This is a genomic window from Streptomyces sp. 2A115, from assembly GCF_052245575.1.
Lineage (GTDB): Bacteria > Actinomycetota > Actinomycetes > Streptomycetales > Streptomycetaceae > Streptomyces.
Window position 1 is genome coordinate 1 of record NZ_JBQQCG010000037.1, and the last position, 57,671, is coordinate 57,671.

The window sequence follows — 57,671 nt, forward strand, 5'->3', positions numbered from 1 at the left end:
GCCTTGTCCTGCGTCCTGCGTCCTGTCCGAGGCTGCTGTGTCTGTGAGTCCTGTCCAGGAGCGGAATGCGAGACCCCGGACCTGCACTTGTTTGGCGGCGTCGGTGGTGGCTACGCGGGCGACATGCGATACCCATCGATCCGGGAGGTGCCCATGACCCCGCAGATACGTGACGTGATGTCACCTGGCGCGGCCGCGGTCGAGCCGATGACCACGGTGGCCGCGGCTGCCCGGTTGATGCGTGAGCAGGACATCGGCGACGTCCTGGTGACGTACGACTGCGACCTGTTCGGCGTCCTCACCGACCGCGACATCGCGATCCGGGCCGTCGCCGAGGGCCGCGACCCGCGCAGCACGCCCGTCGGGTCGGTGTGCACCCGCCCGCCCTTGGTGACCCTGGCCCCCGACGACACCACCGACCGAGCGGCCGTCCTGATGCGCCAGTACGCCGTCCGCAGGTTGCCCGTCGTCGAACGCGGCGGCTGTCCCGTCGGCATCGTCAGCCTCGGTGACCTCGCCGTCAGCGAGGATCCGCGCTCCGCTCTGGCGGACATCAGCGAGGCCGCCCCGAACACCTGAGTGGCAGCCGAGAGAGGCCGGTGGCTGTCGATCGGCGGCTGTCGACTGGGCTGGGCGGCGAGGCCGGGGCCGCCCGAGCTGCCCGCGAACAGGACGGAGGCCAGATCGTCGTCGAGTGACGGTCGGACCTGCCTGCCTGTGGCCGTGTGAGCCGCTCACAGGGTCGTCCGGTTCACAGGGTCAGGGCGAAGACCAGGAAGAAGGCCGCGCAGAGCAGGACCACGATCAGGATGATGGCCAGCGGGCCCTTGGCCCACCCCTTGGAAGGGTTGTATGTCTCCCGTGGGCCTGCCCAGGGCGTGCTGCCCTCCGCGGGCGGCGTCTCACCCGGCGGTACTCCTCCTCCCGGTTCAAGGCCAGGGGTGTTGCGAGGGTCGGGATCGGGATTCGTCTCATTCATGGCGCACGCTCTCTTCGTAGGCCGGTCGTACTCGGGCCGATCGCACTCAGGCCGGTCGTACTCACGGCCGCTCCACCGCGAACTCGACAGCGGCCTTCGCCGCCATCGCACTGTTTCGGTAAAGGCGTGGTGTGTATGGGAGGCGAGTTGCCGGGCGGCCCTGTCCCAAACGAGGCCGCAGCCGTGCGTAGCCGTACGCGAACGAGGCCGTCGCCGCACGCGCGGTTCAGCCCGGCGCGGCTTCCCGTCCTGGCCGCGCCGGGATACCAACGGTCAGCCCGCGTCGGGCAAGGAACGCGCGAGGACGGCACCGAAGTCGGCGGAGGCCGGCAGCGTGCCGAAGGTGTTCCCCCAGTCGCCGCCGAGCCGGCTCGCGCAGAACGCGTCGGCGACCGCGGGCGGGGCGTGCCGGACCAGGAGCGAGGCCTGAAGCGTCAGCGCCATCAGCTCCACCAGGCGACGGGCCCCGGTCTGGCTGCCGTCCGGGCCGGACAGCTGGTCCTTGAGGCGGACCACGGCCGCGTCCAGGTGGGCGTCGGCCCCGTGCGCCAGGGCGAGCTCCGAGAGCAGTGCTTCGGCGGTGTCGGGTGCCCGGCCGAGGGCGCGCAGCACGTCGAGGGCGTTGACGTTGCCCGAGCCCTCCCAGATGGACAGCAGGGGAGCCTCCCGGTAGTGGCGGGGCATGCCGGACTCCTCCACATAGCCGTTGCCGCCGAGACACTCCAGAGCCTCGGCGGTGAAGGCGGGGCCGCGCTTGGTCACCCAGTACTTGCCGACGGCGGTGGCGATCCGGCGGAACGCGGCCTCGTGCCCGTCGCCCCGGACGGCGCGGTCGGCTGCTCCCGCGAGCCGTAGCGTGAGCGTCGTGGCGGCCTCGGACTCCAGCGCGAGATCGGCCAGCACGTTGCGCATGAGGGGCTGGTCGATCAGCGGTGCCCCGAACGCACCGCGGTGCTTGGTGTGGTGGCCCGCCTCGACGAGGGACTTGCGCATGAGCGTCGCGGTCAGCATCACGCAGTCCAGCCGCGTGAAGTTGACCATTTCGATGATTGTCTTGACGCCGCGTCCTTCGGGGCCGACCAGCCAGGCCACGGTGTTGTCGAACTCCGGCTCCGAGGAAGCGTTCGACCGGTTGCCCAGTTTGTCCTTCAGGCGCTGGATGCGGAAGGTGTTGCGTGTGCCGTCGGGCAGGATCCGCGGCACGAGGAAGCAGGACAGGCCGCCGGGCGCCTGGGCCAGGACCAGGAACACGTCGCACATCGGAGCCGACGTGAACCACTTGTGGCCGCGCAGCGTGTACACGCCGGGCTCCATGGTCGGCGTGGCGGTGGTGGAGTTGGTCCGGACGTCCGAGCCCCCCTGCTTCTCGGTCATGCCCATCCCCGCGAGCAGTCCTCGCTTCTCCGTCGGTACGCGCAGGCCCGGCTCGTAGACCCGGCTGACCAGCAGGGGCTCGTAGACCGCGGCGAGGTCGGGCTGTCGGCGCAGGGCGGGGACGGCGGCGTAGGTCATCGAGGTGGGGCAGCCGTGTCCGGCGTCGGTATGGCTCCACACCAGTCCGCCGGCGGTGCGGGCGACATGGGCGCCCGGTCGGCCGTCCGCCCAGGGTGCGGCGGCCAGGCCCTCGGAGACCGCGGCTCCCAGCAGGTGGTGCCAGCTGGGATGGAACTCGACCTCGTCGATCCGGTTGCCGAAGCGGTCGTGCGTGCGCAGCTCCGGCTCGTACCGGTTGGCCTGCTCGCCCCACAGCTGGGCCTTTTCGCTCCCGGCCCGGCGACCGAGCCGCCGGATGTCGTCCTCGGCCCAGCCGGCGCCCTCACGGCGCAGCCCCTCCAGCAGGGCCGCGTCCTGCGAGGAGTCGTACGGAGCGAGGGGCGGGGCCTGGTTGGCGACATCGTGCGTGGCAGCCGTAGCAACCGGGGCAGTCGTGGCGATCTGCTCGGACGCGAGATTCGATACCATGCCGCCAGTGTTGCATTTTTTCTGCGACTGAATCAATGACGTAATGCGCGGCTCTGGTGGGCGATTCTCGGTCGCGGGGGAGCGACGTAAGCGACGTAGCGAGCGACGTATACGTGTCTGCCGCGCCCGCACCTGAACCTCGCGCACCCTGACCGGGCACAATGCCGTCCATGCGGATGAACGCCTCTCTGTCGCCGACCGACCTCGAGCTGCGGCCGCTGTCCGCGCGATCGGTCGTCCTGAGTCTGCTGCTGGGCGTACACCCGCCCGAGCTTCCGGTGCGGGATCTGGTCCGCGGCGTGGAGCCCTTCGGCATCGCCGGTTCCACGTTGCGAGCCGCGCTCAGCCGGATGGTGGCGGCGGGCGACCTGCACCGCGAGGACACGGTCTACCGGCTCAGCGACAGACTGCTGGAGCGCCAGCGGCGTCAGGACGACGCCGTCCACCCCAAAACGCGTGCCTGGCAAGGCGATTGGGAGATGGTCGTCGTCACCGCGACCGGCCGCGCGCCGGCCGAACGAGCCGAGCTGCGCGCCGAGTTGTCCGGCCTGCGCCTCGCGGAACTGCGCGAAGGCGTATGGCTCCGGCCCGCCAACCTGGAGCGCTCCTGGCCCGACCACCTGGCGGAACTCGCCCAACGCTTCACCGCACGGCCCGAACAGCCCTCACGCGCCGTGGCCGCGAATCTGTGGCCGCTCGACACCTGGGCCGACACGGCCAACGCCCTGCTGGCCCACGTCGCGCGGGTGGAACGGCCGGCCGACCGCTTCGCCACCTTCGCGACCATCGTCCGGCACCTGGTCGCCGACCCCGTCCTGCCCGATGAACTCCTCCCCGCGGACTGGCCCGCACCGGCTCTGCGCGGCACGTACACCGACTACCAGCGGGAGGTGATCGAGACGCTGTGATGGCGCGGAGCTCCACCTCCGGTCCACTCCCGCTCGACCTACGGTTGAGCCACCCCTGCCAGGGAGGCCAGATGATCAGTTCCGCCACCAGCCTGGGCGCACACGCGCCGCACCGCGACGGTTCCGCGGCTTCCGCCAGGCCCTCGTCTGTACCTGACGCCGTACTCGCCTCTGTCGCCGAGTTGGTCGAACGCGCCCGTGTCCTCGCCGACGGGGACGGGCGGCGGATCCTCGGCATCACCGGTGCGCCGGGCGCGGGCAAGTCGACCCTGGCCCGGCAACTGGTCGAGGCGCTGGGGCCGGACACGGCCGTGCTCGTCCCGATGGACGGCTTCCACCTGTCCAACACCATGCTGCGCGCCCTCGGACGCCGCGACCGCAAGGGCGCCTGGGACACCTTCGACGCCGACGGTTACGTCCATCTGCTGCTGCGGCTCCGCTCCTGTGACGAACCAGTCGTGTACGCACCCGACTTCGACCGTGAAATCGAGGAGTCCATCGGCTCGGCCCTGTCGGTGCCCCGCGAGATCCCGCTGGTCGTGACCGAGGGCAACTACCTGCTGTCCGAGGAAGGCTCCTGGGGCCGGGTCGCCGAACTCCTCGACGAGAGCTGGTACTTGGAGATCGACGACGCCCTTCGCCGACAACGCCTCGTGGCCCGCCACGAGGCGCACGGCAAGCGGCATGACGAAGCCGTCGCCTGGACCCACGGAAGCGACCAGGCCAACGCCGAACTGGTGGCCCGCGGCCGGACCCGTGCCGACCTCGTCGTCAAGGTCGAGCCGACAGCCGGATTCGGAGCAGAGGGGCTGCACCCGAAGTAGGCGGCCTGGACCGCGGGCACGGACATGGGTGCGGAGGGGATGGTGCGACTTCGTCGGGCCGACGCACGCCAGGAGCCGACCCCTTTCTGACGAAACGCCAAGTCACGCCAATCAGCCAATCAATGGGCTGCGTCTCGCCGCAGCGAACGCCCGCAGGTCACCGAGGTCCGAGGGAGGCTGCAACTCTGCGCCTGGTCGGTGTGGTTGCCGAACAATGTAGGCCCTGCGGGACTCTCTCGGGACGTGCGATCAGCGGGCTGCCGCACCTCGGGTGGCGAAGCCGATGACCGCGGCCGACGCGGCGAGCACCGCGATGCTGGTGAGGGCGGCGGGCAGGGAGAGCCAGTCCGCCATGAACCCGATGGCGGGTGGTCCCAGGAGCATGCCGCCGTAGCCGAGCGTGGACGCGATCGCGACTCCGTCGGGGCCGGCCAGCGTGCCGGCGCGTTCGATGGCGACGGGGAAGAGGTTGGCGAGGCCGAGCCCGGTGATCACGAAGCCGAGGAGCGCCGCCCACAGGGAGGGGGCGAGCGCGCCGAGCAGCATGCCGAGCGCGGCGGTCGTGCCGCCGGCTACCAAGGTGCGTGTCTGGCCCAGACGTTCGAGCAGCTGCGTGCCGGTCAGCCGGCCGATGGTCATGGCGAGGGCGAAGCAGGAATAGCCGACGGCCGCGACGCCCGGTGTGGCGTCCAGGTCCTGCTCCAGGTGCAGGGCACTCCAGTCGGCCATGGCTCCCTCGCCGTAGGCCGTGCACAGGGCGATGAGGCCGAAGGTGATCACGAGAGGGCGGGTGCGGGTGCCCGGGCGGCGCGGCGCGGACTCCGCCCGCGGCGCGTTCTCCGGTGATGTCGGGGGCTGGATGCGCAGCAGGGTGCGGCCCGCGAGGGCGGTGACGAGCAGGCCGATAGCGGTGAGGCCGAGCAGGTGTTGCGTGGGGGACAGCGCCCCGGCGACCAGTGCACCGAGTCCGGCGCCGATCATGCCTCCGAGGCTGAAAGCGGCGTGGAAGCTGGGCATGACGGGGCGTTGCAGCGCCCTCACCAAGTCGATCGCGGCGCTGTTGAACGCGACGTTTATCCCCCCGTACGCGCTGCCGAAGATCAGCAGTACGGCGCCCAGCGCAAGCGTGGAGTGGGTGAGTGGTGGTAGGGCGACGCTGAGGGAGAGGAGGACGGCGCTGGCGACGGTGACTTGGTGGTTGCCGTAGCGGCGGCAGAGGCGGCCGGTGAGCATCATCGTGATGACCGCTCCGGCGGAGACGCCGAGGAGGGCGAGTCCGAGGGCGCTGGGGGAGGCGCCGGTCTGTTCCTTGATGGCGGGGATGCGGACGACCCAGCCGGCGAAGATGAAGCCGTCGAGGGCGAAGAAGACGGTCAGGGTGATGCGGAGCCGGGTGAGGGTGTTGCCCGGCACGACGTTGTGCGTTCGGGCTTTGTTTATTAGCGGCACAAACTCAGGCTAGGTGGGGGCGGGCGGGTGGAGCAAGAGAGTTGACGGGGGGAGAAGGTGACCACGACGTAGGCAGCGAGCGTCTGCAGCGCGAGGATGCCGATCACTCCGGGAGTGTTCACCCTGGTGTTCGCGACCGCGTGGTCGCGGTACCTCTCACGCGGCCCGCCGGAGTGGCTGATGGCCAAGCCGACCGGCATGGCGCGCCACGTCCGATGAACGCGTCGCGGCGCCGCCCCCGACCGGCCGAGCGCGGTGCCCGTCCGGGAGCTTCCCGGACGGGCACCGGCCCTTCGCTCAGGATGTCGTGCCGGTCACCGTGCTTCCCGACTTGGTCACGTAGTACGTCGTGGTGGCGCCGCTCCAGAAGTGGAAGGTGAGCTTGACGCGAGTGTCACCCTTCACCGCGTTGAGGAAGGCGGGAGTCAGGCGGATGGCCTTCCTGGTCTTGTCCGGTGCGAAAGAGGTGTTGAACTGCTGGAAGGGCGTCCAGCTGGTTGGGCCGGCGTTGCCGCCGTCCGCGTAGGTGGCCTCCATCGTCGCCAGCACATCGCCCCTGAGCCGCGTGGGGATCCGGAACGAGTTCGTCGTCCCGGTCGTGTTCGACTGCACCGGGGTTTCCTGGCTGATCACCTGGATCCGCCAGGGGACACCGCGGGAGAACTCGGCCTGCAGGGTCGCGTTGACCCCGTGGGAACGGTCCCCGACGAGCCGGGTGAGCGCGGCCGCCCTCAGGGTCAGCCGGTTGCCGGCAAGGGTGTAGTCCTTGCCGTTGACCAGCTTGGTCGTGCCGTGCTTGAGAGCCTTGAAGGTGGCTCCGTTCAGGTTCAGGGTGAGCGTACGGTCCTTGATGCGGCCGGACTTCGGCACGAAGACGTTGTCCGTGGAAGCGGTTGCCGAGCGTGTGGTCCAGCTCGACTTGATCTGGCGGTACATCCCGGCGTCCTTCCACCGCAGCTTGTCGCGGTCGAAGAAGGCGCCGTTGTCCCACAGGACGGTGGTGACCTTGTTGGTGCGAGCGGTGTGGCCGAACGCCTCGAAGTACTTCTGCATCTCCCCGCGTTCCACGGCGCCGGGGCCGTGGTCGTAGCCGAGCAGACCGTACTCGCCGATGACGACGGGGATGTTCTTGGCGACGAAGGTGTCATGTATCCGCTTGAAGGTCTGGCTCAGGTCTTTCTGAACCGTGGCGTCGAAGCGGGTCGTGCCGGCGACGTTCACGCTGAACGGGAAGTAGCCGTAGTAGTGCACGGTGGCGATGAGCCTTGGGTCGCGTAGCGACTTGATCGTGCTGGCGAGGTTGTTCATCAGCCGCTGGTCCGGTGTGCAGACCTGGGTGGGCAGCATGAGCAGCCGCTTGCCGTTGTTGCCGCCCGACTTGCGCACGATGCCGTGGAACGACTTGTTCAGCTCGTTGAGCAGTTCGGCCTTACGGGCGTCGTCGGCGCTCTCGAACTGGGGCTCGTTGACGCTCTCGAAGACCAGCTTGGCGGACTCGTTCCTGAACGTGGCTGCGATCTGGGTCCAGGTGGCGTTGAAGCGGTCGAGCACCTTGTCGTGGTCGGTGGACATCGAGTCGGCCCACTGCCAGGAGTCGTGGTGGATGTCGATGATCACGTAGAAGCCGCTGTCGAGCGCCTGGTCGACCACTTGCCCGACCCGCTTCAAGTACGCCGGATCGATGGTGTAGTTCGGCGCCGCTCCCTGGTGGTCGGTCCAGGTCACAGGGACGCGGATGCTGTTGAAGCCCTGGGAACGGACCTTGTCCAGCAGGGCCTTCGTGGTGCGGGGCTGGCCCCACGAGGTCTCGTCCGGGATGGCGTCCAGACTGTTGCCCAGGTTCCAGCCCGGCTGCATCGCGGCCACGGCGGCCATCGCGTCGCCGGGAACCGGAGCCGCGGCCGCCTCGGGCCGCGCGTCGTCACCGAACGTCCCGAAGACCGCGCCGTAGGCGAGAACGCCCGCGGCTGTCAGCGCCAGCGGCGTACCCACTGCCAGCCGAAGGTTGCGTCGGCGGTGCTGTGGGGCCTGCTGCTTCTTCATTGCTCATCCGTTCTGGAAGATCGAGCCGGTATCTCCCCTCAGTCGCCGTCGACGGGCGGGAGGTTGCCGACCTTCACAGGAAATACACAGGTCCGCCCGCCGTCGGCCGACCCGGTACAGAGGTGTCACGGCAGTCGGCGCAGCTGCGGTTCCTTCCAAGGGTCCGCCAACGGCGGCTCCCCGCAGTAATGGAATATGACCGAGATCGGCCGAATGCGCCGGGGGGCGGGCTCTTGGTCCGTCCCCCGGTGCATTCCGAGCGAAGGCGTCGGCCCGGGCGACACCCGCCGGCCGGCGGTCAGACCGAATGAGGGTAGATGTCCGTCAGCGGACGCTGAACGTCGCGCGCGGGCGGCCTCGACGCGGAACTCGTACGGGCCGTGCGAACCTGCGCCCCGTGTCGTTCGAGCACAAGGCGGGCCGTACGGGCCATGGCCTCGTCGACCATCTGACCTTGGAACGTCACGGCGCCCGTCCCTTCTCTCTGTGCCGCCTCGACCGCCGCGATCAGCTCTGCGCAGCGGGCGAGTTCGGCGGAGCTGGGAGAGAACACCTCATTGATCACGGGGACATGGGAGGGATGGATCGCCATCATGCCTTCGTAGCCGAGGGAGCGGTTCTGTTCGGCGAAGGCGCGTAGCCCCGGCAGGTCGCCGATGCGCGTCCACAGTCCGCTGACCGGGCATGGCACTCCGGCTGCCCTGGCGTCCAGCAGAACGCGGGAGCGCAGTGCCACCGTTTCGGTTCCCTCTGGGCTCCAGCGGTAGCCGACGGCGCGTTCCACGTCGCCGCCGGGGGCGGTGAGAGCGCCCAAGTAGGCGATGCGCGAGGCGGCTTGGGCGATGTCGTAGGCCTCGCGCAGGGCACGCGCCGTCTCCAGCAGGGGCACCAGGGCGATGCGTCCCGGCGGCAGGCCCTGTTCCTGTTCGCACCAGGCCAGCAGCCGGTCGGCAAGCTTGACATCCTGGGCGCAGCGGACCTTGGGAAGGACGACACCGGCGAGTCCGGGCCGTACGACCGCCCGCAGTTCCTCGGCCCCGGCCCAGTCGTCCAGCGGGTTGACACGGACGAACAGCGCCATCCGTCCCGCCTGCTCGGCCGACCTGGCGGCGGCCTGTGCGACGGCGTCGGCCACCTGCGCACGGGCGGCGAGCCTGCCCGAGGCGGGCACCGCGTCCTCCAGGTCGAGGATGGCCGCGTCGGCGCCCGCCGCCCGGGCCTTGGGCAGCCAGTCGGTTCTGGTGCCGGGGACGAAGAGCAGCGAGCGCAGCGGGGGCCGGTCGACCGCTCCCGCGTCCCCCTCGGGGGGCCTCTCCGAAGGCGCCTCAGATGACATCGCTCTTCTCCAGGTCGGCCAGCTCGTCCGGGCTGAGTCCGAGCCACTGCCCGTAGACGAGGTGGTTGTCCTGTCCGAGGGAGGGCCCCGTCCGCCAGACCCGCCCGGGGCGCTGCCGGAAGTGCGGGATCACCGCCTGCATACGTACCGGACCGAGATCGGGGTCATCGACGGTGACGATGTCTTCGCGTTCGGCGTACACGGGGTCGGCGGCGATGTCCGCGGCGTCGAACACCCGTGAGGCCACGACTTCGGCACGGGTGAACTCCTCCAGGCACTCGCCGGTGTCGCGCTCCGCCACCCAGTCCCGCAGCTTCTCGTCCAACTGTTCGCGCCGGTCGTACTGTTGCCGAGCCGTGGCGAACTCCTCCTCGGGGAGTCCCAGCAGGCGGGCGATGTTGCGGACCGAGCGCAGCGTCGCGGAGGTCACCGTGATCCACTCGCCGTCGCGGGAGCGGTAGGTGTTGATCACGGCCCCCGGGGCGACCGCCAACTGGTTGCCGGAGCGTTCGGGCACTCGTCCCAACTGGTCGTGCACGATGACCTGCCACTCGACCAGACGGAACAGGGACTCGAAGAGAGCGAGGTCGATCCACTCGCCGTCGAACCCGGGGTCGTGGTCGCGGCGGTGGAGGGCGGCGAGGACGGCGTAGGCGCCCATCAAGCCGGTCACGGCGTCGCCGTGCGAGAAGCCGGTGTGGACGGGCGGGCCGTCGGGAAAGCCGGTCAGGTGGACGACGCCGCTGCGCGCCTCACCCACCTTGCCGAAGCCGGGGGCGTCCGCCTGCGACGAGGTGGCGCCGAAGCCGGAGATCTGCAGCAGTACGGCCCGGGGGTTGATCCGGTGCACGGAGTCCCAGTCGAGTCCCCAGCTGCGCAGGCGTCCCGCGCGCAGGGTGACGATGACGACGTCCGCCCAGGCGACGAGCCGGTGGGCGACGAGTCGGCCTGCCTCGTGGTGCAGATCGAGGGTGACCGAGCGTTTGTTGCGGCCGGCGACCTTGAACCACAGGGGAACGCCGTCACGTTGGGGCCCCATGGCGCGGGCCGCGTCTCCGGCGCCGGGGGGTTCTACGTGTACGACGTCGGCCCCTTGGTCGGCGAGCATCGAGCCCGCCAGCGGACCGGCGACCACATGGGCGAACTCGACCACTTTCAGGCCGTGCAACTGCCCGCTTCCGGTGGTGTTCCGCTCGTCGTCCGACACCGATGTGCTCCTTTGCCCCTGCTGTTCCGCGTGGGTCCCCGACAGCGTCGTCCGCCTTGGTGCGGCGCGGCCGTCGCCGTTGTCTTCAGACTGCCGGAGTGGAGAAATGCCTGTCGAGCAACAGAAGGCCATCAATCAATGCGAAAAACGCATGGATGGGGGAGGGTTGGTGCGCGGGCTCAAGCCCACGAAACCCCGGGCGGAAGTGGACGCCCCTGGAGGCGGAACTCTTCGAGTGTCTCCAGGAACCGTTCCGTCACGGTCGGAAGCGTTCGCCGAGCGCGCACCGCGATGTCCAGGCGCCGGTCCACCACGGGGTCCACCAGAGGACGGCAGACGACGGCTCCGGCACCCATGAGCGGGAGCACGAGGGCGGGCATCGCCGACACCCCGAGGCCGGCGGTCACCAGTCCCCCCACGGTCGCGATACTGCCCGCCTCGGCCGCCGGTGCCGCGTGCGCGTCGATCTGGGCGAACGCGGCGTCGGTGAGCCGGCGCACGCTCGAGTCGCGCCCGATGGCCAGGAACGGCTGACGAGCCAGGTCGTCCCAGGCGATCTCGTGGCGGTCGGTGAGAGGGTGGCCTTCCGGCAGCACCGCGACGAAGCGGTCCCTGACCAGGGGGCGGTGCTCCAACTGCTCCGGCGGGTTACCGACGGTGGTGATCGCGAAGTCGGCGTCGCCGGACAGGACCCGGTCCAGTACCGACCGCTCCAGGCCGTCGAGGAGTCGTACCGCCACCTGTGGCCGCCGCTCGCGGAAATCGGAGATCACCTGGGGCAGGAGCACCGCCGCGACGGAGGGAAGGGTGGCCACGGCGACCGTTCCCGACTCGCCGAGCAGGTAACGCCTGAGCTCCTTCATGCCCGCCCGGTGAGCGGTGACGATCTGCTCGGCGACACGCAGGGCCTCGACGCCCGCCGCGGTCAACTGCACGTTTCGGGTGTCCCGTTCGAGGAGTTGCACGCCGAGTTGTCGCTCCAGATCCGCGACCGCGCGGCTGAGCGAGGACTGGGACACGTGCATCTCCGCGGCGGCCGCGGTGAAGCTCGCGGCCCGGGCGACGGCCGCGTATGCCGCCAGTTGTCGCAGGGTGGTGGCCTCCATGGCCGACGAGCATAGGGCGCTCCGCTCGAATTGATGCGCTTAACGCATGAACAGATCTCGGTTTGATGCTGGACACCGATCCGCCGGTGCTCCGAAACTCTCGCGTAACACCTCGGCCTGCCTCCCCCGCCCAGTCCGCCCCACCGCCGCCGCGGGCCGTCTTCGAGAAAGCGAGCGCCGTCATGCTGGCAGCCCTGGGCTTCGCCACGATCGCCGTCCTCCTGCTGCTCACCATGACCAAACGCGCCTCGGTACTGGTCGCTCTGATCCTGCTTCCGGTGCTGGCGGCGCTCATCGGCGGCTTCGCGGGCGATCTGGGCGAGTTGATTCTCGGTGGGCTGTCCAAGGTGGCCCCCACCGGCATCATGATCGCGTTCGCGGTCCTGTACTTCAGCCTGATGGTGGACGCCGGGCTCTTCGACCCTCTGATCCGCGGCCTGTTGCGCGTGGCGCGTGGCGACCCGTTGCGGATCACCGTCGCAACAGCCGTCCTCACACTGTGCGTGGCCCTGGACGGCGACGGTGCCTCCACCTTCCTCATCACCGTCTCCGCGCTGCTGCCGGTCTACAAGAGACTCGGGATGAACCCCCTTGTACTGTCCGGCGTCGTCTGCCTGGGCGCAGGCGTGATGAACATGGTCCCCTGGGGTGGCCCGACCGTACGCGCCATGGCGGCACTGAAGCTGGACAGTTCCGAGGTCTTCAACCCGGTGCTGCCCGCGATGGGCTTCGGTGTCGTCTGGGTGCTGGTGGCCTCGTACCTGCTCGGCCGCCGGGAGCGCAATCGTCTTGCCGCGCTGGCCCCGCGGGGTCCGGCCACGGACGTGCGCGAGGACGAGGACGAGCGGGACGACCGTGAACCCGCCGCTTCGACGACGGTCACGGTGACCACGGAACCCGAGTCGAGTCCGCACGCCACTCCCGCGACGGCTGACGGGGAGCGTCAGGCCCTCCGGGCTCCCGGGGACGGGCCCGGCACCGTCCGGATCCCGCCGCTGCCGCGGACCTGGCTGAACATCTTCAATCTCCTGCTCACCATCGCCCTCGTGGTCTGCCTCATCCAGGAAGTGATGCCGCTTCCGGTGTTGTTCGTCCTCGGGTTCGCGATCGCGCTGCTGGTCAACCACCCCACCTGGGAACAGCAACAGGCGCTGCTCGACAAGCACGCCAAGAGCGTGGTCCTCGTCACCACGATGATCTTCGCGGCCGGCGTCCTCACCGGGATCCTCACCGGAACCAGGATGATCGACGAGATGGCCGAGACGCTCGTCTCCGTCGTCCCCGACTCCCTCGGATCGCACCTGCCCGTGGCCGTGGCCGTCACCGGCATGCCGCTGAGCATGGTCTTCACCCCGGACGCCTACTACTTCGGCGTACTGCCGGTACTCGCCGAGACCGCGCAGGGCTTCGGCACGGACCCGGCCGAGGTCGCCAGGGCCGCCATTCTCGGCCAGATGACCACGGGGTTCCCGCTCAGTCCGCTCACCGCGTCCACCTTCATCCTGGTCGGCATGAGCGGTGTGTCGCTCGGCGAACACCAGCGCTTCATCTTCCGCTGGGCCTTCGCCACCACCCTGGTCATGACCGCCGGCGCCCTTCTGACCGGTGCGTTCCCCCTGTGACCGGTGTCCCGGCCCTGAGCGCAGTCCCCGCCGGCCGCGGGCTCCCGGCAGCCACCGCACATGTCGCTCAGACCTCCAACGTGCCGCCCGTTTCCGGGAGTCCGGAGCAGGGCGAACGGATCCACACGCACCAGGCACCCGGTCCGGGTGCCCCGTCGACCGAGACGAGGACGCATGAGACGGATCACCAGACGTACGGCGCTCGCAGTCACAGCAGGTGCGGTCGCGGCGCCCGCCGTGAGCACGGCGACCGCCGAAGCCGCCGACACCACGACAGCCGCATCCCAAGAACGACAAGTGACCTCCGGGCGCAATCCGGTCCTGCGAACGGACCTGCTCACCCGGGTGACGCCGAGGAACAACTGGCTGGTGACAGCCGTCGCCCTCCAGTACTCGTACCGCGTTGACCTGCGCGGCGGGGTGATCCCGCCCTCGACGTTCCAGGTGAAGGCCACGGTGGGCGGGCAGACAGCGGCTCGCACGGTGACCCGGGTCTACTCCAGCACCACCGCCGAAGTGGACGACCGATCTCGCCCAGGACGGCCGGGGGACCGCCTGATCATCGAACTCGACCCGAACGACTCCAACGCGCGGGCCGCGGGCACCGACCCCCTTCCGCTCGACCGCGCCTATTCCGTCAGACAAGTGGCGGACGTGCACACCCCGGAAGGCGAACCAGTGCTCAAGGCCGGTCCGTTCGCGAGCCGGAACGACGACGTCATCACTCCCGTGGTCGACGACTTCACCGCCGGTTCCTTCACCGACTCCGCGGGTTTCGAACTGGACTTCCGGCTCCACCAGCCCGAGGGATTCGTACGGAACCCGCAGACGCGCAAGCGGTACCCACTCGTCGTCACCCTGCACGGCGGTGGCGAAGTCGCCGACAACAACATGACCCAGCTCACCTCCAACCGGATCGCGGTCACGTTCGCCAAACCGGAACGACAGCGCCGCGACCCAGCGTTCGTCCTCTCTCCCCAGATCCCCCTTCCCCGTCCCATGGACGGACCCGACGGCACGGACTGGACCGACGCCAAGGTCCAGGCCGCTCTGATCGAACTCATCGACACCTTCGTGAGCGAGTACTCCCGATACGTGGACACAGCCCGGCTCTATCTCGTCGGTCTGTCCTCGGGCGGACGCGGTATCTACAGCCTGCTGGCGAAGCGACCCGACGGGTTCGCGGCCGCCCTGCCCACGGCCGGCTGGGGCGACCCGGCCACCATGGACAGGATCACGGACATCCCGATCTGGGCCGACCACTCCGTCGACGACCCGGTCGTCCCTTACCGGGAGGGCCGGTTCGGCAAACCCGGCACATGGACCCTGATGAACGCGCTGGAGACCGCCGGTGCTCGGGTCACCCGTGGGGAGTGGGCCAACGATCTACCGAAAGCAGAGTTCGAGGCCCGGTCCCGGGCACTCCTACGGCAGGCCCGGGCCACGCGCAGCCACGTACTGTTCACGAGCTACACGCCCGGAACGACACCGGTGAACCCACACCTCGCATGGGCCCAGACCTACGAGAACGACGTGGTCATCGACTGGCTCTTCGAGCAGTCCCGGTAGCAGCCGCACGCGGCGCCCCTTCGCGCACTCCGCTGTCCGGTTACCGCGCTCTCACCACTATCCGGAGGTAAACCAATGGATCCATCCCGTCGTTCGACCAACGCGACCGTGCAGTTACGGACCCGACCCCGCGCCATGACGGCACTGATCGCCCTGGTGACCACCCTCGGCTTGGCGCTGACTCTGCTGACAGCCGCCGCCCCGCCGGCGGCCGCAGCCGTCCCGGACCCGACGACTGCCTCCCTGGAGGCCACCAACGGGCCGCTGACCACCGCCACTTACACCGTTCCCAGGCCAACCGGGTACGGCTCCGGCACGGTCACGTACCCCAGGAACAGTGGCTCGTATCCGGGCGTCGTACTGATGCCTGGCTATCAGGGCACCCAGCAGAACCTGCAGTGGCTGGCACCCCGCCTCGCCTCCTGGGGCTTCGTCGTCATCAACGTCGGCACCAACACACTCACCGACGATCCCGCATCGCGCGGCCGCCAGATCAGCGCCGCCGGCACCCAGTTGCTCGCGCTCGGCAACGGCACCGGCAACCCGATATCCGGGAAGCTCAACGGCACGCTCGGCGCGGTCGGTCACTCGATGGGTGGCGGTGGCGTCATGGCGGCCCTCCGGGACGACTCGCGCTTCCGGGCGGGCGTGCCCACGGCCCCGTACTACCCGAACGTGAACTTCTCCGCGGTCACCGATCCCACGTTCTTCCTGACCTGTCAAAGCGACCCCGTCGCCCACGGCAACAGCTACGCGGTGCCCTGGTACAACTCCATGTCCCGGGCCGAGAAGCTCTACATCGAGGTTCCGGGCGACCATCTGTGCCCGATGACGGGCTCCGGCAACAAGGCCAAGCAGGGCAAGTGGATCGTGTCGTTCCTCAGTCTCTGGCTGCGTGCCGACACCCGCTTCCGCCCGTTCCTGTGCGGTCCCGTACGTGATGCCGACAAGAACAACACCTCCCTGGTCACGCGCTGGATGGACACCTGCCCGCTCTGACCTGCCCGTTCTGACCGCCTCGCTCGGAGCGCTCCGCGGCCCGCCGACGCAGCGCTCCGAGCCTGCTGCCGGAACCGTCGTCAGTGCCGGGCGAACTGAACCCCGGTCGGTTGCGCGACGTTCGGCCGCAGCGCGATCCCGGTGATGGTCAGTTGTTCTCCGTAGATGTCCGTGACTCTGATCGAGCCGCCGCACCCGCTGCCGCTCTCGGAGAGGAAGTAGTTGTATTCGGTGCGGGGCAACTGCCGCCAGCCGCCACCGGTCCGGACCTCCAGGCGCGCGACCGGGTTGCGGTGGCCGATCGCCTGGATGCCGCACCAATAACGGCTGGACCCGTCCTTGTATCTGATGGAGATCGTGTCGGACGTGCTGGGACTCAGCAGCTTCCAGGTGATCGGTATCCGGCCGACCTTGAGGTCGGCGAGCTTGGCGAAGGCCTGTTGGCTGAGGTCGAGTTGCCCGGGTGCGCAGGGCAGGGGGCATACGTTGGTGATCCGTACCGTGATCGACTTGCCGTTGGCCGCGCGGACGAGCACGTACGCGCCGCACGCCCTGGACGTTTCGTAGTCCGTGGCGTTCATGGCCGCGATCATGAGGTCGGGACTCGGGCCGAACAGGCAGGCGCCGTTTCCGTCGGCGGCCTCGTAGGCGGTGGCGACCCCGGTGTAGGGGGTGTTGGGCCGAATCCGTCCCGCCAACGATGGAGTGGTGGGCGCCGTTCGCGGGGGCCGCGGAGTGGCTTTGGCCGAAGGGCGTGCCGCACGGGTCTTCTCAGCGGCCTTCGGTGTCCGTTTCGGTTTCGGTGTGCTGGTCGCGGGAGGGGTTGCCGATGCGCTCGAGGTGCCCGTCGTGGGGGTGGTTCTCGCCTTGGCGCTGGCGACGGCCGTGGCATGTCCTGCCTCCGCCTCGCGGTCGGGGAGCCCCATGACCAGGTAGGCGAGAACGCCCGCGGCGGTCACCGCCAAGGTGGTGCCCAGCACAAGCCTGCGTCTTTGCCTGCGCTGACGTGCGGCCTGTCTCGCTGTCTTCATACCTGTCCGTTCGGAAGATCGAGCCGATGGTGCACTGCTCAGTGGCCGCAGAGAGCGAAAAGGTTGCCTTCGATTTATCACTGGGGCGTACGCGGGGTTCCGCGGTGGGCGGATCCGGACGGCTTGCCGCATGCCGAGGGTATTGGCGCACCCTGTTTCTCACATTTGACGTCTGCCCGCATCGCGAACACTGTTCGACAAGACGCACGCTCATGTTGGTCGGACAGGAAACCGGTGCCCGGATCCGACCACCCCTTCCACGTCGCGTGGTAGTCGGGCTGTCGAGCTGACCCGATGCCGACAGGGATGCCGGCGCCCTCACGGCGACCCCTCACCTGCCGGCCGCCCACCAGCGGGGCAGGTGCCGGCTTCCCACTCATCAGGGAGTGCCGTTCCCTCGCCGTACCGGGCGTCGTGTGGACCGGCGAGGGGTCAGGACCGGCTGCACGAGCCGATGCCGGTCCACACCGCTGCGGGCGTTGATGAGAGCGATGAGCAGGTCGACCGCTTCGTCGCTCACCCGGTCCGGGCGGAGGCTGAGCGTGGTGACGGGCGGGGGCGTCGTCGCGTAATCCGGGTCCTCGCTGATGCACGCCACCAGCAGATCCTGCGGCACCCGAAGCCCGTGGTGCCGGGCGGCGGCGAGGATGTTGTGACCGGAGTCGGAGTAGATGCCGATGACGGCGTCCGGTCGTGGATCGCGGTCGAGCAGCCGGCTGACAGCGTCCCGTTCAGCCGTGAAGTAGTCGGGCAGCGAGGCGTACTCCTCGACGAGGGCGGGCATGTCGTGCTTGGCGCACCAGGAGGCGTAAGCGCGTCCGATCAGGTGCGGGTACTCGTCGTCGTGCAGCGGCTGGGAGAGTGCGATCCGTTGGGCGCCGGCCTCCGTGAGGTGGTCGAGCAGGAGGCGCAGGCCCGCTTCGTGGTCGGTGTCCACCCACGCGTCGCGCCAGTGCGGCTGGGGCGGCCGGCCGTCGGTGACCATCGGGATGCCCCGCTCCCGCAGGATGGAACGCACCGGGTCATCGGCGCGCGGCCCGACGTGGATGACGCCGTCCACCGGCGTGTTGAGCCACATCCACGGTGACAGGGAACTCGGCATCACCATGAGCATGTAGCCGCGCTCGTGCGCCGCCGCCATCGCGCCCAGCGTCAGCTGTGCGTAATAGGGGATCTCCATGTACGAGACGGGAAGGTCGCCGTACGTCGCCATGGTCAGGCCGAGCACTCCGGTGCTACCGCGGGCCAGGGCCCGGGCCGTGCTGGCCGGGGCGTGACCGAGCTCGCGCGCCGCGGTGAGCACGCGCTGCCTGGTCGCCTCGGACAGCCGTCCGGTGCCGTTGAGCGCGTTCGACACCGTGGCCGTGGACACCCCAGCCCGTGCCGCCACGGCACCGAGCGTGGGACGCCGCCAGACACGCGAACTCGTCATGTGTGTACCCCGTGCGCCTCAACAGCCCCATGACGGCTTGTGGTTAACGCCTTAATCACTCAGCGTACCCGGCGACGGCACGAGGCACGTGTGGTCCGCTCGACCAGCGTGCCGATCGCGGAACAAGAACAGTTGAGGCCAGCAGGGTCAACTTCTCGCCATGTTCCGTATTCTTGCCCGGCCCAGGGGCCGTATCGGATCGGGACGCTCGGGTCCCCGCGACCTCGCGGGTGCCGGGCGCCAGTACGTCACATGGACAAGAGGGGAAGCAGTGGAGGCAACGAGTACACAGGTGCGGCAGCGCGCCATACCTCCGGTCGTCGCGGCGCGGTGGGCGCTGTGGACGTTTGTCATCGTCAACTTGGCGATCGTCGAGGTCTTGTTCCTCACCTCCGGGACCGGCAAGAACGGGGTGCTCACGGTCGCCAAGTTCTTCGGCATGCACGCCGCCGTGCTGATGCTGTTCCAGCTGCTGCTGGTGGCCCGGCTGCCGTGGCTCGACCGCCGTATCGGCATGGACCGGTTGACGGTGTGGCACCGGTGGGTCGGCTTCACCCTGCTGTGGACCCTCCTCACCCACGCCGTGCTGGTGGTGCTGGGCTACGCGAGGCTCGATGACGCGTCGATGACGAAGACGTTCTTCGCGCTGGCCGGAGTGCCGGCCTCCCTGCTCGGTATGGGGGCCGCGGCGATCGTCGTCGTGGTCGCCGCGGTCTCCGCCCGACAGGTGAGGCGGCGGCTGCGGTACGAGACCTGGCACGGCGTGCACCTGCTGCTGTACCTGGCGTTGGGGCTGGCGTTCGTCCACCAGTTGCAGGAGACCACGACCTTCAGCTCCTCCACGCCCGCGATGCTCTACTGGTGGGTCCTGTGGCTGTTCGCGTTCGGTGCCCTGGTCACGGGGCGGATCGTGATGCCTCTGTGGCGCAACGCCTATCACCGATTCGAGGTCACGGCGGTGGTGCCGGAGTCGGACGACGTGGTGTCGGTGCACGTCACCGGCCGCCACCTCGACAGGCTGCCGGTCAGGGCGGGCCAGTTCTGCATCTGGCGGTTCCCCGGGCACAACCACTGGTGGCTGGCCAATCCGTTCTCGCTGTCGGCGGCACCCGACGGCCGCACATTGCGCCTGACCGCCAAGGCGGTCGGCAGCGCCAGCGCCGGCCTGCGGCACGTCCCGGTCGGGAGCCGCGCGTTCGTCGAGGGGCCGTACGGGGCGTTCACCTCGTTGCATCGAACGCGGCCCGGCGCGCTGCTGATCGCCGGAGGCGTGGGGATCACGCCGGTTCGAGCCCTGTTGGAGGAGGAACCGGCCGGCGACGTCGTCGTGCTCTACCGGGTGCGCAGCGAGGACGACGCCGTGCTGGTCGACGAGGTACGAACTCTGGTTGCGGACCGCGGCGGGCGGCTGCACCTGCTCACCGGCCGCACGGGGGAGAGCAGCCCGCCGTTCGAGCCGGAGAGTCTCCGTACCCTGGTTCCCGACATAACCGAACGCGACGTGTACGTCTGTGGCCCGCCCGCGATGACCTCGACCGTGCTCAGCGCCCTGCGCAGTCTGAAGGTTCCCCACCTCCAGGTGCACGCCGAGCGGTTCGGCCTGGCCTGACGGCGCTGAGGCTCCGACGGCCGCGCCCATCGGAGCCTCAGCGCAGATCCACGGGCCCCCGCCACCGCCTACCGTGCGGTTTCGAAGCCCTGTCCAGTAGCTGTCGGACTGCGTAGCTGTCGGGCTGTGCGAAGCCGACCGATCCGCCTGAGCGCACAGTTGAGCTGACAGGCTCCGAGCACCGCCGCGGTGCTCCTACTCGCGGCCAGACCTCCTTCGTCCACAGCTCCACCGTGTCCTCGTCACGATCCATCGCGCGCCGTGCCGGCCTCCGACCCGAGGATGCCTCGTTCGTACCGCGGTACGGCGGCCCCGTCCCGCGGGGCGAGTTCGACGACAGCGGGTCGGCCGTCGTCGAGTCGCACTCGGTAGACCTCGGGCTGTGGGCCTCGACGGTGTCGGCGAGGAACCGCGCTGAGGCGGCCCCGCGGGGACCCCGCCCTGACGGTCGGGTTCAGGCCGGGTACGGCAGGTCGGCATCCGAGGTGCCGGCGGGCTCGATGTGCACGGTTGCGTTCGGGCCGCCGATCCGCAGCCGCCACGGGTGCGGGCTGTCGGCGGGCGCGTGCGTTCTTCACGCGGAATCCACCGACCCGAGAGAGCGAGCATGTCTGTCGCACCCCCCGCGGTACATGTCTCTCCGGCCTCGGACGCCCCCGTCTCAGGGTCACCGTCTGCGACGCCCGCGCAACGGCCGGGGCCGCTGCGCCGGCACTGCCGGTCCTGAGGTGGCACGGCAGCCGTCGGCGCTTGGCTGTTGCGATGCCGAACCAGCGACTGCTGTTACGGATGCGTTCCAAACTCTTGACGCGCGACGTCTGACTGCGTAGACATGACAGCGCAGTCATACGGCTGAGATCATCGAGTTTCAGCGAGCGGCCATCGGGAGACGCCATGACACGACCGGTAGGACGGGGCGGGAGCTCCGCCGCGCCGCGCAGTGTGGATGTGGCCCGGCTGGCGGGGGTGTCGCAGAAGACGGTGTCGCGGGTCTTCAACGACGAGCAGTACGTCTCCGCCGACGTGCGCCGACGCGTTCTCGCGGCCGCTGAAGAGCTCGGCTACCGGCTGAACAACGCGGCCCGGGCCCTTGCCTCCGGACGGACGCGTTCCATCGGTGTGGTGACCCTGGGGACGGCCTTGTACGGTCCCGCGTCGCTGCTCATGGGTGTTGAGCGAGCCGCCCGGGACACGGGATACGCGCTCCGTGTGGTCAACACCTTGGAAGGCGATCCGGGCGGTATAGCCGGTGCCGTGGAGTCACTGCTCGAACAGGGCGTGGACGGCATCGTCATCTCCGAGCCGATCGACGAAGGAATCAACGACGGAGAGGTTTCCATCCACGTCGATGTACCGGTCCTCGCCCTCGGCGCGCCACCGGCATTCGCCGGACCTCGGGTGGTGACCACCGGGGTGGGCGCCGACCTTCTGGCGAGGGTGGCCACCGAGCATCTGCTCGATCTGGGGCACGTGACGGTCCATCACCTCGCCGGTCCACAGCGGTGGTACGCCGCCAGGGACCGTCTCGAGGGGTGGCGAGCGGCTCTGGCGGCACACGACAGGAACGTACCGGCTGTCGTCGAGGGCGACTGGTCGGCCGCGTCGGGATACGCGGCAGGCCGCGAACTGGCCTCCGCCGACGGCGTCACCGCGGTGTTCGCCGCCAACGACGACATGGCCATCGGTCTGATCCGCGCCCTGACCGAAGCCGGCCGGCGCGTACCGGACGACGTCAGCGTCGTCGGTTTCGACGACATCCCGGTCGCCGCCTACGTAACCCCACCCTTGACCACGGTGCGTCAGCCCTTCGACGCCGTGGCGCAAACGGGACTGAGGCTTCTCGTCCATGCCATCGAGAACCCGCACGCGGAACCCTTACTGGCGAGTGACCCACCGGTAGAGCTCGTCGTCCGCACCTCGACCGCGCCCCCGCCGCCCCGGACGACCCCGGGACGTGGGCGGCGCGCGGCCTCCCGTTCGCGTGGCGGCCCGCACGTACCTCCGCACTCGGGCGAAGGCCCACCCACGCACCACTGATCAGCGCCGACCGGCCCGAGGCACACCACTCGTGGCCCGGCCGGCTTGTCACCCCAGGCAGGTCGCGGGGTCGCGGAACGTGCCACTGCTCGGTTCGTTCGGTTCTGTTGCCCCTGGCCGCGCTCCGGTCCCCTGCCCGCGCTCCCGCCAGCCCCACCGCGCTCCCGCCGCCCCGGACGACCCCGGGACGCGGGCGGCGCGCGATCTCCCCATCGCACAGCGGCTCCTGAGCCAGGTTGCCGCACCGGTCTCTGCCTCGAGGCCCCAGTAGCCGCAGCCAGGCTCCCCTTCTCCCCTCCTCCCCTCCCCTCTTCTCCTCCCTTCATCTTCCTTGACTCGCGCGCCGTCGCCAGGCGTGCCGTCACCTTCGCCCATCGGCGGGAGTCCACCATGCCCAGATCCCTCATCAGCCACGCCCAAATCGGCCGTCGGTCCCTTCTCACCGCCGCGGCAGCGGTATCGCTGAGCACCGCGCTGTCCGCGTGCGGCGGCAGCGGCGGCACCGGCGGTTCATCCGCCTCCACCGAGCCGGTCAGCCAGGCCGACATCGACAAGGCGATGAAGACGCCGACCGAGCTGACGTTCTGGACGTGGGTCCCGGACATCCAGCAGGAGATCGCGCTCTTCCAGAAGAAGTACCCGGCCATCAAGGTCAAGGTCGTCAACGCCGGCCAGGGCGTGGCGCACTACACGAAGCTGCGCACGGCGCTCAAGGCAGGCAAGGGCGCTCCCGACGTCGTGCAGATCGAGTACCAGGCGATTCCGACGTTCACGATCACGGACAGCCTGCTGGACCTGCGGCCTTACGGCGCGGCGGAGTTGAAGGACACGTTCGTCGACTGGACCTGGGGGCAGGTCAGCGGCGCGGGCGGTGAAATCTGGGCGATCCCGCAGGACACCGGCCCGATGGGCATGCTGTACCGGCAGGACATCTTCGACGAGTACGGGATCGAGCCGCCGAAAACCTGGGACGAGTTCGCCGCCGCGGCCCGCAAGCTGCACAAGGCCAACCCGAGGATCTACCTGACCAACCTCGCGGCGAACGAGGCCGCCGCCTGGCACGGCCTGCTGTGGCAGGCGGGTGCCAGACCGTACCAGACCTCCGGCAAGAGCGATGTCTCCATCAGCGTCGCCGACGAGACGTCCAGGAAGCTCGCGGCGTACTGGGGCGGGCTCGCGCAGGACGGAGTCATCAGCGCCGACCCGGACTTCACCGATGCCTGGTACGCCGGCCTCAACCAGGGCAAGTACGCCACCTGGATCACCGCGGCGTGGGGACCGGTCTTCCTCTCCGGTTCGGCCAAGTCCACCGCGGGCAAGTGGCGGGCCGCCCCGCTGCCGCAGTGGGACGCCTCCAAGCCGAGCTCGGGCAACTGGGGCGGCTCGACGAGTGCGGTCGTCAAAGCGACCGAGAACCCGATCGCCGCGGCGCAGTTCGCGCAGTTCCTCAACAGCGACCCCGCCAGCGCGAAGCTCTTCGCCACCAAGCAGTCCTTCTTCCCGGCGACGAAGTCACTCCTCGCGGACGACGCCTTCGTCGGCGACACGCCCGCCTTCTACGGCGGTCAGAAGGTCAACCAGGTGTTCGCGGACGTCAGTAGCACGGTCAGCCCCGAGTTCCAGTGGCCGCCGTTCCTCGACCAGGTGGTGACGGACTGGACCGAGACCGTCGGCAAGTCCCTCGCCAAGAAGACCGACACCGTCGGGGCGCTCGACCAGTGGCAGAAGCGGATCACCACGTACGCCAAGGGCCAGGGCTTCACCGTCAAGGCTTCGTGACAGCCTCAACTCCCAGAAAGGCCCGACGATGACTGCCACAACCGCGGCCTCCCGCAAGGACCCGCGCCGAGCAGGGCCGGCGCGTCACCGGCCCGGTGGCCCGCGCCGCGGTGCGGCAGGGCCGCTGTTCGTCGCACCGTTCATGGTGCTGTTCCTTCTGCTCTTCCTCGCTCCGCTCGCCTATGCCGCCTACATCAGCCTGTTCCAGGAAAAGCTCATCGGCGGGACGGCGTTCGTCGGCCTCGACAACTACATAACCGCCGTCAAGGACCCGCTTCTGCGGGACGGCGTCCTGCGGGTCGTGACCTTCTTCCTCATCCAGGTCCCCCTGATGCTGGTCCTGGCGCTGCTCTTCGCGCTCGCGCTCGACAGCGGTCTGCTGCGGCTGGCACGTGTGATCCGGCTGGGCATCTTCGTGCCGTACGCCATCCCGAGCGTGGTCGCCACGCTGATGTGGGGGTATCTCTACGGGCCGGACTTCGGCCCCTTCGCCCAGCTCGGCCGGAACCTCGATCTGCCGGTCCCGCAATTCCTCAGTGACGGCTGGATGCTCGGCAGCCTGGCGAACATCGTGACCTGGGAGTTCGTCGGCTACAACATGATCATCCTGTACGCCGCGCTGCGGACCATCCCCGAGGAGCTGTACGAGGCGGCCGCCGTGGACGGGGCGGGACCCTGGCGGATCGCCTGGTCCATCAAGCTTCCCGCGCTGCGGCCGGCCCTCCTGCTCACCCTGCTGTTCTCCGTGATCGGCAGCTTCCAGCTGTTCAACGAGCCGAAGCTGCTGCAGGCCATCGCCCCGGACGTCATCGACAGCTCCTACACCGCCAACCTCTACTCCTACTCCCTCGCCTTCACCGGCCAGCAGGTCAACTACGCGGCCGCGGTCTCCTTCCTCCTGGGACTGGTCATCGTGATCGTCTCCTACTCCATCCTGCTCACCGCGAACCGCAGGAGGACCCGGTGACCACCATTACTCCCACGGCCACGACCCCGACGGCCCCGAGCGCCGCGGGGAAGGGCGGGACGCGCACGGCACGTGACACCCGGCGCCGCAGGTCGTCGGCCCGCCGCCGCAGCACCCCGCTGACGATCGTCATGCTGGCCGTCCTCGCCTACTTCCTGCTGCCGCTGTTCTGGCTGCTCATCGCCTCGACCAAGAGCACCCAGGACCTCATCAACAGCTTCGGGCTGTGGTTCTCCCGCACCCCGCAGCTGTTCACCAACATCAGGACGACGCTGACCCACGACGACGGCGTCTTCGTGCACTGGCTGCTCAACACCGTGCTGTACGCCGTCGGCAGCGCGCTCGGGGCCGCGCTGCTGGCGGCCGCGGCGGGGTACGGGTTCGCCAAGTTCCGGTTCCGGGGCAACACCGCCGCCTTCAACCTCGTACTCGGCGCCATCATGGTCCCGACCACCGCCCTGGCCATCCCGACCTATCTGCTCTTCGCGAAGGTGGAGCTGGTCAACACCCCCTGGGCCATCGTCCTGCCCTCACTCGTCAGCCCCTTCGGCCTCTACCTCATGCGCATCTACGCGCAGGACGCCGTCCCCGACAGCCTCCTCGAGGCCGCCCGCATCGACGGTGCCGGAGAGGTCCGGATCTTCTGCCAGATCGCGTTGCGGCTACTGGCTCCCGGTCTGGTGACCGTCGTGCTCTTCACTCTCGTCGCGACCTGGAACAACTACTTCCTCCCGCTGATCATGCTCAACGACCCACAGCTGTACCCCATCACGGTCGGGCTCTCCTCCTGGGCGTCCCAGGCGCAGAGCGGCGGGGCGGGCGCCAGCAGCGACATGCTCGCGCTCGTCACGACCGGGTCCCTTATCTCGATCATCCCGCTGGTCGTGGCCTTCCTCCTGCTCCAGCGGTACTGGCAGAGCGGCCTGGCCACCGGCGGCGTCAAGCAGTAACGCGCGTACGCGCCCCCTCACCTCACTCTCTCTCGGAGGCCCTTCCATGGCGGTTCTGCCCGCCCGTGTTCTCTTCGGCGCCGCGTACTACCACGAGTACACGCCCGCCTACGACCCCGAGTCGCGGCTCGAGGAGCGGCTGAAGACCGACCTCGACCTGATGGCCGAGGCGAACTTCACCGTGATCCGGGTCGGCGAGTCGGTCTGGTCGACCTGGGAGCCCGAGAACGGACGCTTCGACCTCGACTGGCTCCAGCCGGTGCTCGACGGAGCCCACGAACGCGGGATCTCCGTCATCCTCGGCACACCGACGTACGCCGCGCCTCCGTGGCTGGCGCGGCAGTACCCGGAGATCACGGGTGAGCACGCCACCGGACAGCGCCTCGGCTGGGGCGCCCGCCAGGAGGTCGACTTCACCCACCCCGCCTTCCGCTTCCACGCCGAGCGGGTGATCCGCAAGATGACCGCCCGGTACGCCGACCACCCCGCGGTCATCGGCTGGCAGGTGGACAACGAGCCGGGCCTGCACCTCTTCCACAACCACGGTGTCTTCCAGCGTTTCGTGGACCACTTGCGCGACAAGTACGGCGACGTCGAGACCCTCAACCGCGAGTGGGGCCTGGTCTACTGGTCGCACCGCCTGTCCACCTGGGCCGACCTGTGGACGCCGGACGGCAACGCCCAGCCCCAGTACGACGTCGCGTGGCGGGAGTTCCAGGCACGCCAGGTGACAGAGTTCATCGGCTGGCAGGCCGACATCGTCCGCGAGTACGCCCAGCCCGAGCACTTCGTCACCACCTGCATCTCCTACACCCGCAGTGGTGTGGAGGACGACGAGATGACGGACGCTCTCGACATCGCCTCGGGCAACCCGTACTACGACATGCAGGACGGACTGCTGCTGCCCGACCCGACGCCCGACGACCACGAGCAGATCTGGAAGACCACCGGCCTCTGGGCGATGTACCAGACCGCGGACTGGATGTTCTCCTCGCGCCAGGAGCCGTTCCTGGTCACCGAGACCAACGCGAACTCCATCGGCTTCCCGTGGGACAACGGCCCCGGATACGACGGCCAGTGGCGGCAGACCGCGTGGGCGCACGTCGCGCGCGGAGCGCGGATGATCGAGTACTGGCAGTGGCAGACGCTGCGCTACGGCGCGGAGACCTACTGGGGCGGCGTCCTTCCGCACAGCGGCCAACCCGGCCGTACGTACGCCGAGATCGCCCGTCTCGGCGCGGAGTTCGACGCCGCGGGCCCTCTGGTGGCCGGTCTTGAGCCGGACGCCGACATCGCGATGGTCTACTCGATGCCGAGCAAGTGGCTGATGCAGAAGTACCCGCCGCTCGCGACCGCCGACGGCGAACCGGACAGCGCCGCCTACCACCGGTTCTTCGACCCCTTCTACCGTGGCGCCTTCGACGCCGGCCGACAGGTGCGTATCGTCCACGCCCGGCAGCTGCACGACCCGCGCGGTGAGCGGGAGGGTCTGACGCCCGAGGAGGGCGCCCGGCGTCACCCCGTGCTCGTCGCCCCGGCGCTGTACGTCGTCGACGACACCACGGTCGACTGGCTGGAGGCCTACGCCCGGGCGGGCGGCCACCTCGTCCTCGGCCCGCGCACCGCCTACGCCGACCACGAGGCCCGGGCTCGCCACGAGGCGGCACCGGGACGGCTGGTCGGGGCCGCGGGCGTCCACTACGACGAGTTCAGCAACGTATCGCACGACGTCCCGCTCCGTGCCGTTCCCGGCGGCCCGCTCCAGCTGCCGGCGAACGCGACGGCGACGCGGTGGATCGACGGCCTCACCGTCACCGATGCCGAGGTGCTCGTCGAGTACGACCACCCGCACTTCGGCCGCTGGCCCGCGGTCACCACCCGCCGCCACGGCGAAGGCCGGGTCACCTGCGTCGGTACGGTGCCCGGCCGCGACCTCGCCCAGGCGCTGGCCGCCTGGATGGCACCGGCCTCCCGCAGCGCGTGGCGGGACCTCCCAGCCTCCGTCACCGCGACGACCGGCACGTCCCCCGACGACCGCCGTGTCCACATCGTCCACAACTGGAGCTGGGAGCCCGCGAGCATTCCCGTCCCGGTGGACCTCTTTGACGCACTGAACGGCACGCCCCTCCCCGCGGGCACGGCGCTGGACCTCGGCGCCTGGGACGTGCGCGTGCTCGTTCAGCCGAACATCTGAGCATCACCAAAGGAGGAACTGTGCAAAGCAGAAAGCTGGGTAAGGCACTCGGAACCTTCGTCGCGGCGTCCGCGATGCTGGCCATACCCGCGTCAGGCGCGCAGGCGTACGACCCGACCGGCGGGACCCTCTATCAGCTCGGAAACGAACCGTGTCTGAAGGGGCGGGGCAACTGCGCGGTCTACCCGAAATCAGCACAGCTGCCGAGCGGACGTCTGGTCGCGTCGTTCGAGAAGTCCACGGTCGTGCCGGAGACGGGAAGCGCCGACAGACAGACTCTCCCGGTCTACAAGAGCGACGACCACGGAACGACGTGGCAGCCGTTGTCCGAGGTCAAGGCTCCGGCGTACCTCTCCAGCGATGACCGGTACGCGAAGTACACGAGCAACTGGACGAACCCTTATCTCTACGCGCTTCCGCAGGACGTCGGGAACCTGAAGAAGGGCACGCTGCTCCTCGCGAGTGTCGTGTCGGGCGACGACTACTACTACCGCGAGCACAAGGCAGCCGACCCGAACTGGACGCCGTCCAACGACGGAGACCGCAAAGACCTGGCGATCGCCCTGTACTCCAGCACCGACGACGGTGCGACGTGGAAGGTCGTCAACGTCATCGCGACCGGCGGATGGCAGGGCGGCAGCGCGGGCGCGGTCGGGCAGAACATAGCCAACGCGAACACGTACAAGCAGGTGGATCCCCTGTGGGAGCCGTACCTCATGGTCTACAAGGGCAAACTTGTCTGCTACTACTCCGACGAGAACGACTACACCGGCTTCGATCAGGCCACCGGCGTCCCGACATTGGACCCCGCGAACGACACAGCCCCGGATTCGCACGGCCAGATTCTCGCCCACAAGACCTGGGACGGCCGCAGCGCTCAGTGGAGCGCACCCGTCGTCGACATCGCGGGACTGACCCAGGACATGGGAGGCGGCAAGAAGGAGATCGGAGGCGGCCGGCCGGGCATGGCGAACGTCGTCCGGACGACGGACGGCAAGTGGCTCCTCCCCTACGAGTACTGGGGCGGCGGAGCCAACACCAGGTTCCGGATCTCCGACGACCCGCTGAAGTTCTACACCGGCTCCCCCACGGGCGAGTCCGTCGCCTCCTTGCCGGTCGCCGCCGGCTCCCGTGCTCTCTCGATGAACGGCAGTCCCGTCATCATCAGACTCCCCGGCGGACGCCTGGTCTACAACGCCGCGGGCAGCGGCAACGTCTGGGTCAACGAGAGCGGACGCAGCGACGGCACGTGGAAGGAGTACCAGACGACCTCGCAGGGCGGCTACAGCCGCAACCTGCAGTATGTCGAGGGCACCGGCCGCATCTCGATACTCAACAACCAGGGCACGTCGACGCTCGCCTACGCCGAGGTCGATCTCGGCCACTCGGACGGCGCCTACTACCAGCTTGTGAACCGGAAGACCGACCAGGTGATCGGCACCGGAAACAAGACCAACGACGCGAACATCGGTAATGGGGACGTTCCTGACGTCGTGCTGGAGGACCCAGGTTCAGCGGCGAACGAGGACACCCAGTACTGGCACGTGGTGACCGAGCCGAATGGCGGCACGACTCTGCTGAACAAGTCGGGCGGCCGCGCGGCAGCCATCTGGACAGGGAACGCGACGGTCGGCCAGCGGATCGGCCAGTGGGTCGACAACAGCGCCACGGGCAGCTGGAACCTCATCAAGACAGAGGACGGCTTCTACAGACTGCAGTCGGTCAAGAACACGAACCTGTACCTGACCGGCGCGTCAGACGGAGCGCCGCTGACCTTGCAGAACGCGGCCACGGACGGCTCGCAGGAATGGGAGCTCGTCCAGTAGATCCGAGGTGTGGGGTGAGCTGACTCGTCAGCTCACCCCAAGTGGGCGAGCTCATCGCTCGTCGAGCAGGCAGAGACCGGCCTTGGCGTTCCTCCGGACGAAGCGCCCCTTGTTGTCGGGCCGGGCGTCCCGCCGGTCGGCCGACGGGACGCCCGGGAGCACGCGACGGCTCAGGGAGTGGTCAGTTCGTAGAAGCCCCTGCCGAACGTCGCTGCCACCAGACGGCGGTGTCCCGCGTCGTACTCGATGTCGTCGACCGGTACCTGCGGCATGCCGCGTCCGAGGCGCAGCCAGCGGCCGCCGGCCGTGCCCCTGGTGAACACGCCCTGGTCGGTGGCGATGTACAGAACGCCGCCCCGCGCGACGACCAGGTCGTTGACGGGCGCCGCCGGGAGGTTGCCCGACAGGTTCCGCCAGTGCCTGCCTCCGTCGGTGCTGCCGTAGACATGGGGGAGGGGGGAGCCGGAGCGGTAGCCGGAGTGCGTGGTCCAGACCCGGTTCGGGTTCTTCGGGTCGACGACCACACGGGTCACCCAGGGGCGCCCCTCGGCCAGTTTCGTCCAGGTCGCCCCCAGGTTCTTGGTGACCCAGACGCGACCGTCGTCCGTTCCGGCGTACAGGGTGCGTCCGTCGTCCGCCGGGGCGATCGAGGTGATGGTGCCGTAGTTGGCGTAGAGGGGGTCGGAACCGGGTCCGCCCGACAGATCGGGGCTGATGGGCTGCCAGGTCTCGCCGCCGTCCGTGGAGCGGTTGACGACTTCGGAGCCGTAGTAGAGGACCTTCGGGTCGCGCGGGTCGAAGACCACCGGCGTGAACCAGTTGCGGCGTTGGTACGTCGTCCTGTCGGCGAAGTACGTGAGCGAGTCGCCGCCGTCGCTGGAGCGGAAGCAGTTGCCGTACTGGTAGCAGGCGAAGACGTTGTTCACGTCGGTCGGGTTGATCAGGTTCTCCTCGCCGTCGCCGCCGAGGTACTCGTTGAACTTCTCCCCGCCCCAGGAGCGCAGCGAGCCGTTGTCCTGGGATCCGCCCGAGATCCTCGTGACGTCCTGGGGGCTGATCGCCGCGCTGTACAGCTGGGTGTACGGCTGGTGGCGGGACTTGACCCAGCCGCCGTCGCCGCCGGAGTCGGAGCGGTAGACACCGCCGTCGTTGCCGAGGTAGACCCGGCCGGGGCGGCGCGGGTCCCACACCATGGCGTGGTGGTCGACGTGCATGCTCGTGTCGTCGGCCGTCCAGCCGGCGCCGCCGTCCTTCGTGGTCAGCAGGGCGACCCCGGCCACGTGCACGTGCTCGGTGTCCCGGGGATCGATCCACACCTTGCCGAACCACCAGCCGAAGCTGGACTGCGAGTCGGCGAGCGCCTGGTTGTCGGGGGTGCGGGTCCAGTTGTCACCGCCGTCGGCGGATGCGTAGAAACCCTCGAAGGAACCATTGGACTTGTTGGCGATCGCGTAGAGCCGGTCACCCGCGACGGCCAGGCCGATGCGTCCCACGTCGGGGCCCCGGTCGGGCAGACCGCCGCCGAGCCGTTGCCAGGTCTCGCCGCCGTCCGTGCTGCGGAAGACGCCGGAGCCCTCACCGCCGTACGTCCGCAGATCGGGGCGGCGGCGTTTGTCCCACAGCACGGCGTACAGCCGGTCGCCGTCCACCACGATCTCGGTGGCGCCGGTGAACTCGTTGGCACCGGCCAGGATTTGCTCCCAGGTGGCGCCGCCGTCCTCCGAGCGGTACACGCCCCGGTCGCCGCCGCCGTTGTACAGAGATCCGGCGGCGGCGACGTAGATGCGTCGGGGGTTGGCGGGGTCGATGGTGATGGCGCTGATCGCACCGGAGTCGCGGAGACCGATCGGCGTCCAGGTCCGGCCGCCGTCCTTGCTCCGGTACAGCCCCGTCCCCTCGTACGTGATGCTGCCGCCGCCCGGATTGGGTTCACCGGTGCCCACGTACAGGGTGCCGTCCGGGGAGGTGGCGACCGCGCCCATGGCCTGCGTCCAACTGTCGGGCCACACCGACTGGAACGTCTCCCCGGCGTCCGTGCTGCGCCACAGCCCGCCGCTCGCGGCCGCCGCGTACAGGGTGTCGGCGCGGTTCGGGTCGAGCGCGAGGGAGACGATCCGCCCGCCGATGTTGGTGGGGCCGACGCCCTTCCAGCGCCCACCGACGGCGGGCAGTTCCGCGGCCTCGGCCGCGGCGAGGTCATGGGCGTGGCGCGGAATCGACTCGCCCGGCAGGGTCTTCTGGAGGTACCGGTACTCCGCCGGGGCGGACGGCCCACGGACCGGTCGGTACACATCCGTCGGCCCGGGTGGTGCGGCGGCCGCCGGAGCCGTGAGCAACGCGGCACCGGTTACCGCGGCGAGAACCAGCGAAAGCAGACCTCTGCCCATGAAAGCCCTTCCATCGTCATGGCCACTTCAAACCGCAATGACGTTATGGGAGACGGGAGTTGAGCAGAAGAGCGCGAGACGGCCGCGGTGACGGGAGGGACGCCAGGGTCTGTGGACGGGACCGTCATGCGTGTCGGGTGATCTGCACCGTCTGCCCCTTCCCGGGGACGACCGCCGTGTCCGTCGCCATCTGGAGGCGGAGGCCGTGGCACACCCGCGCGATACCCCGAGGTGGCCTCCTGAACCTCGCGACCAAGCAGGGCGACCACGCTCGAACTCGGCGTACTCAGCGGGGGGTTGGCAAGGTCGCCCACACGGCGTTGCCTCCGGTGAGTGCCGAGCGGTCGACTCCCCAGGCGTCCGCGATCTGCTGCACGAGGAGCAGCCCGCGGCCGCTCTCGTCGTCGAGGTCCGGGTCGCGTCGGGGGAGAGCGCGGCCCGTGCAGTCACCGTCGTGTACCTCGATGCGGAGGCGCCCGTCCGTGATGAGCCCGGCGCCGCACAGGAACCGCGTACTGACCGTGTGGAGTATCGCGTTGGTGGCCAGCTCCGACAGAAGCAGGACGGCGTCCGCGCACAACTCGCCGGGCAGGTGCCACATGGTGAGGCGCTCCCTCAGGGCGTGGCGGGCGACTTTGACGCTGGTTCGGTCTGCCGGGAGTTCGAGCCAGAGTGCGCTGCCCGGGGCCGCGTGGTCTAAGAGTTGGGGGGAGGGAGGCGTGTGGGGGGACACGGTGGTTGCCTTCCAGCATGGGACGAGCGCAGCGGGGGGATGGGGGGAGAGGTGAGCGACGGCTCTGTCTGAGAGGGGTGTTCCGGCCGGTCCGCGGCTCGAACGCCAGAGCATGCCAACTCCGCTGGGTGTGACGTGAGTTGACAAGAGGTGCGCTCGCGCTTGGTGGGATCGCTCACACAAGTAACTATGCTCGCAGTTGCGTTCACGCTGCAACAGGCTGCCTGATAATTTCAGGAAGGCGATATCCGGCTGGTGCCATCAGCAAGTCGCTGTCAGACTCGTAGTGGTGACGGTTCCTCAGGAGGTAGAGCGTGAGCGAAACTCGTTCGGGCTCAGGCACCAGTGCGCCCACCGTTCTCCGCATGATCCTGGGCAGCCGGCTGCAGGAACTGCGGCGAGGCGCGGGGGTGTCGCTGGAGGACGCGGCGAAGGCCCTGCACGTCAAGCCTCTGACCATCCGCCGTCTGGAGAAGGCGGAGGTGGCCCTGAAGACCCTCTACGTCGAGAGGCTGCTGCAGACGTACGGGGCCGAACAGGGGGAGATCGACGAGTTCATCGCACTGGCCGAGCGGGCGAACGAGCCTGGCTGGTGGCACGCGTACCGCGATGTGCTGCCCGGCTGGTTCAGTGCCTATGTGAGCCTGGAGACCGGCGCCAGGACCCTGCGCACGTATGAGCCCCAGTACGTCACGGGGTTGCTGCAGACATACGGGTATGCGCGCGCCGTCCTGCGCGGGGGCTTCCCCAACGACAGCGCGGAGGATCTGGAGCGGCGGGTCGATCTGCGGCTTCGCCGGCAGAGCCTGTTGGAGAGACCCGACGCGCCCACTCTGTGGGTGGTGATGGAGGAGGCGGTGCTGCACCGGGTGGTGGGCGGCGCCGAGGTGATGCGGGAGCAGATCGACCGGCTTCTGGAGGTCTCGGAGCTGGACCATGTAGGTGTCGACATCGTGCCGTTCTCCGCGGGCGCCCACGTCGGGGCATGCGCCCCCTTCACCTACTTCCGGTTCGAGGAGCCGGAGCTGCCCGACATCGTGTACAGCGAGATCCTCTCCGGCTCGATGTACCTGGACCAGCGCTCCGACGTCGCCGCCCATCTCGAGGCGCACAACCGGATGTCCCTGCTGACCTCGTCGGCGGACAGCAAGGCCCTCTTGCACCGCATGCGCAAGGAGTACTCATGACCAGCACCGACGGCAGTGCCAACAACGGGATGTCCGCGTCGGACCTCGACGAGCAGGGCTGGGAGCGTCCATGGAGCGGTCCCAACGGGGGCCAGTGCGTGGAGATGAAGCGACTCGCCGACGGACGCGTCGCGATGCGGCAGTCGACCGACCCCGCCGGTCCCGTGCTGATCTACACACCGGAGGAGATCACCGCGTTCGTCGCGGGGGTCAAGCAGGGCCTCGCCGACCATCTGACGGCCGGCTGAACCAGACCGTGCACGGGAGGGACGCCGGCCGGCCCCGGCTGCGACCTGCCCGGCACGCCGACGCACACCACGAAGAGGACAGATGACCACCCCCCACACCACCCGAGACATCGACACCAGCAGGCCGCACTCCGCCCGTATGTACGACTACTACCTCGGCGGCAAGGACCACTTCGACGTCGACAAGCGAGCAGCCGAGACCGTCGCCGCGGCCTATCCCGGCATCTTCGTGTGCGCCAGGGAGAACCGGGCCTTCATGCACCGGGCAACCCGGGTCCTCGCACAGGAGCACGGCATCCGCCAGTGGCTCGACATAGGCACCGGCATTCCCACCGAACCGAACCTGCACCGGGTGGCGCAGTCCGTGGTTCCCGACGCCAGGGTGCTCTACGCCGACAACGACCCCCTCGTGCTCAAGTACGCCGAGCGCTTGATGCGCAGCACGCCTGAGGGCCGTACCGCCTACATCGAGGCGGACATCAACGAGCCCGAGGCGCTCCTGGACGCCCCCGAGCTGGCCGAGGTCCTGGACCTGGGCCGACCCGTGGCGCTGTCCATGAACGCCCTCATGCACTTCGTCACCGACGCCCGGGATCCCTACGGGATCGTCGCCCGGCTGCTGGGCGCCCTCCCCTCGGGCAGCGCCCTGGCCCTGAGCCACTGCACGCCCGACTTCGACCCGCCCACTTGGGAGAAGGTCACCGAGATCTACACAAACGCGGGTACGCCAGTGCAGTTCCGCCCACGGAAGGACGTAGTCCGCTTCTTCGACGGGCTCGACCTGCTCGACCCCGGCGTCACCGTCGGCCACCGCTGGCGTCCGGACTCCTCGGACGGCGACGCCGCCACGACGGAGCCGCCCACGGATGCTCAGGTCAGTCTGTGGACCGGGGTGGGCATCAAACCGTAGCCGAGTCCCGGACACGCGGGTGAGCCGCTCGACTGCGGCTCACCCGCGCGCCTTGCTACGGCCGTACAGCGGCCCCGGGAGCCGCGGCTCGTGGGCCGCCTCAGGCAGCCGGGGCCGGGTAGGTGGGGTACTCCACCCCGGAGACGTGCTGGACCACGCGGATGACCTGGCAGGAGTAGCCGAACTCGTTGTCGTACCACAGGTAGAGGATCGCGTTGTTTCCCTCGACCTTGGAGGCGCCGGCGTCGACGATCGAGGCGTGGCGTGAGCCGATGAAGTCGCTGGAGACGGCGTCGGGGGCGGTGGTGAAGTCGATCTGGCGCTTCAGCGGCGAGGTCAGCGACACGTTGCGGAGGTAGTCGAGGACCTCCTCGCGGGTGGTCTCCCGCGACAGCTGCAGGTTGAGGATCGCGATCGAGACGTCCGGCACCGGAACGCGGATCGAGCTCCCGGTGATCCTCGCCTTGAGGTCGGGCAGCGCCTTGGTGACGGCCGATGCCGCGCCGGTCTCGGTGATGACCATGTTGAGCGGCGCGGAGCGGCCACGGCGGTCGGAGCTGTGGTAATTGTCCAGCAGGTTCTGGTCGTTGGTGAACGAGTGGACCGTCTCCACGTGGCCGCGCACGACGCCGTACTCGTCCGCCATCGCCTTGAGCGGCGGGACGATCGCGTTGGTGGTGCAGGACGCGCAGGACAGGATCTGCTCGTCCGGCTTGATCATGTCGTGGTTGACGCCATGGACGACGTTGGGGATGTCGCCCTTGCCCGGCGCGGTCAGGACGACCTTGTCGATGCCGGGGCGCAGGTGCTGCGACAGGCCTTCGCGGTCGCGCCACTTCCCGGTGTTGTCGATGAGGATGGCGTCCTTGATGCCGTACGCCGTGTAGTCGACCTCCGACGGGTCGTTGGCGTGGATCACCTTGATCTCGTTGCCGTTGGCGACGATCGTGCTCTTCGCCTCGTCGACGGTGATCGTGCCCTGGAACTGGCCGTGGATGGAGTCGCGGCGCAGCAGGGAGGCGCGCTTGACGAGGTCCTCGGCGGCCCGGTCGCCGCCCTGGCGGACGACGATGGCGCGCAGCCGCAGGCCGTTGCCGGAGCCGGCCTTCTCGATGAGCAGGCGGGCGACGAGGCGGCCGATGCGGCCGAAGCCGTAGAGGACGACGTCGCGCGGCTCACGGCGCTCGATCTTGTCGGCACCCGTGGCGCCGGCGACGGCCTCGGCGGTGAACTCCCCGACCGAGAGGCCGCGGCCGTCGGTCTTGTACGTCGCGGCGAGCATGCCGATGTCGATCTGGGAAGGGCCGAGATCGAGTGCGATGAGAGCCCGCAGGAACGGCAGCGTGTCGGTCACCGAGAGTTCCTCGCCGGCGATCTGCCGGGCGAATCGGTGCGTCTTGAGGATGCTGACCACCGACTTGTTCACCAAGGAGCGGCTGTGGAGCAGGACCGTGACGTCCCGTTCCCGGTGCAACTTCCCGATCATCGGGATCATCGACTCCGCGATCTCCTCGCGGTTCTTCCAGTTGGTGAACGAGTCGTCATTGACAGTCACAAAATTATCTTTCGAGCTAGGAGGCGCTCATATGTTAACCCCCTGTCACTTTGGTCATTCAAGTGGTGTCACCTGGGCGGGAGAGGCCCCGATCCAGGCGGTCCTGGACGGTCAGGCCTTCCGTCCAGGTGACGGCCTTGCCGCAGAAACGCTCACGCCACCCTGCGGGCCTCGACGAGTCGGAGCCGGACTGGAGGAAGGGCGCGATCGGCCCCGAGTGGACCGTGATGTCCGGAATGTTGCCTTCCGTTGTTGTGGACACCCTTGACACGTGCGTACTGGTTCGCGACGTTTGAGCCTCGCCGAACATTTCGAACCTCGGTTGTGGACCGTGGAACGAGCGCGTACACGGCGTGGATCAGCGATGCCCGGAGTAGTGGCAGGACGCGAACAGCGCGTCATGGGGGGAACGGGGGGCGGTCGCCCATGCGATCCATGAGCAGTGCTCCACACGCCTCACCGGCCTGTGCCGCGACCGGTACATGTCGCGCGGAGTCTGTGGAGGGGCGGTTGATCTGAGGTGGACATCACTATCCACAGACCCGACGAGCTGAGCGGCTCGCTTCGCCAGGTCTGGCACCGGGCGATGGACGAGTCGCCCGAATACGCCAACCCTTTCCTGGCACCGGAGTTCGCGGCCGGTATCGGCAGGTACCACGGTGGGGCGCAGGTGGCCGTCCTGCGCGAGAAGGGGCAGCCCGTCGGCTTCTTCCCGTACGAGCGCAACTCCTTCGGCGTCGGCCGGGCCATCGGCCTCGGACTCTCCGACTGCCAGGCCCTCGTGCACCTCCCCGGGGTCACCTGGGACCCCCAGGAACTGCTGCGGGCCAGCGGGCTGTCCGTCTTCGAGTTCGACCACCTCGTCGAGGAGCAGAGACCGTTCGGCAGATACGTCACGGGGATGTTCGCCTCACCGGTGATCGACCTGGAGCACAGCGCCGGCAGCTACCCGGAATGGCTGCGCGCCACGTACCCGGGGCTGGCCAAGACGACGCTGAAAAAGGAACGCCGCGTAGGACGTGACGTGGGCGAAGTGCGGTTCGTCTTCGACGAGCGCGATCCGCGGCTGCTGCGCAGGCTCATGGAGTGGAAGTCCGCCCAGTACCGCAGGACGGGACGGATGGACCGGTTCGCGCGCCCGTGGATCGTCGACCTGGTGGACCACCTCTTCCAGCTCCGCGACGAGCACTTCACGGGTGTGCTGTCCGTGCTGTACGCCGACGACCGGCCGGTGGCCGCGCACTTCGGGCCGAGATCGCGTTCGGTGTTCGCATGCTGGTTCACCGCGTACGACCCCGAGTTCCGCTACTACTCGCCCGGGCTGATCATGCACCTCCGGATGGCCGAGGCGGCGGGTCGGCAGGGCGTGCGGGTCATGGACTTCGGACGCGGTGACAAGGAGTACAAGGACTGGCTCAAGACCCGCGAGCTGCGGGTGGGCGAAGGGTTCGCGACCCGCCCCCACCCGGTGGCGGCGGCACATCGGCTGTGGCGCAGACCGGTGCGCGGCCTGCGGAACACGGTCCTGGCCCATCCCACACTGCGGGAGCCGGCCGACCGGCTGCTGAAGACGGTCGGCACGTTACGCACGCCGGGCCGGGCGGACTCCGGCGGAGCGGCACCGCGCGCACGCTGAGCGGGCTTCGCACTCCCGCCTTTCGCACCGTGTTCCCGTCGTCTCGACCGGCCGTCGCGGCCTCCTCCCGGCCCACGGCGCCCCCGTGACGGCGAGAGCCGCCCTGCCGGAAGCCCGCCCGGCCCTGATCGACGCTCGCGAGAGCGCCCCGCGCCCCTCAGAGCACTCTTCGAGTCGACGACTCATGGACTCGTCGACTCGACAGCCCTTCGGAGGAAGAGGTGACGATGCCGTATGGATCGCGGCTCGCCGGGATGATGACACGGCGGCTGGGACGCGAATGCGTCTACACGCCCTCGGCACGGCTGGCTCTGTACCTGGCGCTGCGGCACTGGTGCCGACCGGGCGCACGGGTGCTGATGTCACCGGTGAACGACGACGTGATCCTCTTCGTGGTCCTCGCGGCCGGGCTGCGCCCGGTCCAGGCCCCGGTTTGCGTATGGGACGGCAACATCGACCCGGCAGCCGTACCTGAATCGACCTGGCGGAACGTGGACGCCGTCCTGACCACGAACCTGTACGGGATGCCGGACCGTGTAGTTGAACTGCGGCGTCGCTGCGATGAGTTGGGGATCCCCCTGTTCGAGGACGCGGCGCACGCGATCGGCACGCACGTGGACGGGCAGCCGATCGGGACGTTCGGGAAGGCGGCGGCCTTCAGCCTGTCCAAGCACGTGGCGGCGACGGCCGGCGGCTTCCTCGCCGTCGAGGACGCGCGCACCCGACGGGAGTTGGAGCTGCTGCGCGACGATCTCCTGGCACCGCGCCGCCTCCGCGGCGACCTGACCACGACGCTCCGGCCGCTGGCGCGTTCAGCCGTACGCACCCTTCACCTGGTGCGTCCCGTGTGGCGGACCCTGCAACGCCTCGGGATGCTGGAACGCGACGACTACCGCATGGCCCTGCACGCGCCGCGGCTCTCCGCCTGCGCGCGTCAGGCGCCGGACCTGGCCGCGTACGAACCGTGGGTGCGCGTCGACCTGCACGGCTACCGCTCCCGCCACGGGGCCGTGGTCCGTGGTCAGTTGGCGCTGCGGATGGCCCGAGTCGACGACGACCTCACCCGGCGCAGGGTCGGCGTCTCACTGCTGTCGGGTACGGCCTGGGCCTCTCCGGCACTCCGCGACCGGGCAGTACACGAGCGTCCTCGTCCCCTCTTCCGGGTTCCGCTCCTGGTCCACGACCGCGACGCCCTCGTGGAACGTCTGGTGCGGCACGGCGTGGTCGCCGGGTACGTCTACGACCCGCCGCTCGACGACTACGCGGGCGCGGAGTTCGTCGAACCGTCCCCCGACCCGTCGGCCGCCCGCTGGTTCGCCTCCCACGTGCTTCCGGCCGATCCGCTCCTGGCCCACAAGATCACCAACGCCCTGACGAGGGAACAGGCGACCACCGCGCACCCCTCGATCCCCACCCCCGGCCCCAGCCCCACTCCCATCCCGGACACCACGCCCCCGACGCCCCTGGGTCAGTGAGACGAGTCGGCAGGCCGGCACCCGGAAGGCGGCGCGGTGGTACGGGCAGCGCGGTGCGCACTTGGTGCCGGCCCGCACCACCAGGCGGTCAGGGAACGGGCAGGGCGAGGACCACGTTGTGGCCGCCGAAGGCGAAGGAGTTGGACAGCACGGCCGAGACCGCGGCGTCGCGGGGTTCACGCCTGACCAGGTCCGGGCCGATGGCCGGGTCGGGGTAGTCGAGGTTGGCCGTGGGCGGGACCCGAACCGGATGCCGGTGATCGCTGGTCGTGGCCGTCGTCGTCGCCTCCGCCTCCGCCTCGGTGGGGGCTCAGTACCCCGGACGACTTCGGCGACTCGCCCCCACCCGGCGAGAGGGCCGGCGGACGCGACGGTTCGTTGGTTCGTCCTGTCAGGGATGTGCACGCTGTGTGGTCATGGCGTCGGGGACGATAAGTAGTGCTGCCACGTCACGTCCGCGATGCGCGCACCGTGCTACGCTTGAGACTAGTTGCAGTTGTGGTTCCCGTAGACTCCAAGTGCCTTTGATGACTTTATGTCATCGGGCACTTTTCTATTTCCGGTGTTGTTTTCCGGGCGGGGTTCATTGCGGCGACGTGGGGGTTCACGCGGTGTGGACCCTTGGGCACCGCCCCGAAGGAGATTTTTGCATGGCTACTGGCACCGTTAAGTGGTTCAACTCGGAAAAGGGCTTCGGCTTCATTGAGCAGGACGGTGGCGGCCCGGACGTCTTCGCTCACTACTCGAACATTGCCGCCCAGGGCTTCCGCGAGCTCCAGGAAGGCCAGAAGGTGAACTTCGACGTCACGCAGGGCCAGAAGGGCCCGCAGGCGGAGAACATCACTCCCGCCTGACGCTGAAGCGTATGAGGCAGCTGGGGCCCCCACCTTGCGGTGGGGCCCCAGCTTGCTGCTTTTTGTGGAGTCTGCCCGACGTGCCGTGATGGCCGTTCGCGCCTCCCCTGTCCCAAATGTTCCCCATTCCGGTGGATCCTGGAATTTTGAGCCGGCGCTGCTGTTCACCGCGGCAGTGTGGTCGGCTTCTTTTGGTCTTACATTCGGCTCGTTCTTGCAATTCGTTCGGCTCACGTTCGCCGAGAATTCCTCGATACGTGCCATATCGAGGAAGGTTCTCCTTGAACCGCTCAGCTCGCACGAACGACCGTTTCTCCAACACTCGCAAGGACAGCACTCGTAAGGACGGCACCCGCAAGGACGGTTTCGCCGGTTCTGACCGGGGAGCCCGCTTCCGTCCGCAGGGCTCGGGGCGTCCCGGCGCCCGTTCGGGTGGCAAGGGGCCCCGTCCCTCCGCACCCCAGGGGGAGTTCGCGCTGCCGGTCACCATCACCCCGGCCCTCCCCGCGGCTGTGACCTTCGGCGAGCTGGATCTGCCCGCCGAGTTGCTGAAGGTGCTCACCAGCCTCGGCATGAACGAGCCGTTCCCGATTCAGGCGGCCACGCTGCCGAACTCCCTCGCGGGCCGCGACGTCCTGGGCCGCGGGCGCACCGGATCGGGCAAGACGCTCGCTTTCGGCCTGCCCCTCCTCGTGCGCACGGCCGGACAGCGCGCCGAGGCCCGGAAGCCGCTGGCCATGATCCTCGTCCCCACTCGCGAGCTGGCCCAGCAGGTCACCGATGCGCTCACCCCGTATGCCCGGTCGTTGAAGCTCCGGCTGGCCACCGTCGTCGGCGGCATGTCGATCGGCCGTCAGGCGAGCGCACTGCGCGCCGGGGCCGAGGTCGTCGTCGCGACTCCGGGGCGCCTCATGGATCTCGTCGAGCGCAAGGACTGCCGGCTCGACCGGGTGAGCATCACCGTTCTGGACGAGGCCGACCAGATGGCCGACATGGGCTTCATGCCCCAGGTCACCGAGCTGCTCGACCAGGTACGCCCCGACGGCCAGCGCATGCTGTTCTCGGCCACCCTGGACCGCAACATCGACCTCCTGGTCCGTCGTTACCTCCACGACCCGGTGGTCCACTCGGTCGACCCGTCGGCGGGTGCGGTCACCACGATGGAGCATCACGTGCTGCATGTGCACGGCGCCGACAAGTACGCCACCGCCACCGAGATCGCCGCCCGCGACGGGCGCGTCCTCATGTTCCTGGACACCAAGCACGCCGTCGACCAGTTCACCAAGCACCTGCAGAACAGCGGCGTAAAGGCCGCGGCGCTGCACGGCGGCAAGTCGCAGCCCCAGCGCAACCGCACCCTGGCCCAGTTCAAGACGGGCCACGTCACGGCGCTGGTGGCCACCAACGTCGCGGCCCGAGGCATCCATGTCGACGACCTCGACCTCGTCGTCAACGTCGACCCGCCCGGCGACCACAAGGACTACCTGCACCGCGGCGGCCGTACCGCCCGAGCCGGTGAGTCCGGCAGCGTCGTCACGCTGGTGCTGCCCAACCAGCGCCGGGAGATGACTCGTCTGATGTCCGACGCGGGCATCAGGCCGCAGATCACGCAGGTCCGCTCCGGCGAGGCCGAGTTGAGCCGCATCACCGGCGCCCAGGCACCCTCCGGCGTCCCCGTCGGCGGCAGCGGCGGGCCGGTCACGGAGCGCCCGCAGCGCGGCGCTACCCCCTTCCGCGGTATGGGCACCCGCCCGGGTCGGACCGGTGGCGAGTCTCGCCGGTCCGCCGAGGCCCGCCAGACCGCAGAGGCCCGCAAGGCCGCCCGGGTCCGTCGCGGGGCATAGACCGAGCGCGGGCTGACGCCTTCCTCGTGGGCAACCCCCTTGTGGGCACTGCTATGTGTTCCGGCTCCCTCGTCCCACACATCCCCGCTCCGATCCTCGGGGCGGGGATGTGGTCGGCGCCCGGGAGCGGAGCGCCACTGCCGCGACGCGTGCCGCGATCGACAGGCGGAAGAGAGCGGAAGGGAACCGTCGGAGGCTTCGTCAGGTGGCCACGGAGGTTGAGGCCTTGGCGACCGCGGGGAGACCTGTGCGGCGCCAAGGCGATCCTGTGCACGTAGCGGTTGACCGCGTGGGTCCCGCGCGGCTTGGGGCCGCGCGTCCGGGGAACGCGAAGGTCCCCTGGACTCCGGCTGCCGGAGTCCCGGGGACCTCGACAGCCTCGGCCGCCGCCGCGGCGTAGTGGGCGGCGGCAGTCCTCGCCCCGCCGGGCCCGTACCGGTCAAGGACGGTGTCTCACCTGCGACATGGCGGGCTGGGCCTCGGAGGGTTGCCGAACACCGGTCCGAACGTGTGCCCCCGCGGGGCGGTCCAGGCACCCGCGTGCGGTGCCGACTCACGGATCATCCCTCTTGATCGAGGCGGACTTGCCCGGCCACCGCATCCGCGTGAGCATCGAACCGTCCTACGGTGTGCGGAGAATCGCCCACCTCACGGTGGGCAGGCGCCGTCGCACCGTTTCGGGAGGCGCGGTCGCTGGACCGCCGAGCTCGCCAAGGAGGACGTATGACCACCCTCGCCGATCCGGTCCCCGGCGGGCGTCCGGGTGATGTCGAGCGGGCCACCGCGCTGAGCGCGGAGCTGCCGGGGCGGGGCGTGCACGGCATCGTCCTGGCCTACGTCGACACCGCGGGCATCGGCCGGGTGAAGACGATCCCGGTGGCCCGGCTCGCCTCGGCGGCGGCCTGGGGTGTCGGCATGTCGCCGGTGTTCGACACCTTCCTGGCCAACGACTCCATCGTTTCCACCGACGTGCTCGGCTCACCGGACGGCGACCTCCGGCTCTATCCCGACCTCGACCAGCTGGTGGTCCTGTCCGGTCAGCCCGGCTGGGCGTGGGCCCCCGTCGACCGGATCACCCAGGAGGGTGACTTGCACCCGGCGTGCAGCCGCACCTTCCTTCGCCGCATCGTCGCGGAGGCCGCCCGGCGGCACGGCATCACGTTCAAGGCGGGCATCGAGATCGAGTGGGCCATCGGACTGGGCTGGGTTTCCGGTGACGAGTTCGTCCCCGCGCTCTCGGGTCCGGCCTACAGTGCCACCCGGCAGGTCGAGCTGAGCGACTACACCGCCGAGCTGATGGCGGCGTTCGCGGCCCAGGGCGTGGACGTCGAACAGATCCATCCCGAGTACGCGGCCGGGCAGTTCGAGGTCTCGGTGGGCGCGCTCGACCCGGTGGCCGCGGCCGACCGCAGCGTGCTCGTACGCCAGACCATCCGGGCGGTGTCGCGGCGCCACGGCCTCAAGGTGTCGTTCTCGCCGGCCGTTCTGGCCGAAGGCGTCGGCAACGGTGGCCATGTGCACCTCTCGGCGTGGCGCGCCGGGGCGAACCTGCACTCCGGCGGTGACCGTCGCCACGGCATGACCGCCGCGGCCGAGTCGTTCGCCGCCGGAGTGCTCGCGCACCTGACGTCCCTCACGGCCGTGACCGCCCCGAGCCCGGCCAGCTATCTGCGGCTCAAACCCTCCCAGTGGGCGGGCGTGTTCACCGCCTGGGGCCGGGAGACCCGCGAATCCGCGGTGCGCGTCATCACCGGCATGGTGGGCCTGCGCGACCAGGCGGCGAACCTGGAGGTGAAGCCGGTCGACCTGGCGGCCAACCCGTACCTCGCGCTGGGGTGCGTCATCGCCGCCGGGCTCGACGGCCTGGAGTCGGCCGCGCTCCTGCCCGAGGAGATCACCGGAGATCCCGCCCGGTTCAGCGCCGAGGAAGCCGCGACCCGGGGGGTGCGCCGCCTGCCGACGTCACTGGGCGAGGCCGTCGAGGAGTTCCGCAAGGATGAACGGCTCCGCGCCGCGCTGGGACCGGTCCTGGCCGACGCCGTGATCGCCGTCCGCCTCGGAGAGATCGCGACCGTGGACGGACTGGACGACGAACTGGTGGCGACGGCGTACCGGTGGAAGTACTGACCGGAGGGGATCGGATGGACCAGGTGGAGATCGTCGGACGGATCGGACGGATCGGACGGACCGTGCGGGTCGAATGGATCGGCTGATCGGATGGATCGAGTGAGCACCGCGTCACACCCTGCCTCCGGACCCGTGCACGAGGCCCTCGCCGGGCTCTCCCTCGTGGACCACCACTGCCACGGCGTCGTCACCACCGACCTGAGCGCGGAGCGGTACGAATCGCTGATCACCGAGGGCGACCTATGGCCCGACAGCGGCATCTCCTCCTTCGACAGCCCCGTCGGCGTGGCCGTCCGCCGCCACTGCGCCCCCGTACTGGACCTGCCGCGGCACGCTCCCGCCACGGAGTACCTCGCCCGGCGGGCCGAACTGGGCTGGCGCGAGGTGAACCGGAGGTTCGTCGCCGCCGCCGACACCGGCGTGTTCTGCGTCGACACCGGGTACACCCCGGACCGCGTCACGACCCCCGCCGAACTCGCCGACGCCGCGGGCGGCACGGCCCAGGCGTACGAGGTCGTACGCCTGGAGAGCCTCGCCGAGGCCGTCGCGGCGAGGGGAGTGGAGCCGGACGAGTACGCGCTCCGGTTCCGCTCGGCCCTCCAGGAGGCCGTCGATCAGCGGGGCGTGGTGGCGGTGAAGTCCGTGGCCGCCTACCGCACCGGATTCGACCTCGACCCGAGCAGGCCCTCGGACGCGGAGGTCACGGCGGCGGCCCGGCGCTGGTTCGAGACCGCCGACGGGCGTGGCCGACTGGACGACCCCGTGCTCGTACGCCACTTGCTCTGGACCGCGGTTGACCTCGGGCGCCCCCTCCAGTTGCACACCGGATTCGGAGACAGCGACATCCGGATGCACCGGGTGGACCCCACGCATCTGACCGACTGGCTGCACCTGACCTCAGGCACCATTCCGGTGCTGCTGCTGCACTGCTGGCCGTACCAGCGCCAGGCCGCCTACCTGGCGACGGTCTTCGAGCGGGTGTACCTCGACGTCGGACTCACCCTGCACCACGTCGGTCCCGCCCGGGCTCGCGCGATCCTGGAGGAGGCGCTCGAGATCACCCCGTTCCGCAAACTGCTCTACAGCTCCGACGCCTATGGAGTCGCGGAGTTCTACCAGCTCGGCGCGCTCGCCTTCCGTCAGGGCCTGGCCGCGCTGCTGCAGGACCGGGTGAACGCCGACGAGCTGAGCCTGCCCGACGCCCTCCGCATCGCCACGTGGACGGGACGGGACAACGCCCGCCGCGTCTACGGCATCACCGAAATGCCGGCTGTCTCAGGGCCCTGACGGGGACCCGGCAGCTGCGTGGCCTGGGCTCGAACATGGCCGATTCCGGACAGATCGTGGGGGGTCATGCTGTTGCGGTCGCCGACCGAGCGGCCGAGGGCGTGGTGCGGCCACAGACCGCCGGCCAGTCCGCGGCTGCGTTCGCCCCATTCGCGGGCGGGGCCACTGCTGGTCTTGTAGTGGTTGAGGGCGTAGCCGCCGGAGTGGATCCGGAGCATGCAGAAACCGCCGGGATAATCCTTGACGGCGCTGACTTCCTGCATCGTGACGTGCGGGGCCTGCGGCAGGACGGTCCGTTTGTTGCGGTGGGTGTGCCCCGCGTGATGGAGGAAGACGCCGGGCGCGTCGGCATAGGCGTCGAGGATCGAGCGGGCCTGGCGGCGGTTCAGGCGCTGCCCGCCGGCCACGGGGAAGAGGGAATCCCGTACGGCCAGCGGATGGTGGCCGAACACCACGGTGGGCTGGTCCCGGTGCTCCTTCAGCCGGGCCCGGAACCAGGAGAGCTGCTCGGCACCGAGTCCGCCCGCGTCAGCGCCGTTGCCCTGCTTCTCGTACGTGTCGAGGCCGAGGATCCGCAGTCCGCCGAGGTCGTGGGAGAAGTACGCGGGCCCCTGACCGCCGAGGAACCCTTGGCGGAAGGAGTCACCCTCGCTGTCGCGACCGGGCCGGTCGTGGTTTCCGCGCACCACGAAGTAGTCCTGCCCGTGGGTGCCGAAGCCGTCCAGGATCCGCTTGGCCTCGGCCAGGTCCCGCGGCGCGCCGCCGGCCGATATGTCACCCGCGGCCAGCAGCAGGTCCGCTCCGCGCCGCCGGGCCTCCTCCACCAGGGCCCGGCTCATGATCTCCGGATACGGGGCGAGCCCGGGCTCCTGCGCCACCCCGCGCAGCAGGGGTACGCCGGCCACCAGACCGGCGGTGGTCTCCCCTAGGTGCAGGTCGTTGCAGAGGGCGATCGACAGCAGATGCCGCCCCGGCGGCGGCTGCGGTGTGGTGAAGGAGTACGGACCTCCGCTCGAGCCGAACCCGTAGCGGTTGGTGCCGACGGCGTTGCCGCGGACGAGGTGCAGTTGGGTGGGGGCGGCGGTCCTGCCCCGTGAGCGGGCCTGGTAGTAGTACGTCTGCCCCGGCTCCAGACCCGTCAGCTCCACGTGGTGGTGCGCGGTGGGGCGGTCCTCCGCCGCGGTGCGGTTGAGGTGAGCGGGGTGAGTGCCGTAGACGATCTCGCCCTCCGTGACGGCGGGGAGCATGTGGCCCAGCCCGTCATCGGTGCCGGGGACCCCGGTGTACCAGGTGATGACGGCGCGGTCCTCGGTGAGGGTGACCAGTTCCAGATGGACGGCGGCCAGGGTGTCGGGGTGACGGGGGTGGCTCTTGCGTGCGGGGACGTGGAGGGCGCCGGCGGCGGCCCGCAGCAGAGCGGGGGCGAGGAGAGCGCCGGATCGCAGGAATTCACCGGGAGCGGGCAGGGCCGACAGGGCCGCGAGGGGGGACGAGAAGCAGCAGCGCATGCCTGAGTATGTGCCCGCGCGCGGTGAACACCAGTGGTGATATCGGCGGCGATGCCAGGTATGGACCACGACATCTCCGCCGGATCGCCGTCAGGTTCGGGCTTTCCGATGCTTCGCGCTCTCGTCCGCCTGTGCCCAACACCGTTGTACCGCAAGGACTTTGGCCGGGTCCTCAGGGGCGGCGGAAGGTCAACCGCCGAGCCCTGCGTCGTAGCTGCGCCTCGAGCGCGACGAGACGCATTTCATGTCCGGATCTCCCGTCCGGTTCATGCTCTGATCTCCTGGCATGTCCAAGAGTTAACAGGCCATTAGGACACATGCGGTGTGAAAGCACCCTTGAAGTGCCAATCATCTTGTCATGAACCTGCGATCCGATGGGCGGATCGCAGCCTCATGGAGGTGTGGGATGCACCGCAGATTCGCCACCGGAATTGCCGCCTCGGTATTAGCCGTGATCACCGTCGCCGGCACCGCCACAGCCGCCGACGCCGCTCCCGCCGACAAGACGCAGGTCCTCGCGAGCTGGACCCAGACCAGCTCGTCGAGCTACAGCCTCTGGACCGCCGCCCGCGCGAACCAGGCCGCCTGGGCCGCCTACGGGTTCGACTGGTCCACCGACTACTGCTCCTCCTCGCCGGACAACCCGTTCGGCTTCCCCTTCGCCACGGCTTGCGCCCGCCATGACTTCGGCTACCGCAACTACAAGGCCGCGGGCGCCTTCAGTGCCAACAAGACGCGCCTCGACAGCGCCTTCTACGAGGACCTCAAGCGCGTCTGCGTGAGCTACAGCGGCGGGACGAAGACCGCCTGCGACAGCACGGCCTGGACCTACTACCAGGCCGTCAAGGCCTTCGGCAGAGAGGCCGCCGGCCGAGTGGGGTGAGCGGGGCCGGCCGACCAGCCGGAGCCCGTCGTCGAGCCGCCCCGCGAACTCCCCGTACAGCGCATCGGTATGACGTGCCTCACCGGTGTGGGACGCCCGCCGACCACGCGGCGCCCACACCGGATCGGGCCCGGGCTCACACCGTGACGACCCTGACGCCCGCCTCCTCGAACCGCCCCACCACGTCCCCGCTCACCGCCGCGTCCGTGACCAGTGTGTTCACCGACTCCGTCGCGCAGATCCGGGCGAACGCCCGCTGCCCCAGCTTGCTGGAATCGGCGGCGACGATCACACGCTCGGCGCGCTCGCACAGGAGCCGGTTGATCGCGGCCTCCGCCTCGTCGGTCGCCGCCGCGCCATGCCTCACGTCGAAGGCGACCACGCCGAGTACGGCCACATCGAGGGTGATCTGGCCGAGTACGCCGTCCGCGAGCGGGCCGACGAGCTCGTACGACTGCGGGCGGGCGACGCCGCCGGTCAGCACGATCTTGAACTGGGGGCGTACGGCCAGCTCGTTGGCGATGTTGAGGGCGTTCGTGACGATGGTCAGGGAGGGCGAGCCGGTCGCGAGGTCGCTGCGTACGGCCAGCGCGCGGGCCACCTCGGTGGTGGTCGTGCCGCCGGTCAGGCCCACCGCCTCGCCGGGGGTGACGAGGTCCGCCACCGCCGTCGCGATGCGCTGCTTCTCGGAGGCGTGGCGGGCCGTCTTGTAGCGCAGCGGCAGCTCGTACGAGACGCCGTGCACGACCGCGCCGCCCCGGGTGCGTACGAGCATCTGCTGCTCGGCGAGCTGGTCGAAGTCGCGCCGGATCGTCGCGGCCGACACCGCCAGCTCGGCCGCCGCCTCCTCGACATCCAGCCGGCCCCGCTCGACGAGCAGTTCCAGCAGCGCCTGCCAGCGGGCGTCGCGCGACATCCGCACCCTCCGTTCCTCGGTCTTTCCACGACCCTAGCGCAGGCTGTTGCTCCTGGATGCTTGATTGTGCTTGAAAGCTCGCTATATCTTGCAAGAACAATCATCTTGCGGGGAGGCTGACGCGTGAGTCACGTCGAGAACGAGTTGAAGAGCCAGCCGGAGTGCTGGGTCCGGGTCGCCGGGCAGGCCGCGACGTACGCGTCCGTGCTGCCCGCCCCGGGGGAACGGGTCGCGATCGTGGGATGCGGCACCTCGTGGTTCATGGCGCAGGCCGCCGCGGTGCTGCGCGAGCGGGCGGGGCAGGGCGAGACGGACGCCTTCGCCGCCTCCGAGTTCCCGCACGGCCGCCCGTACGACCGGGTGGTCGCCCTGACCCGTTCCGGCACCACCACCGAGGTGCTCGACCTGCTCGGCCGGCTGAAGGGGGGTACGCGCACGGTCGCGATCACCGCCGATCCGCGAACTCCCGTGACGGAGGCGGCGGATGAGGTCGTCGTGCTCGACTTCGCCGATGAACTGAGCGTCGTGCAGACCCGGTTCGCCACCACCGCGCTCACCCTGCTGCGCGCTCACCTCGGTCTGCACACCGACGCCGTCGTCGCCGATGCGCGCACGGCGCTGTCGGAGCCGCTGCCCGAAGGGCTGGTCGACTGCACCCAGTTCACGTTCCTGGGGCGCGACTGGAGCGTCGGGCTCGCGAACGAGGCCGGGCTCAAGATGCGCGAGGCCTCGCTGGCGTGGACCGAGGCCTACCCGGCGATGGAGTACCGGCACGGCCCCATCAGCGTCACGACCGCCGGAACCGCGACCTGGATGCTCGGCGAGGCGCCCGACGGGCTGGCCGAACAGGTGCGTGCCACCGGCGGGTTGTGGGTCGAGGGCCGTCTCGACCCGCTCGCCGAACTCGTCCGCGCCCAGCGCCTCGCCGTGGCCGTCGCCGCGGCCCGCGGTCTGGACCCCGACCAGCCCCGCCACCTCACCCGTTCGGTGATCCTCAGCACGCCCTGAACCACGCCCTGAACCACGCCCTGAACCACGCCCTGAACCACGCCCTGAACCACGCCCCGAAGGGAGAGGCCGTGCCCCTCGCAGCAGCCGGTGAGCTGGTCGCCCGAGCGGCCGCGGTACGTAACGCCGTCGCCGCGTTCAACGTCATCACGCTCGAACACGTCGAGGCCGTCGTCGCCGGCGCCGAATCCGTCAACGCCCCCGTCATCCTCCAAGTCAGCGAGAACGCGGTGAAGTTCCGTCACGGACAGCTGCTCCCACTGGCCCGTGCCGCGACCGCGGCGGCCGAACACGCCTCTGTGCCCGTCGCGTTGCACCTCGACCACGTACAGAGCGACGACCTGCTGAGGCAGGCGCCCGGCGCCGGATTCAGCTCCGTCATGTACGACGCGGCCCGTCTCCCGTACGCCGAGAACCTCGCCGCGACACGGGACGCCGCCGACTGGGCCCATGCCCAAGGGCTGTGGATCGAGGCCGAGTTGGGGGAGGTCGGCGGCAAGGCAGGAGAGCCGCCGCTGGGCGCCCACGCGGCGGGCGCCCGTACCGACCCGGCCGAGGCGCGCGCCTTCGTCGCGAAGTCCGGCGTGGACGCCCTGGCCGTGGCCGTCGGCAGCACACACGCCATGACCACACGCACCGCCGCCCTCGATCACGACCTCCTCAAGCGCCTCGCCGCGACGCTCGATGTGCCGCTCGTACTGCACGGCTCGTCCGGCGTTCCGGACGCCGAGCTGAGAGCGGCCGTCGCGGGCGGCATCACCAAGGTGAACGTCGGCACCGCTCTGAACATCGCGATGACCGGCGCGATCAGGGAGTACGTCACGGCTCATCCCGATGCCGTCGACTCACGGAAGTACCTCAAGGGAGCACGGGAGGCCATGGAGGAGACAGTGGCGCGGATCATCGGCGTCCTCGGCGCCACCGGCTGACGCTCATCCCGCGTCGACGATCTACTCGACCTCGAGAAGCTCCTCGACCCCGACGAGCTTCTCGAAGAAGAACTCGTGCTTGAGGAACGACACGTCGTACTCGCTCCCCGGGTACGGCGGGATCAACTGGGCCGCCTGGAACAGCCGCCAGCCGTCCCGCAAGGCCTCGACACCGGACTTGTACGGAGGTTCGTCGCTGTCCCCGGTGGTCGGTGACGTACGGCCCGTGCCGTCGTACACCGACCAGCCGACCACCGGCGAGTCCAGCGCGGACGTGCCCAAGTAGAGAACCAGAACCTGCTGACGGGTACTCATGCGGCTTCCTCCTGGGGACGGTTGGAGACACGGGTCACCCAGTGCTCGAGATCGAAGGACTCGTCGCCGGACAGCGACCGCCACAGCAGGACGCGGTTGTAGAGCTCCAGGCGGCCGGTGGCGGGTTCGTACCAGGGGAAGGCCGTCGAGAGCTCCTCGGCCACCCGTGGATCGCCCAGGTCCGCCGTGTCCCACAGGCGCCGCTGCCGCACGGTCGGATTGAAGCGGATCTTGAACATGTAGCGCACCGCGTCGCTGTCGTTGCGCCGGCCGCCGTGCCAGAGGCCGTGGTGCAGAAACACCACTGTGCCTGCCGGACAGACGAGGCGGGACTGGCCGAGCAGGTTCTGGTAGCGGCCGGTGTCCGACTCGTTCGTGCGCCGCAGATGGCTGCCCGGCACGCTGAGGGTGCCGCCCATGTCGAGGGTCACGTCCTGCGGGTAGTACATCAACTGGATGTCGAAGGCGTCGGTGCGCACGTCGATGATCGCGTCACCGTGCAGCGGCTGCGCCTGTCCCTCGCGGGGCTCGCGGACGTGGACGGCGTGGTGGTCGACGCGCGGATCAGGGCCGACGAGGCTGCGCAGCGCCCCGGCCACGGGCGGGATGTCGAGGAGACGACGGGCGAAGGAGCCCTCGGGGTAGGCGTCCGGTACCTCGCTGCCATAGGGCACGCCCGGGACGCCCCGCCGCAGGAACTCGATCGCCTCGGCGTTCATCTCCGCCGGGACCACCGCGTCGAGGCGCAGCGAGCCGTGGGCCACGAACCGGGCCATCCGTACCGAGCTCAGGAGGGGCGGGCGGTCGGGGTTCGTCATGGACCGTTCGGGGTTCGTCATGGACCGAACGTACGGAGTGGAGCCGGTCCGCCGCGTTGGCCCGTTTCACCACCGCTGGTAGTTTTTCACCATGCGGGAAGCGGAGATCCATCTCGGGGAGCCGCCCGTCGTCGCCAACGCGGGCGTCGGCGTGCACGGCGTCGCGAGCCGCACGGACGTCTTCCGGCTGCCGGAGCTGTGGCAGTTGCATCTGTACCAGTACGACGCCGAGCTGACCGTCGACGGCACGCCGCACGCCATCCGCCCCGGCCGGATCAGCCTCGTACCGCCCGGCACGACGGTCCGCTATCGCTACCAAGGCCGCTCGGAACACCTCTACGCACACCTCCGCATCGCCCCCGTCGGGCCACCGCGCACCGTGCCCGTGATGCAGGACGCCGGGCCCGAACTCCCCATGCTGACGGGTCTGTTGCTCCAGGCGGTCGCCTCTGTTCCGGGCGAGCCCGGGCGCACCCGGGCCGAGATCTGGACGGCCCTGTGGCGCATCGCCCACCTCGCTCCGGCAGCCGAACGCCCGGGCCCGCATCCGGCCGTGACCGCCGCGATCGCGTACGTCGAGGCGAACCTCGCGGCTCCGCTCACCGTGCCCGCCGTGGCTCACGCCGCGGGCGTGTCCCACAACCATCTGACCCGGCTCTTCCGCGCCACGACCGGCGGCACGGTCGTCGCCTACATCCGCCGCCGCAGACTCGACCGCGCCCACCACCTGCTGCGGGCCTCGACACTGTCGATCCCCGCGGTCGCCGCCTCGGTCGGAATCCCCGACCTGCAAGCCTTCAACAAGGCATGCAGACGCGAACTCGGCGCCTCGCCCCGCGCCCTCCGGGGCGAGGCGCCTACTTCTTGACGGCCTTCAGGACCACGAACTTCGCGTCGCTCGCGACCAGTTCACTGTTGCCGAAGAGGCGGCGCAGCTTCACGTGGTAGCCGAGATGACGGTTGCCGACGACCCACAGCTCGCCGCCCGGGCGCAGCGTGCGGAGCGCTCCGGTGAACATGCGCCAGGCCGTGGCGTCGGTCGTCGCCTGGTGCGAGTGGAAGGGAGGATTGTTGAACACGAGGTCGATACTCTCGTCCGGGACGCCGTCCATCCCGTCGCCGACGCGGAACTCGGCCTTGCCGAACTCGGAGCCGCTGTCGTCGGTGTTCGCCCGGTACGTGGCCTCCGCCGAGGCCACCGCCTGGTACGACTCGTCCACGAAGAGCACCTCGGCCGCCGGATGCGCCAGCGCCGCCGCCGTACCGACCACACCGTTGCCGCAGCCCAGGTCCACGACGCGCTCGGCCCCGCGCCCGTAGGGCAGGTGCCGGAGGAAGAACCTGGTGCCGACGTCCAGGCGCTCGGCGCAGAAGACCCCCGCGTGGTTGACGACGGTACGTCCGGAGACGGGCCCGATGCCGTCGGGCAGCGTGTAGCTGTGCGGCCAGGGGTTCGCCGCCCTGGCGAGCCCCGGATTCGGTGTGCAGAAGATGAGCCGGGCCTTCTTCTCGGCCAGCGAGGTCCGGGTCGGGCCGAGGATCCGCTCGAACAGCTTCAGCGTCGAGGTATGGATCTCCTTGACCATGCCCGTGCCGATGACGACCGTCTCCTCGTGCACGCCGGGCGCCAGGCGCAGCAGCTGGTCCTCCAGGAGCGCGAGGCTCTTCGGCACGTGGACCAGGAGTACGTCGATCCGGTCCGGCGGCGGGTCCTGGGTGGTGAGGAGACGCACGGAATCCGGGCCGGCGCCGTTGCGCGTCAGGTTGGCCCGGGTCGCCTCCCGGGCGAGGAACGAGTCGCTGATCTGCACCGGCCGGTGTGCCCGGAGAGCCGTGGTGAGAGCGCCCCAGCGGTCGCCGATCACGACCACCGTGCCGTCGAGCGCCCGGCCGCTCTCCGCCAGATGCTTCAGCAGATACTCGTCGGAGGCGTCCCACGCGCGGAGCTGGTCGCGGGAGTCCTCGGGGAAGCGGGCCAGTGCCAGCTCGGCGGATGGGGTCGTCATGCGGTCGGTCATATGGGGCAAGGCTAACCGAGGCGCAGCTCAGGGGGTTCCGGTACGCCTTCGCGAGCGTTGCGCGAGGATGGGGGCCATGGATGCCGAGCTGTTTCCCCGGGCCCGGACGGAGGTCGCGCCGGGCGCCGTGCACCTGCCGGACTGGCTGCCTCCCGAGCGCCAGCGCGAACTTCTCGAGGCCTGCCGCGCCTGGGCCCGCCCGCCCGCCGGGCTGCGTACGGTCCGCACACCGGGCGGCGGCACGATGACCTCCCGGCAGGTCTGCCTCGGCTGGCACTGGTACCCGTACGGGTACGCGCGCACGGTGGTCGACGGGGACGAGGCGCCCGTGAAGGAGTTCCCCGGGTGGCTGGGGGAGCTGGGCCGGAGCGCGGTGGCCGACGCGTTCGGGGCTGATGCCGTCGGAGGCGACGAGATCGCGGACGGCGAGGTCCTGGGAGGCGAGGTCCTGGGAGTGGGAGGTGATGCCATGGGAGACGACGCCATGGGCGGCGCGGTGACAGCTCCGTACGCCATCGCGACAGCCCCCTACGACATCGCACTGATCAACTTTTACGACGCCGACGCCCGCATGGGCATGCACCGCGACAGCGACGAGAAGACCGACGCGCCGGTCGTGTCGCTCAGCCTCGGCGACACGTGCGTCTTCCGCTTCGGGAACACCGAGTCGCGGTCCCGCCCCTACACGGACGTGGAACTGCGCAGCGGCGACCTGTTCGTGTTCGGCGGACCGGCCCGGCTGGCCTACCACGGGGTGCCGCGTGTGTACGCGGGCACGGCGCCGGCGGAGTTGGGACTGACCGGCCGCCTGAACATCACGCTACGAGTGAGTGGCCTCCAAGCGGTCTCGGGGAAGTGAGGCCCGCCCCACGCCGCCCGGCCCGGCACCTTGGCGGGCGCGGGAACGCACCGCACTTCCCCGAGACCGCTCAGGCCACCGGACCGGCCACTGCACGACCGGATCATGGGAGACTCGCCCTCATGAGCGGCAATGCGGCCCCCGGAGCGGCGGGAGAGAGAACCACGAGGACACGGCTGGACCGAGGGCGGGGTGCGCTCGGGCCCGCGCTGGAGCTCGTGCACACGGGACGCGCGCCCACGCGAGCCGTGCTCACCGCCGAACTGGGAGTCACCCGCGCGACGGCGGGCGCGGTCGCCGCGGAGCTCGAAGCGCTCGGGCTGATCCACGTCGACGCGCGCCCCGGCGCGGCCGCCGGCTCGCAAGGGCGCCCCTCGCATCGCCTCGGACTCGCCGAGAACGGCCCCGTCGCCCTCGCCGCCCAAGTGCACGCCGACGGTTTCCGCGCGGCCCTGGTCGGCCTCGGCGGCCGTATCGTCGCGACCGCCCCCGGCTGCGAGACGGTCGACGCCGACCCGGCGAAGGTGCTCGGCTCGGTCGTCGAGGCGGGCGCCGAGCTGCTCCGGGAGACGGGACGCCGCTGCGTGGGTGCCGGACTCGCCGTACCGTCGGCAGTCGCCGAACCCGAGGGCACGGCCCTCAACCCGCTCCACCTGGCCTGGCCGGCGGGCGCACCCGTGCGGAAGATCTTCGCGGAGCGCATCCGCGCCGCCGGGATCGCCGGCCCGGCGTTCGCCGCCAACGACGTCAACCTCGCCGCGCTCGCCGAGCACCGGCACGGCGCGGGCCGCGGCGCCCGTGACCTGCTGTGCGTGGCCACCGGGCATCGAGGCGTCGGCGGTGCGCTGGTGCTCGACGGGCGTCTGCACACGGGCAGTTCGGGGCTCGCCCTCGAAGTCGGTCACCTCACGGTCAACCCGGAGGGGCGTCCCTGCCACTGCGGCAGCCGGGGCTGCCTGGACGTCGAGGCGGACCCCCTCGCCTTCCTGACGGCGGCGGGCCGCGACCCCGGCCCCGAGGTGTCGCTGCTCCAGCAGGCCAACGACCTGATCCGCGGCCAGTACGCCGACCCGACGGTCCGCGCTGCCGCCGAGGCACTGATCGATCGCCTCGGACTGGGACTCGCGGGCCTGGTCAACATTCTCAACCCGGACCGCATCATCCTCGGCGGGCTGCACCGCACACTGCTCGACGCCGACCCGGAGCGGCTGCGCGCCGTCGTGGCCGACCGCAGCCTGTGGGGGCAGAGCGGCGGCGTACCGATCCTCGCCTGCACGCTCGACCACAACAGCCTGGTGGGCGCCGCCGAGTTGGCCTGGCAGCCGGTCCTCGACGATCCGATCGCGGCGCTGGCTCAGAACTGAGTCACGGCGCTGGCTCAGGTGTGAGTCGCCGCTCTGGCTCAGGTCTGAGTGGCGCAGGCTCAGGTCGCGGCGCCGACGGATCCGTCCGGATTATCCGTATCGTCCGTCAAGCTCCACAACGCCGCCACCAACGGCCGCCGCAGATCGGATCGGCGCACGCACAGACCGATCGGGAACGGCTCCGGCGGGGGAGTGACGGCAAGCACCGTCAGGCGGTCGCGCACCGCGCTGTGGTCGAGGACGAGACGGGGTACGACACCGGTGCCGCAGCCGAGTGCCACCAGGGTCAACAGCCCCTCGTGGCCGTCGGGTTCGGCCGCCACCTCGGGTGTGGTGCCGTGTGCGCGGAACCAGCGGTGTGCCGCCTCCCGTACCAGTCCGCGGTGCGGCAGCACGAACGGCCCGTCGAGCCCGTCGTCCGTGCGCCCCCGGGCCGTCACGAAGACCAGCTCGGTCGTCGCCACCGTCCGGCTGACCAGGGGTTCCGGCAACCGCGCCGGGATGCCCGCGACCGCCACGTCGACCTCGCCCTCGTCGAGCCTGGCCAGCGCGGCCGCCGCGTCACCGGTCCGTAGATCGAGGCGGACCTGCGGATGCGCGGCCCGGAAGGGAGCCAGCAGGCCGGGCAGCAGCACCTGACAGGCCGTCACCGTCGCGAACACGGCGAGTCGGCCCGTGAGTTCGGCCGGGTCGGGGTGCTCCTCGCGGTACGCACGCCACAACTCCATCGCCTGGACGGCGTATTCGCGGAAGCGGTGGCCTTCCGCCGTCAGCGCCACACCTCGCGGACCGCGGTCGAGGAGCCGGTGGCCGAGCTCCGACTCCAACCGCTGCACGGTCCGGGTGAGCGTCGCCGGGCTGACATGACAGTCGAGGCTCGTCCGGCCGAAGTTCAGGGTCTGCGCCAAATGAAGGAAGAGACGCAGCTCCCGGTGGTCGTCACGCATGCCCTCACCTAGTCCTTTCACTTCACGCAACAGT

47 protein-coding genes are annotated in these 57,671 nt (G+C 69.9%); 28 read left to right on the forward strand and 19 right to left on the reverse strand.

Annotation, left to right across the window (positions count from 1 at the left end):
• The first annotated feature begins 153 nt into the window (after positions 1–153).
• A complete protein-coding gene (locus ACTWQR_RS28530; protein ID WP_443230047.1) occupies positions 154–579 on the forward strand; it encodes a CBS domain-containing protein in 426 nt (141 codons plus the stop codon).
• Between the two features lie 172 nt (positions 580–751).
• Here the strand turns inward: ACTWQR_RS28530 and ACTWQR_RS28535 are convergent, their stop codons facing one another.
• Both ACTWQR_RS28535 and ACTWQR_RS28540 read right to left on the reverse strand, forming a co-directional pair.
• Entirely contained in the window at positions 752–979 is a 228-nt protein-coding gene (locus tag ACTWQR_RS28535) for a DUF6480 family protein (RefSeq protein WP_443230048.1), read from the reverse strand.
• Between the two features lie 273 nt (positions 980–1,252).
• Positions 1,253–2,941 (reverse strand): acyl-CoA dehydrogenase family protein, encoded by a 1,689-nt coding sequence (locus tag ACTWQR_RS28540; protein WP_443230049.1) that lies wholly within the window; start codon positions 2,939–2,941, stop codon positions 1,253–1,255.
• 170 nt (positions 2,942–3,111) lie between these two features.
• On the opposite strand from ACTWQR_RS28540, the gene ACTWQR_RS28545 reads away from it, so the two are divergent.
• Together ACTWQR_RS28545 and ACTWQR_RS28550 are read left to right on the forward strand one after the other, a co-directional pair.
• Positions 3,112–3,849 (forward strand): PaaX family transcriptional regulator C-terminal domain-containing protein, encoded by a 738-nt coding sequence (locus tag ACTWQR_RS28545; protein ID WP_443230050.1) that lies wholly within the window; start codon positions 3,112–3,114, stop codon positions 3,847–3,849.
• A gap of 71 nt (positions 3,850–3,920) precedes the next feature.
• Positions 3,921–4,673, forward strand: coding sequence for a nucleoside/nucleotide kinase family protein (locus ACTWQR_RS28550; RefSeq protein ID WP_443230051.1), 753 nt, complete (start codon positions 3,921–3,923; stop codon positions 4,671–4,673).
• A 249-nt stretch (positions 4,674–4,922) separates the two neighbouring features.
• Here the strand turns inward: ACTWQR_RS28550 and ACTWQR_RS28555 are convergent, their stop codons facing one another.
• The 5 genes from ACTWQR_RS28555 to ACTWQR_RS28575 all read right to left on the reverse strand — a co-directional run bounded on the left by ACTWQR_RS28555 (position 4,923) and on the right by ACTWQR_RS28575 (position 11,814).
• A complete protein-coding gene (locus ACTWQR_RS28555; RefSeq protein WP_443230052.1) occupies positions 4,923–6,086 on the reverse strand; it encodes an MFS transporter in 1,164 nt (387 codons plus the stop codon).
• 333 nt (positions 6,087–6,419) lie between these two features.
• Complete coding sequence (locus ACTWQR_RS28560; RefSeq protein WP_443230053.1) at positions 6,420–8,165, reverse strand: cellulase family glycosylhydrolase; 1,746 nt, start codon at positions 8,163–8,165, stop codon at positions 6,420–6,422.
• Between the two features lie 298 nt (positions 8,166–8,463).
• On the reverse strand, positions 8,464–9,501 hold the full coding sequence (locus ACTWQR_RS28565; protein ID WP_443230054.1) for an HpcH/HpaI aldolase/citrate lyase family protein: 1,038 nt from the start codon (positions 9,499–9,501) through the stop codon (positions 8,464–8,466).
• A complete protein-coding gene (locus tag ACTWQR_RS28570; protein WP_443230055.1) occupies positions 9,491–10,708 on the reverse strand; it encodes a CaiB/BaiF CoA transferase family protein in 1,218 nt (405 codons plus the stop codon). Before ACTWQR_RS28570 ends, ACTWQR_RS28565 begins: the two co-directional genes overlap by 11 nt.
• Positions 10,709–10,887: 179 nt before the next feature.
• On the reverse strand, positions 10,888–11,814 hold the full coding sequence (locus ACTWQR_RS28575) for a LysR family transcriptional regulator (protein WP_443230056.1): 927 nt from the start codon (positions 11,812–11,814) through the stop codon (positions 10,888–10,890).
• Between the two features lie 182 nt (positions 11,815–11,996).
• On the opposite strand from ACTWQR_RS28575, the gene ACTWQR_RS28580 reads away from it, so the two are divergent.
• The 3 genes from ACTWQR_RS28580 to ACTWQR_RS28590 all read left to right on the forward strand — a co-directional run bounded on the left by ACTWQR_RS28580 (position 11,997) and on the right by ACTWQR_RS28590 (position 16,004).
• Positions 11,997–13,436 carry a CitMHS family transporter gene (locus ACTWQR_RS28580; protein WP_443230057.1) on the forward strand — a complete coding sequence of 480 codons (1,440 nt, stop codon included), beginning with the start codon at positions 11,997–11,999 and terminating at the stop codon, positions 13,434–13,436.
• 174 nt (positions 13,437–13,610) lie between these two features.
• On the forward strand, positions 13,611–15,005 hold the full coding sequence (locus tag ACTWQR_RS28585) for a prolyl oligopeptidase family serine peptidase (protein ID WP_443230058.1): 1,395 nt from the start codon (positions 13,611–13,613) through the stop codon (positions 15,003–15,005).
• A 135-nt stretch (positions 15,006–15,140) separates the two neighbouring features.
• Positions 15,141–16,004 carry a poly(ethylene terephthalate) hydrolase family protein gene (locus tag ACTWQR_RS28590; RefSeq protein ID WP_443230059.1) on the forward strand — a complete coding sequence of 288 codons (864 nt, stop codon included), beginning with the start codon at positions 15,141–15,143 and terminating at the stop codon, positions 16,002–16,004.
• An 80-nt stretch (positions 16,005–16,084) separates the two neighbouring features.
• Here the strand turns inward: ACTWQR_RS28590 and ACTWQR_RS28595 are convergent, their stop codons facing one another.
• Positions 16,085–16,702, reverse strand: coding sequence for an expansin EXLX1 family cellulose-binding protein (locus ACTWQR_RS28595; RefSeq protein ID WP_443230060.1), 618 nt, complete (start codon positions 16,700–16,702; stop codon positions 16,085–16,087).
• 712 nt (positions 16,703–17,414) lie between these two features.
• Entirely contained in the window at positions 17,415–18,467 is a 1,053-nt protein-coding gene (locus tag ACTWQR_RS28600) for a LacI family DNA-binding transcriptional regulator (RefSeq protein WP_443230061.1), read from the reverse strand.
• Positions 18,468–18,738: 271 nt separating this feature from the next.
• On the opposite strand from ACTWQR_RS28600, the gene ACTWQR_RS28605 reads away from it, so the two are divergent.
• The 7 genes from ACTWQR_RS28605 to ACTWQR_RS28635 all read left to right on the forward strand — a co-directional run bounded on the left by ACTWQR_RS28605 (position 18,739) and on the right by ACTWQR_RS28635 (position 29,829).
• A complete protein-coding gene (locus ACTWQR_RS28605; protein ID WP_443230062.1) occupies positions 18,739–20,076 on the forward strand; it encodes a ferredoxin reductase family protein in 1,338 nt (445 codons plus the stop codon).
• Positions 20,077–20,970: 894 nt separating this feature from the next.
• Positions 20,971–22,113 (forward strand): LacI family DNA-binding transcriptional regulator, encoded by a 1,143-nt coding sequence (locus ACTWQR_RS28610; protein ID WP_443230063.1) that lies wholly within the window; start codon positions 20,971–20,973, stop codon positions 22,111–22,113.
• Between the two features lie 390 nt (positions 22,114–22,503).
• A complete protein-coding gene (locus ACTWQR_RS28615; RefSeq protein ID WP_443230064.1) occupies positions 22,504–23,892 on the forward strand; it encodes an ABC transporter substrate-binding protein in 1,389 nt (462 codons plus the stop codon).
• A gap of 28 nt (positions 23,893–23,920) precedes the next feature.
• A complete protein-coding gene (locus tag ACTWQR_RS28620; RefSeq protein WP_443230065.1) occupies positions 23,921–24,859 on the forward strand; it encodes a carbohydrate ABC transporter permease in 939 nt (312 codons plus the stop codon).
• On the forward strand, positions 24,856–25,809 hold the full coding sequence (locus tag ACTWQR_RS28625; protein WP_443230066.1) for a carbohydrate ABC transporter permease: 954 nt from the start codon (positions 24,856–24,858) through the stop codon (positions 25,807–25,809). The genes ACTWQR_RS28620 and ACTWQR_RS28625 overlap by 4 nt, the downstream gene beginning before the upstream one ends.
• A gap of 46 nt (positions 25,810–25,855) precedes the next feature.
• Positions 25,856–28,003: a beta-galactosidase gene (locus tag ACTWQR_RS28630; RefSeq protein ID WP_443230067.1), complete on the forward strand. Its 2,148-nt coding sequence runs from the start codon at positions 25,856–25,858 to the stop codon at positions 28,001–28,003.
• Between the two features lie 74 nt (positions 28,004–28,077).
• Positions 28,078–29,829, forward strand: coding sequence for an RICIN domain-containing protein (locus tag ACTWQR_RS28635; RefSeq protein ID WP_443230130.1), 1,752 nt, complete (start codon positions 28,078–28,080; stop codon positions 29,827–29,829).
• A gap of 170 nt (positions 29,830–29,999) precedes the next feature.
• Here the strand turns inward: ACTWQR_RS28635 and ACTWQR_RS28640 are convergent, their stop codons facing one another.
• Together ACTWQR_RS28640 and ACTWQR_RS28645 are read right to left on the reverse strand one after the other, a co-directional pair.
• Positions 30,000–32,216: a WD40/YVTN/BNR-like repeat-containing protein gene (locus tag ACTWQR_RS28640; protein WP_443230068.1), complete on the reverse strand. Its 2,217-nt coding sequence runs from the start codon at positions 32,214–32,216 to the stop codon at positions 30,000–30,002.
• A gap of 286 nt (positions 32,217–32,502) precedes the next feature.
• Positions 32,503–32,817: an ATP-binding protein gene (locus ACTWQR_RS28645; protein ID WP_443230069.1), complete on the reverse strand. Its 315-nt coding sequence runs from the start codon at positions 32,815–32,817 to the stop codon at positions 32,503–32,505.
• Positions 32,818–33,263: 446 nt separating this feature from the next.
• Here ACTWQR_RS28645 and ACTWQR_RS28650 point away from each other — a divergent pair, with 446 nt between their 5' ends.
• The 3 genes from ACTWQR_RS28650 (at position 33,264) to ACTWQR_RS28660 (ending at position 35,294) form a co-directional block, all read left to right on the forward strand.
• A complete protein-coding gene (locus tag ACTWQR_RS28650; RefSeq protein ID WP_443230070.1) occupies positions 33,264–34,136 on the forward strand; it encodes a helix-turn-helix domain-containing protein in 873 nt (290 codons plus the stop codon).
• On the forward strand, positions 34,133–34,384 hold the full coding sequence (locus tag ACTWQR_RS28655; protein WP_443230071.1) for a DUF397 domain-containing protein: 252 nt from the start codon (positions 34,133–34,135) through the stop codon (positions 34,382–34,384). The genes ACTWQR_RS28650 and ACTWQR_RS28655 overlap by 4 nt, the downstream gene beginning before the upstream one ends.
• A gap of 82 nt (positions 34,385–34,466) precedes the next feature.
• Complete coding sequence (locus ACTWQR_RS28660) at positions 34,467–35,294, forward strand: SAM-dependent methyltransferase (RefSeq protein WP_443230072.1); 828 nt, start codon at positions 34,467–34,469, stop codon at positions 35,292–35,294.
• A gap of 100 nt (positions 35,295–35,394) precedes the next feature.
• Here the strand turns inward: ACTWQR_RS28660 and ACTWQR_RS28665 are convergent, their stop codons facing one another.
• The gene (locus ACTWQR_RS28665) at positions 35,395–36,849 is read right to left on the reverse strand and encodes a glyceraldehyde-3-phosphate dehydrogenase (protein WP_443230073.1); all 1,455 of its coding nucleotides are present in this window, start codon (positions 36,847–36,849) and stop codon (positions 35,395–35,397) included.
• A gap of 58 nt (positions 36,850–36,907) precedes the next feature.
• Positions 36,908–37,111 (reverse strand): hypothetical protein, encoded by a 204-nt coding sequence (locus ACTWQR_RS28670; protein WP_443230074.1) that lies wholly within the window; start codon positions 37,109–37,111, stop codon positions 36,908–36,910.
• A 258-nt stretch (positions 37,112–37,369) separates the two neighbouring features.
• On the opposite strand from ACTWQR_RS28670, the gene ACTWQR_RS28675 reads away from it, so the two are divergent.
• The 6 genes from ACTWQR_RS28675 (at position 37,370) to ACTWQR_RS28700 (ending at position 46,072) form a co-directional block, all read left to right on the forward strand.
• Positions 37,370–38,485, forward strand: a complete 1,116-nt coding sequence (locus tag ACTWQR_RS28675; RefSeq protein ID WP_443230075.1) for a GNAT family N-acetyltransferase — start codon at positions 37,370–37,372, stop codon at positions 38,483–38,485.
• Between the two features lie 227 nt (positions 38,486–38,712).
• A complete protein-coding gene (locus ACTWQR_RS28680) occupies positions 38,713–39,960 on the forward strand; it encodes a DegT/DnrJ/EryC1/StrS family aminotransferase (RefSeq protein WP_443230076.1) in 1,248 nt (415 codons plus the stop codon).
• 650 nt (positions 39,961–40,610) lie between these two features.
• The gene (locus ACTWQR_RS28685; RefSeq protein WP_079664111.1) at positions 40,611–40,814 is read left to right on the forward strand and encodes a cold-shock protein; all 204 of its coding nucleotides are present in this window, start codon (positions 40,611–40,613) and stop codon (positions 40,812–40,814) included.
• A 281-nt stretch (positions 40,815–41,095) separates the two neighbouring features.
• Entirely contained in the window at positions 41,096–42,658 is a 1,563-nt protein-coding gene (locus ACTWQR_RS28690; RefSeq protein ID WP_443230077.1) for a DEAD/DEAH box helicase, read from the forward strand.
• A 723-nt stretch (positions 42,659–43,381) separates the two neighbouring features.
• Positions 43,382–44,785, forward strand: a complete 1,404-nt coding sequence (locus ACTWQR_RS28695) for a glutamine synthetase family protein (protein ID WP_443230078.1) — start codon at positions 43,382–43,384, stop codon at positions 44,783–44,785.
• Positions 44,786–44,884: 99 nt separating this feature from the next.
• Positions 44,885–46,072: an amidohydrolase family protein gene (locus ACTWQR_RS28700; protein ID WP_443230079.1), complete on the forward strand. Its 1,188-nt coding sequence runs from the start codon at positions 44,885–44,887 to the stop codon at positions 46,070–46,072.
• On the opposite strand, the gene ACTWQR_RS28705 is transcribed toward ACTWQR_RS28700, so the two are convergent.
• Positions 46,033–47,580, reverse strand: a complete 1,548-nt coding sequence (locus ACTWQR_RS28705; protein WP_443230080.1) for a metallophosphoesterase — start codon at positions 47,578–47,580, stop codon at positions 46,033–46,035. The genes ACTWQR_RS28700 and ACTWQR_RS28705 overlap by 40 nt on opposite strands.
• A 406-nt stretch (positions 47,581–47,986) precedes the next feature.
• Here ACTWQR_RS28705 and ACTWQR_RS28710 point away from each other — a divergent pair, with 406 nt between their 5' ends.
• Complete coding sequence (locus tag ACTWQR_RS28710) at positions 47,987–48,463, forward strand: phospholipase (protein ID WP_443230081.1); 477 nt, start codon at positions 47,987–47,989, stop codon at positions 48,461–48,463.
• A 136-nt stretch (positions 48,464–48,599) separates the two neighbouring features.
• On the opposite strand, the gene ACTWQR_RS28715 is transcribed toward ACTWQR_RS28710, so the two are convergent.
• Positions 48,600–49,379: a DeoR/GlpR family DNA-binding transcription regulator gene (locus tag ACTWQR_RS28715; RefSeq protein WP_443230082.1), complete on the reverse strand. Its 780-nt coding sequence runs from the start codon at positions 49,377–49,379 to the stop codon at positions 48,600–48,602.
• Positions 49,380–49,502: 123 nt separating this feature from the next.
• On the opposite strand from ACTWQR_RS28715, the gene ACTWQR_RS28720 reads away from it, so the two are divergent.
• Positions 49,503–50,387, forward strand: coding sequence for an SIS domain-containing protein (locus tag ACTWQR_RS28720; RefSeq protein ID WP_443230083.1), 885 nt, complete (start codon positions 49,503–49,505; stop codon positions 50,385–50,387).
• A gap of 71 nt (positions 50,388–50,458) precedes the next feature.
• The gene (locus ACTWQR_RS28725) at positions 50,459–51,316 is read left to right on the forward strand and encodes a class II fructose-bisphosphate aldolase (RefSeq protein WP_443230084.1); all 858 of its coding nucleotides are present in this window, start codon (positions 50,459–50,461) and stop codon (positions 51,314–51,316) included.
• Between the two features lie 21 nt (positions 51,317–51,337).
• Here ACTWQR_RS28725 and ACTWQR_RS28730 read toward each other — a convergent pair whose 3' ends face one another.
• A complete protein-coding gene (locus tag ACTWQR_RS28730; protein ID WP_443230085.1) occupies positions 51,338–51,631 on the reverse strand; it encodes a hypothetical protein in 294 nt (97 codons plus the stop codon).
• Positions 51,628–52,470, reverse strand: a complete 843-nt coding sequence (locus tag ACTWQR_RS28735; protein WP_443230086.1) for a phytanoyl-CoA dioxygenase family protein — start codon at positions 52,468–52,470, stop codon at positions 51,628–51,630. The genes ACTWQR_RS28730 and ACTWQR_RS28735 overlap by 4 nt, the downstream gene beginning before the upstream one ends.
• A gap of 70 nt (positions 52,471–52,540) precedes the next feature.
• On the opposite strand from ACTWQR_RS28735, the gene ACTWQR_RS28740 reads away from it, so the two are divergent.
• A complete protein-coding gene (locus tag ACTWQR_RS28740) occupies positions 52,541–53,317 on the forward strand; it encodes a helix-turn-helix domain-containing protein (RefSeq protein WP_443230087.1) in 777 nt (258 codons plus the stop codon).
• On the opposite strand, the gene ACTWQR_RS28745 is transcribed toward ACTWQR_RS28740, so the two are convergent.
• Positions 53,307–54,455 (reverse strand): methyltransferase, encoded by a 1,149-nt coding sequence (locus ACTWQR_RS28745; RefSeq protein WP_443230088.1) that lies wholly within the window; start codon positions 54,453–54,455, stop codon positions 53,307–53,309. The two genes, ACTWQR_RS28740 and ACTWQR_RS28745, sit on opposite strands and share 11 nt — an antisense overlap.
• 88 nt (positions 54,456–54,543) lie before the next feature.
• Between ACTWQR_RS28745 and ACTWQR_RS28750 the strand changes: the two genes are divergently transcribed.
• Together ACTWQR_RS28750 and ACTWQR_RS28755 are read left to right on the forward strand one after the other, a co-directional pair.
• Complete coding sequence (locus ACTWQR_RS28750) at positions 54,544–55,326, forward strand: alpha-ketoglutarate-dependent dioxygenase AlkB family protein (protein ID WP_443230089.1); 783 nt, start codon at positions 54,544–54,546, stop codon at positions 55,324–55,326.
• A gap of 122 nt (positions 55,327–55,448) precedes the next feature.
• A complete protein-coding gene (locus ACTWQR_RS28755) occupies positions 55,449–56,690 on the forward strand; it encodes an ROK family protein (protein ID WP_443230090.1) in 1,242 nt (413 codons plus the stop codon).
• A gap of 59 nt (positions 56,691–56,749) precedes the next feature.
• Here ACTWQR_RS28755 and ilvY read toward each other — a convergent pair whose 3' ends face one another.
• A complete protein-coding gene (gene ilvY, locus ACTWQR_RS28760; protein ID WP_443230091.1) occupies positions 56,750–57,637 on the reverse strand; it encodes an HTH-type transcriptional activator IlvY in 888 nt (295 codons plus the stop codon).
• Between the last annotated feature and the right edge of the window lie 34 nt (positions 57,638–57,671).

Bases quoted from the DNA above. Each gene is read 5' to 3' on its own strand.
- ACTWQR_RS28640 (WP_443230068.1), bottom strand. From the start codon at position 32,216: ATGGGCAGAGGTCTGCTTTCGCTGGTTCTCGCCGCGGTAACCGGTGCC.
- ACTWQR_RS28710 (WP_443230081.1), top strand. From the start codon at position 47,987: ATGCACCGCAGATTCGCCACCGGAATTGCCGCCTCGGTATTAGCCGTG.
- ACTWQR_RS28530 (WP_443230047.1), top strand. From the start codon at position 154: ATGACCCCGCAGATACGTGACGTGATGTCACCTGGCGCGGCCGCGGTC.
- ACTWQR_RS28735 (WP_443230086.1), bottom strand. From the start codon at position 52,470: ATGACGAACCCCGAACGGTCCATGACGAACCCCGACCGCCCGCCCCTC.
- ACTWQR_RS28695 (WP_443230078.1), top strand. From the start codon at position 43,382: ATGACCACCCTCGCCGATCCGGTCCCCGGCGGGCGTCCGGGTGATGTC.
- ACTWQR_RS28755 (WP_443230090.1), top strand. From the start codon at position 55,449: ATGAGCGGCAATGCGGCCCCCGGAGCGGCGGGAGAGAGAACCACGAGG.
- ACTWQR_RS28615 (WP_443230064.1), top strand. From the start codon at position 22,504: ATGCCCAGATCCCTCATCAGCCACGCCCAAATCGGCCGTCGGTCCCTT.
- ACTWQR_RS28745 (WP_443230088.1), bottom strand. From the start codon at position 54,455: ATGACGACCCCATCCGCCGAGCTGGCACTGGCCCGCTTCCCCGAGGAC.
- ACTWQR_RS28535 (WP_443230048.1), bottom strand. From the start codon at position 979: ATGAATGAGACGAATCCCGATCCCGACCCTCGCAACACCCCTGGCCTT.
- ACTWQR_RS28630 (WP_443230067.1), top strand. From the start codon at position 25,856: ATGGCGGTTCTGCCCGCCCGTGTTCTCTTCGGCGCCGCGTACTACCAC.
- ACTWQR_RS28685 (WP_079664111.1), top strand. From the start codon at position 40,611: ATGGCTACTGGCACCGTTAAGTGGTTCAACTCGGAAAAGGGCTTCGGC.
- ACTWQR_RS28740 (WP_443230087.1), top strand. From the start codon at position 52,541: ATGCGGGAAGCGGAGATCCATCTCGGGGAGCCGCCCGTCGTCGCCAAC.
- ACTWQR_RS28600 (WP_443230061.1), bottom strand. From the start codon at position 18,467: ATGACGAGTTCGCGTGTCTGGCGGCGTCCCACGCTCGGTGCCGTGGCG.
- ACTWQR_RS28565 (WP_443230054.1), bottom strand. From the start codon at position 9,501: ATGTCATCTGAGGCGCCTTCGGAGAGGCCCCCCGAGGGGGACGCGGGA.
- ACTWQR_RS28580 (WP_443230057.1), top strand. From the start codon at position 11,997: ATGCTGGCAGCCCTGGGCTTCGCCACGATCGCCGTCCTCCTGCTGCTC.
- ACTWQR_RS28545 (WP_443230050.1), top strand. From the start codon at position 3,112: ATGCGGATGAACGCCTCTCTGTCGCCGACCGACCTCGAGCTGCGGCCG.
- ACTWQR_RS28540 (WP_443230049.1), bottom strand. From the start codon at position 2,941: ATGGTATCGAATCTCGCGTCCGAGCAGATCGCCACGACTGCCCCGGTT.
- ACTWQR_RS28585 (WP_443230058.1), top strand. From the start codon at position 13,611: ATGAGACGGATCACCAGACGTACGGCGCTCGCAGTCACAGCAGGTGCG.
- ACTWQR_RS28610 (WP_443230063.1), top strand. From the start codon at position 20,971: ATGACACGACCGGTAGGACGGGGCGGGAGCTCCGCCGCGCCGCGCAGT.
- ACTWQR_RS28575 (WP_443230056.1), bottom strand. From the start codon at position 11,814: ATGGAGGCCACCACCCTGCGACAACTGGCGGCATACGCGGCCGTCGCC.
- ACTWQR_RS28750 (WP_443230089.1), top strand. From the start codon at position 54,544: ATGGATGCCGAGCTGTTTCCCCGGGCCCGGACGGAGGTCGCGCCGGGC.
- ilvY (WP_443230091.1), bottom strand. From the start codon at position 57,637: ATGCGTGACGACCACCGGGAGCTGCGTCTCTTCCTTCATTTGGCGCAG.
- ACTWQR_RS28620 (WP_443230065.1), top strand. From the start codon at position 23,921: ATGACTGCCACAACCGCGGCCTCCCGCAAGGACCCGCGCCGAGCAGGG.
- ACTWQR_RS28590 (WP_443230059.1), top strand. From the start codon at position 15,141: ATGACGGCACTGATCGCCCTGGTGACCACCCTCGGCTTGGCGCTGACT.
- ACTWQR_RS28715 (WP_443230082.1), bottom strand. From the start codon at position 49,379: ATGTCGCGCGACGCCCGCTGGCAGGCGCTGCTGGAACTGCTCGTCGAG.
- ACTWQR_RS28635 (WP_443230130.1), top strand. From the start codon at position 28,078: ATGCTGGCCATACCCGCGTCAGGCGCGCAGGCGTACGACCCGACCGGC.
- ACTWQR_RS28655 (WP_443230071.1), top strand. From the start codon at position 34,133: ATGACCAGCACCGACGGCAGTGCCAACAACGGGATGTCCGCGTCGGAC.
- ACTWQR_RS28705 (WP_443230080.1), bottom strand. From the start codon at position 47,580: ATGCGCTGCTGCTTCTCGTCCCCCCTCGCGGCCCTGTCGGCCCTGCCC.
- ACTWQR_RS28680 (WP_443230076.1), top strand. From the start codon at position 38,713: ATGCCGTATGGATCGCGGCTCGCCGGGATGATGACACGGCGGCTGGGA.
- ACTWQR_RS28645 (WP_443230069.1), bottom strand. From the start codon at position 32,817: ATGTGGCACCTGCCCGGCGAGTTGTGCGCGGACGCCGTCCTGCTTCTG.
- ACTWQR_RS28730 (WP_443230085.1), bottom strand. From the start codon at position 51,631: ATGAGTACCCGTCAGCAGGTTCTGGTTCTCTACTTGGGCACGTCCGCG.
- ACTWQR_RS28560 (WP_443230053.1), bottom strand. From the start codon at position 8,165: ATGAAGAAGCAGCAGGCCCCACAGCACCGCCGACGCAACCTTCGGCTG.
- ACTWQR_RS28660 (WP_443230072.1), top strand. From the start codon at position 34,467: ATGACCACCCCCCACACCACCCGAGACATCGACACCAGCAGGCCGCAC.
- ACTWQR_RS28550 (WP_443230051.1), top strand. From the start codon at position 3,921: ATGATCAGTTCCGCCACCAGCCTGGGCGCACACGCGCCGCACCGCGAC.